Source organism: Okibacterium endophyticum (assembly GCF_054780075.1).
Window position 1 is genome coordinate 850,421 of sequence record NZ_BAAGXA010000005.1, and the last position, 57,671, is coordinate 908,091.

At 66.0% G+C, this 57,671-nt stretch carries 46 protein-coding genes and 4 tRNA genes (2 of these 50 running past the window's edge); 39 read left to right on the plus strand and 11 right to left on the minus strand.

Translation table 11 applies throughout. The features are described 5' to 3' along the window. Positions 1–1,421: the 3' portion of an NPCBM/NEW2 domain-containing protein gene (locus ACYVF5_RS08305; RefSeq protein ID WP_460945166.1), read on the plus strand. It extends 1,240 nt beyond the left edge of the window; only the last 1,421 of its 2,661 coding nucleotides appear in the window; its start codon lies beyond the left edge, outside the window; its stop codon occupies positions 1,419–1,421. Positions 1,422–1,591: 170 nt separating this feature from the next. Here the strand turns inward: ACYVF5_RS08305 and sepH are convergent, their stop codons facing one another. Next, a complete protein-coding gene (gene sepH, locus ACYVF5_RS08310) occupies positions 1,592–2,665 on the minus strand; it encodes a septation protein SepH (protein WP_460945168.1) in 1,074 nt (357 codons plus the stop codon). Between the two features lie 203 nt (positions 2,666–2,868). Between sepH and ACYVF5_RS08315 the strand changes: the two genes are divergently transcribed. Then, a complete protein-coding gene (locus ACYVF5_RS08315) occupies positions 2,869–3,162 on the plus strand; it encodes a DUF4193 domain-containing protein (protein ID WP_460945170.1) in 294 nt (97 codons plus the stop codon). A 5-nt stretch (positions 3,163–3,167) separates the two neighbouring features. Here ACYVF5_RS08315 and ACYVF5_RS08320 read toward each other — a convergent pair whose 3' ends face one another. Further along, complete coding sequence (locus ACYVF5_RS08320; protein ID WP_460945332.1) at positions 3,168–3,632, minus strand: DUF3093 domain-containing protein; 465 nt, start codon at positions 3,630–3,632, stop codon at positions 3,168–3,170. A 38-nt stretch (positions 3,633–3,670) separates the two neighbouring features. On the opposite strand from ACYVF5_RS08320, the gene dut reads away from it, so the two are divergent. The 5 genes from dut to dxs all read left to right on the plus strand — a co-directional run bounded on the left by dut (position 3,671) and on the right by dxs (position 10,705). After that, entirely contained in the window at positions 3,671–4,126 is a 456-nt protein-coding gene (gene dut, locus ACYVF5_RS08325; protein ID WP_460945172.1) for a dUTP diphosphatase, read from the plus strand. Beyond that, a complete protein-coding gene (locus ACYVF5_RS08330; RefSeq protein WP_460945174.1) occupies positions 4,123–4,755 on the plus strand; it encodes a DUF3710 domain-containing protein in 633 nt (210 codons plus the stop codon). Before dut ends, ACYVF5_RS08330 begins: the two co-directional genes overlap by 4 nt. 10 nt (positions 4,756–4,765) lie before the next feature. Continuing rightward, positions 4,766–5,554, plus strand: coding sequence for a DUF3159 domain-containing protein (locus ACYVF5_RS08335; RefSeq protein ID WP_460945176.1), 789 nt, complete (start codon positions 4,766–4,768; stop codon positions 5,552–5,554). A gap of 171 nt (positions 5,555–5,725) precedes the next feature. Next, entirely contained in the window at positions 5,726–8,575 is a 2,850-nt protein-coding gene (locus ACYVF5_RS08340; RefSeq protein WP_460945178.1) for an aconitate hydratase, read from the plus strand. 135 nt (positions 8,576–8,710) lie between these two features. After that, positions 8,711–10,705, plus strand: coding sequence for a 1-deoxy-D-xylulose-5-phosphate synthase (dxs, locus tag ACYVF5_RS08345; protein WP_460945179.1), 1,995 nt, complete (start codon positions 8,711–8,713; stop codon positions 10,703–10,705). 108 nt (positions 10,706–10,813) lie between these two features. Here dxs and ACYVF5_RS08350 read toward each other — a convergent pair whose 3' ends face one another. The 4 genes from ACYVF5_RS08350 to ACYVF5_RS08365 all read right to left on the minus strand — a co-directional run bounded on the left by ACYVF5_RS08350 (position 10,814) and on the right by ACYVF5_RS08365 (position 16,001). Further along, entirely contained in the window at positions 10,814–12,946 is a 2,133-nt protein-coding gene (locus tag ACYVF5_RS08350; RefSeq protein ID WP_460945181.1) for a 3-hydroxyacyl-CoA dehydrogenase NAD-binding domain-containing protein, read from the minus strand. 1 nt (position 12,947) lies between these two features. Further along, complete coding sequence (locus tag ACYVF5_RS08355) at positions 12,948–14,144, minus strand: thiolase family protein (RefSeq protein WP_460945183.1); 1,197 nt, start codon at positions 14,142–14,144, stop codon at positions 12,948–12,950. A 71-nt stretch (positions 14,145–14,215) separates the two neighbouring features. Further along, positions 14,216–15,412 carry a ribonuclease D gene (locus ACYVF5_RS08360; RefSeq protein ID WP_460945185.1) on the minus strand — a complete coding sequence of 399 codons (1,197 nt, stop codon included), beginning with the start codon at positions 15,410–15,412 and terminating at the stop codon, positions 14,216–14,218. Further along, positions 15,405–16,001 carry a DUF3000 domain-containing protein gene (locus tag ACYVF5_RS08365; RefSeq protein WP_460945187.1) on the minus strand — a complete coding sequence of 199 codons (597 nt, stop codon included), beginning with the start codon at positions 15,999–16,001 and terminating at the stop codon, positions 15,405–15,407. The genes ACYVF5_RS08360 and ACYVF5_RS08365 overlap by 8 nt, the downstream gene beginning before the upstream one ends. A gap of 25 nt (positions 16,002–16,026) precedes the next feature. Between ACYVF5_RS08365 and ACYVF5_RS08370 the strand changes: the two genes are divergently transcribed. Continuing rightward, positions 16,027–17,238, plus strand: a complete 1,212-nt coding sequence (locus ACYVF5_RS08370) for an alpha/beta hydrolase family protein (RefSeq protein WP_460945189.1) — start codon at positions 16,027–16,029, stop codon at positions 17,236–17,238. A 12-nt stretch (positions 17,239–17,250) separates the two neighbouring features. Here the strand turns inward: ACYVF5_RS08370 and ACYVF5_RS08375 are convergent, their stop codons facing one another. Together ACYVF5_RS08375 and ACYVF5_RS08380 are read right to left on the minus strand one after the other, a co-directional pair. Beyond that, positions 17,251–17,700, minus strand: coding sequence for a SufE family protein (locus ACYVF5_RS08375; protein WP_460945191.1), 450 nt, complete (start codon positions 17,698–17,700; stop codon positions 17,251–17,253). Positions 17,701–17,796: 96 nt separating this feature from the next. Next, on the minus strand, positions 17,797–18,714 hold the full coding sequence (locus ACYVF5_RS08380; protein ID WP_460945193.1) for a sulfurtransferase: 918 nt from the start codon (positions 18,712–18,714) through the stop codon (positions 17,797–17,799). Positions 18,715–18,856: 142 nt separating this feature from the next. Here ACYVF5_RS08380 and zapE point away from each other — a divergent pair, with 142 nt between their 5' ends. From zapE to ACYVF5_RS08400, 4 genes are all read left to right on the plus strand, one after another. Continuing rightward, positions 18,857–19,894: a cell division protein ZapE gene (gene zapE, locus ACYVF5_RS08385; RefSeq protein WP_460945195.1), complete on the plus strand. Its 1,038-nt coding sequence runs from the start codon at positions 18,857–18,859 to the stop codon at positions 19,892–19,894. Positions 19,895–20,116: 222 nt separating this feature from the next. Next, positions 20,117–21,352 (plus strand): ammonium transporter, encoded by a 1,236-nt coding sequence (locus tag ACYVF5_RS08390; RefSeq protein ID WP_460945197.1) that lies wholly within the window; start codon positions 20,117–20,119, stop codon positions 21,350–21,352. 101 nt (positions 21,353–21,453) lie between these two features. After that, positions 21,454–22,017, plus strand: coding sequence for a type II toxin-antitoxin system PemK/MazF family toxin (locus ACYVF5_RS08395; protein WP_460945199.1), 564 nt, complete (start codon positions 21,454–21,456; stop codon positions 22,015–22,017). A 78-nt stretch (positions 22,018–22,095) separates the two neighbouring features. Continuing rightward, positions 22,096–22,488: a ChaB family protein gene (locus ACYVF5_RS08400; protein WP_460945201.1), complete on the plus strand. Its 393-nt coding sequence runs from the start codon at positions 22,096–22,098 to the stop codon at positions 22,486–22,488. Between the two features lie 49 nt (positions 22,489–22,537). Here ACYVF5_RS08400 and ACYVF5_RS08405 read toward each other — a convergent pair. Next, positions 22,538–22,610 (minus strand) — tRNA-Val (locus ACYVF5_RS08405). Positions 22,611–22,812: 202 nt separating this feature from the next. Between ACYVF5_RS08405 and ACYVF5_RS08410 the strand changes: the two genes are divergently transcribed. The 12 genes from ACYVF5_RS08410 to ACYVF5_RS08465 all read left to right on the plus strand — a co-directional run bounded on the left by ACYVF5_RS08410 (position 22,813) and on the right by ACYVF5_RS08465 (position 35,212). Next, a tRNA-Gly gene (locus ACYVF5_RS08410) sits at positions 22,813–22,884 on the plus strand. Positions 22,885–22,938: 54 nt separating this feature from the next. Continuing rightward, positions 22,939–23,012: transfer RNA gene (locus ACYVF5_RS08415), tRNA-Cys, on the plus strand. 32 nt (positions 23,013–23,044) lie between these two features. Continuing rightward, positions 23,045–23,116, plus strand: a tRNA-Val gene (locus tag ACYVF5_RS08420). A 307-nt stretch (positions 23,117–23,423) separates the two neighbouring features. After that, a complete protein-coding gene (locus ACYVF5_RS08425) occupies positions 23,424–23,744 on the plus strand; it encodes a type II toxin-antitoxin system RelE/ParE family toxin (RefSeq protein ID WP_460945203.1) in 321 nt (106 codons plus the stop codon). Next, positions 23,741–24,049 carry an addiction module antidote protein gene (locus tag ACYVF5_RS08430; RefSeq protein ID WP_460945205.1) on the plus strand — a complete coding sequence of 103 codons (309 nt, stop codon included), beginning with the start codon at positions 23,741–23,743 and terminating at the stop codon, positions 24,047–24,049. Before ACYVF5_RS08425 ends, ACYVF5_RS08430 begins: the two co-directional genes overlap by 4 nt. Before the next feature lie 568 nt (positions 24,050–24,617). Beyond that, positions 24,618–27,575, plus strand: a complete 2,958-nt coding sequence (locus ACYVF5_RS08435; RefSeq protein ID WP_460945207.1) for a choice-of-anchor M domain-containing protein — start codon at positions 24,618–24,620, stop codon at positions 27,573–27,575. 93 nt (positions 27,576–27,668) lie between these two features. Beyond that, the gene (locus ACYVF5_RS08440; protein ID WP_460945209.1) at positions 27,669–29,249 is read left to right on the plus strand and encodes an anchored repeat ABC transporter, substrate-binding protein; all 1,581 of its coding nucleotides are present in this window, start codon (positions 27,669–27,671) and stop codon (positions 29,247–29,249) included. Beyond that, entirely contained in the window at positions 29,250–30,215 is a 966-nt protein-coding gene (locus tag ACYVF5_RS08445) for a choice-of-anchor M domain-containing protein (protein ID WP_460945211.1), read from the plus strand. It abuts the gene before it with no gap. Beyond that, positions 30,212–30,961, plus strand: a complete 750-nt coding sequence (locus ACYVF5_RS08450; protein ID WP_460945213.1) for an anchored repeat-type ABC transporter ATP-binding subunit — start codon at positions 30,212–30,214, stop codon at positions 30,959–30,961. Before ACYVF5_RS08445 ends, ACYVF5_RS08450 begins: the two co-directional genes overlap by 4 nt. Beyond that, entirely contained in the window at positions 30,961–31,905 is a 945-nt protein-coding gene (locus ACYVF5_RS08455) for an anchored repeat-type ABC transporter permease subunit (protein ID WP_460945215.1), read from the plus strand. The genes ACYVF5_RS08450 and ACYVF5_RS08455 overlap by 1 nt, the downstream gene beginning before the upstream one ends. Then, a complete protein-coding gene (locus tag ACYVF5_RS08460; protein ID WP_460945217.1) occupies positions 31,902–34,367 on the plus strand; it encodes a choice-of-anchor M domain-containing protein in 2,466 nt (821 codons plus the stop codon). The genes ACYVF5_RS08455 and ACYVF5_RS08460 overlap by 4 nt, the downstream gene beginning before the upstream one ends. Before the next feature lie 2 nt (positions 34,368–34,369). Next, positions 34,370–35,212 carry a lytic transglycosylase domain-containing protein gene (locus tag ACYVF5_RS08465; RefSeq protein WP_460945219.1) on the plus strand — a complete coding sequence of 281 codons (843 nt, stop codon included), beginning with the start codon at positions 34,370–34,372 and terminating at the stop codon, positions 35,210–35,212. 206 nt (positions 35,213–35,418) lie between these two features. On the opposite strand, the gene ACYVF5_RS08470 is transcribed toward ACYVF5_RS08465, so the two are convergent. After that, a complete protein-coding gene (locus ACYVF5_RS08470; RefSeq protein WP_460945221.1) occupies positions 35,419–35,571 on the minus strand; it encodes a hypothetical protein in 153 nt (50 codons plus the stop codon). A gap of 334 nt (positions 35,572–35,905) precedes the next feature. Between ACYVF5_RS08470 and ACYVF5_RS08475 the strand changes: the two genes are divergently transcribed. Then, a complete protein-coding gene (locus ACYVF5_RS08475; protein ID WP_460945223.1) occupies positions 35,906–38,443 on the plus strand; it encodes a hypothetical protein in 2,538 nt (845 codons plus the stop codon). A gap of 60 nt (positions 38,444–38,503) precedes the next feature. Here ACYVF5_RS08475 and ACYVF5_RS08480 read toward each other — a convergent pair whose 3' ends face one another. Continuing rightward, positions 38,504–39,070 carry a hypothetical protein gene (locus ACYVF5_RS08480; protein ID WP_460945225.1) on the minus strand — a complete coding sequence of 189 codons (567 nt, stop codon included), beginning with the start codon at positions 39,068–39,070 and terminating at the stop codon, positions 38,504–38,506. A 246-nt stretch (positions 39,071–39,316) separates the two neighbouring features. Between ACYVF5_RS08480 and ACYVF5_RS08485 the strand changes: the two genes are divergently transcribed. From ACYVF5_RS08485 to ACYVF5_RS08550, 14 genes are all read left to right on the plus strand, one after another. Beyond that, positions 39,317–39,865: an RNA polymerase sigma factor gene (locus tag ACYVF5_RS08485; RefSeq protein WP_460945227.1), complete on the plus strand. Its 549-nt coding sequence runs from the start codon at positions 39,317–39,319 to the stop codon at positions 39,863–39,865. Beyond that, complete coding sequence (locus tag ACYVF5_RS08490; protein ID WP_460945229.1) at positions 39,862–40,356, plus strand: hypothetical protein; 495 nt, start codon at positions 39,862–39,864, stop codon at positions 40,354–40,356. The genes ACYVF5_RS08485 and ACYVF5_RS08490 overlap by 4 nt, the downstream gene beginning before the upstream one ends. A gap of 647 nt (positions 40,357–41,003) precedes the next feature. Next, positions 41,004–42,134 carry a phosphate ABC transporter permease subunit PstC gene (pstC, locus tag ACYVF5_RS08495; protein WP_460945231.1) on the plus strand — a complete coding sequence of 377 codons (1,131 nt, stop codon included), beginning with the start codon at positions 41,004–41,006 and terminating at the stop codon, positions 42,132–42,134. 3 nt (positions 42,135–42,137) lie between these two features. Next, positions 42,138–43,457 (plus strand): phosphate ABC transporter permease PstA, encoded by a 1,320-nt coding sequence (gene pstA, locus ACYVF5_RS08500; RefSeq protein WP_460945233.1) that lies wholly within the window; start codon positions 42,138–42,140, stop codon positions 43,455–43,457. Continuing rightward, positions 43,454–45,127 (plus strand): phosphate ABC transporter substrate-binding protein PstS, encoded by a 1,674-nt coding sequence (locus ACYVF5_RS08505; RefSeq protein WP_460945235.1) that lies wholly within the window; start codon positions 43,454–43,456, stop codon positions 45,125–45,127. Before pstA ends, ACYVF5_RS08505 begins: the two co-directional genes overlap by 4 nt. 102 nt (positions 45,128–45,229) lie before the next feature. Then, a complete protein-coding gene (locus tag ACYVF5_RS08510) occupies positions 45,230–47,818 on the plus strand; it encodes a hypothetical protein (RefSeq protein ID WP_460945237.1) in 2,589 nt (862 codons plus the stop codon). A 150-nt stretch (positions 47,819–47,968) separates the two neighbouring features. Next, entirely contained in the window at positions 47,969–49,132 is a 1,164-nt protein-coding gene (locus ACYVF5_RS08515; protein ID WP_460945239.1) for a hypothetical protein, read from the plus strand. A 119-nt stretch (positions 49,133–49,251) separates the two neighbouring features. Next, positions 49,252–50,628, plus strand: coding sequence for an Ig-like domain-containing protein (locus ACYVF5_RS08520; protein WP_460945241.1), 1,377 nt, complete (start codon positions 49,252–49,254; stop codon positions 50,626–50,628). A 143-nt stretch (positions 50,629–50,771) separates the two neighbouring features. Further along, the gene (locus ACYVF5_RS08525; RefSeq protein ID WP_460945243.1) at positions 50,772–51,986 is read left to right on the plus strand and encodes a COG1470 family protein; all 1,215 of its coding nucleotides are present in this window, start codon (positions 50,772–50,774) and stop codon (positions 51,984–51,986) included. Continuing rightward, on the plus strand, positions 51,983–52,759 hold the full coding sequence (locus ACYVF5_RS08530; protein ID WP_460945245.1) for a hypothetical protein: 777 nt from the start codon (positions 51,983–51,985) through the stop codon (positions 52,757–52,759). The genes ACYVF5_RS08525 and ACYVF5_RS08530 overlap by 4 nt, the downstream gene beginning before the upstream one ends. Then, on the plus strand, positions 52,756–53,763 hold the full coding sequence (locus ACYVF5_RS08535; protein WP_460945247.1) for a sortase: 1,008 nt from the start codon (positions 52,756–52,758) through the stop codon (positions 53,761–53,763). Before ACYVF5_RS08530 ends, ACYVF5_RS08535 begins: the two co-directional genes overlap by 4 nt. 482 nt (positions 53,764–54,245) lie before the next feature. Next, complete coding sequence (gene pstB / locus ACYVF5_RS08540; protein ID WP_460945333.1) at positions 54,246–55,019, plus strand: phosphate ABC transporter ATP-binding protein PstB; 774 nt, start codon at positions 54,246–54,248, stop codon at positions 55,017–55,019. Positions 55,020–55,071: 52 nt separating this feature from the next. Then, positions 55,072–56,880, plus strand: coding sequence for a protein kinase domain-containing protein (locus tag ACYVF5_RS08545; RefSeq protein ID WP_460945249.1), 1,809 nt, complete (start codon positions 55,072–55,074; stop codon positions 56,878–56,880). A gap of 95 nt (positions 56,881–56,975) precedes the next feature. Then, on the plus strand, positions 56,976–57,671 hold the 5' portion of the coding sequence (locus ACYVF5_RS08550; RefSeq protein WP_460945251.1) for a lytic transglycosylase domain-containing protein. It continues 72 nt past the right edge of the window; 696 of the gene's 768 nt are visible here — the first part of the coding sequence; the start codon lies at positions 56,976–56,978; its stop codon lies off the right edge, out of view.

Here is a 57,671-nt window from a genome sequence, read left to right on the forward strand (position 1 = left end):
GACTGGCCTCCTCGTCGGCGTACGAGATCGACGACGTGTGGAGCGACGAGCCGACGGTGTCGACGGGCTCATCCGTGCGTGCGGCGCCGACCGGGCACGCTTCGGCCATGTACATCGTCTCGCCGACCGCCGATGACCAGATCGCGCCATCCGTCACCATCGACGTCGTCGGCGAAAACTATGTCGAGGCCGGGGAGACAACCGAAGTCGACGTCACGGTGCACAACGACAGCCTGGAAGACCTGACCGACGTCGAGGTCGGGCTGACCGCGCCGTCCGGATGGACGGTGACCGCTCTCGGGAGCGAGTCCGCCGACGACCTGGCCGGTCAGAGCGGCTTGACGGCACGATACTCCCTCTCCACGAGCGCGGATGCCGCTGTCGGCGACGCGAATCTCGTCGCATCCGCCACATACGAGTGGGGCGAGGACTCCACGGAGTACTCCGTGGACGGGACCTACGTGCTCCATCTTGTGCGGGTGCCAGGCGAGGGAGAACATCAGCTGAGCGACCTGAGCTGGGCTCGTTCCGCCAACGGCGCGGTCCAGGTCGTGGACCAGACAGGTGACGGCGGCATCGGGCGCGACACGGCCACCGACGGGACCACCCTGAACATCAACGGCACTGAGTACGCCAAAGGGGTGGGAACCCAGGCTCCCAGCAGTGTGGTCGTCTATCTCGGGGGCACCTGCTCGGCCCTGACCGGGCTGGCCGGTGTGCAGCAGACGACCAGCACCGGGGGACCAGGGGGTGGTGGCGGTTCGGCGACCTTCTCGATTCTGGGCGACGACGAGACCCTGTGGTCGAGCGACGGTGCGGTGTCATCGACGACCGATGGTCAGGGATTCAGCGTCGATGTCACCGGTGTGCAGGTCATCGAGTTCTCCACGGTCGGCAGCGGCGGATTCAACCCGGCCGCCGACAAGGCGAACTGGATCAACACGATCGTGACCTGTGACAAGAAGACCGACGAGGTCCTGCCGAGCATCAGCCTCGGAACAGACACGGTCCAGGCGGGCAGTCACCAGACGCTCGTCGGCAGCGGATTCGTTCCGGAGCAGGTGCTCGAGGTGAGCCTGCATTCGACCCCGGTGCTCCTCGGCTCGGTGACGACGGATTCAGCCGGAAACTTCAGTTTCGGCTTCGTTGTCCCTGAGGACACAACGACCGGAGCCCACAGCATCCAGGTGAGTTCCTCAGGGGTGACGCTCGCGACGGTCGCCGTCACCGTGACGGCCGCGTCTTCGTCGAGCGTTGACGAGACAGACACCTCCGGCGAGACTGTGGCCAGCGCAACCGGTCTTGCATCGACCGGCGTGAGTCCCGCCGGGGCGGTATGGCTGGCGGTGTTCCTGCTCGTGGCCGGCGGCAGTGCGGTGGTGGCCTTCCGCGTCCGCCGAGGCCGAGCAAACCGGGTCTAGGCAAGCGGTCAGGGGCCGGTCACTCCGGCCCCTGACCGCTGTTCGGCGAACCCGTTCTGCACGAAAGAGAACACGGTCAAGGTCAAGAGACTGCTCGGGAGGCCGAGCGTCGGCGATACCGCGCAGAAGCGCGTCGAGAATCTGCTGAGACGGTGTTGGCTGACGGGCGTTTAGTCGTCGTCGGTTCGTGCTCCGAAGACGATCTCGTCCCACGAAGGCATGGATGCTCTGCCGCGTCGTGAACCGCGTGGCTGGGGAGGGGCTCCCTGTGCTTGAGAGCTCTCAGGCGGGTTCCGCGGAGTGGCGGAGGGGGACTCGGTCGACGAGAGCTCCTCGAAATCGGCGAGGGGAACGTCAACAGGATGCGGACGGGACGCCGTGTGCTCGTCTGCGTCGCCGGGGAGGTGAGCGCCCTCGCGCTCACCTCTGCGCTTGCGCAGGGCTTCGAGCAGATCGGCGGTCTGGTGCGACTGTGACGGCTTGACCGTGTCGTCAGCACCGCGGTTGATCGCGGCGGCGGTGGCCTTCGACGAGCTCTGCGGACGGCTGACAGCGGTGAGCTCCAGCTTCGGTCCCTTGTCGTGCTCGTCCTCGGCGAAGGTGAATGCTCCGCTGTCGAACCTCGTCTCATCTGGGCGAGGAGCCTCTTTCTCGACAGCTCGAAGACGGGGGATCAACGCGTTGGGCATCTCGCCCTGTTTCGACAGCGTGATGGCCTCGGCGTTGAGCGGCGAGAGCGCGTGCTTCTTGGGCTCGAAGCTCCACCGGGCGTCATGGTCGACGTCGGCCGACGTGAACGAGAGCTTGACGATCCAGCTGCCCGAGTCTTCCTTCCAGCTCGTCCAGGTCTCATTCGAGGCCTCGAGGGCAGCCAGCCGCGCGCGGATCGCCGCACCGAAGGTCGATTCGTCTTCTGCGGATTGTGGGTCGACGGGCGCGATGACGGCGACGCTCAGTGCTGCTCCGACGATGTGTTCGCGTTCAGCGAGCACCGGGCCCTCGAAGCGCTGCACATATTCGACGGGCACTCCCGTCAGCCTGGCCACCTCTTCGGCGGACATGCCGCTGCGGATGTGTGCCTGAACGTCTCGTGGACTGAGCTTGGGTCCGTTGTACGGTTCCTGCCTGCTCCGACGCACGTGAGACTGCAGCACTTCGTCGACGACGAGGCGAAAGCGTTCGCCTTCTTCGGTCGCCGCGACGAGTGCACCGTCTTCAACGCCGATTACCTTCAAATCTCGCATGACTCATTTGCCTCTCAGGCCTCGATTTGTTGTTCTGATGGTGTCATGAACTCGCCGGTTTTGCCGGGAATACCATGGGCGTGCCGCGGGTTGCGGTGGGTGACAGGCGAGCGGTTGCCCGGCTGGTTTGCTATTCACCCCGGATTGATGCAAACTATCGCCGCCGAAACCGCTCGGCACCCCAAGACGAGAAGTGGAAAAACATGGCAACGGATTACGACGCCCCCCGGAAGACCGAAGACGATTCTGAATCGATCGAGGCCCTCAAGGAGCGCGTGCCAGACAAGATGTCGGGTGCCGTTGATGTTGACGACGCCGACAACCCGGCAGGCTTCGAACTGCCCGGCGCAGACCTCTCTGACCTCGACCTCGATGTGGTGGTTCTTCCGCCGCAGGCAGACGAGTTCACCTGTGTGAACTGCTTTCTGGTGAAGCACCGCTCGCAGATCGACCACGAGTCAAAGCTCGGCCCGATCTGCGCGGAGTGTGCAGCCTAGGCCCGCTAGCCGTCTGAATTCATCTCACCTCGTCGCCGCGATCCTTCGATCGCGGCGACGAGGTCGTCTGGGCGCCGTGTCGACAACAGCCAATACGGTGTGGGGTCTGTCCGATCCTCGATCGTCACCCTGACCACGGGTTTCACCCAGCCGCGCACGAGAAGCCAGGCGCGAGCATCCAGGCGTGGACCGCGTTCGGCGAAGGCGTCATCGCCGCGATAGGGGGTGACCTCGCCCACGAGATCGAGGGGAATCCGCGCACGACCCGCGTTCAGCGCCCCGTCTGCGACCGAGATCACGGGCGATGACAGCAGCAGCATCGCCACGATGCCCCCATAGAGGACCGCAGCGGTGATGATGCCAGCGAGGAACGATATCGGTGCGAGCACAAGCAGGCTCGCCGGGATGACCAGTGCCGTCGCGACGTAGGTCCACGCGGCCGGCCATAATCTCTCGCGGTAGACGATGATGACTCACTTCACTCAGATTTCTGCACTACCCTCGACACGTGACCGAAAGCGTTGACGTACTCATTATCGCCGCTGATCCGCCGGCATACTCGCACCCGGGCGATGCGGGGGCCGACCTGACCTCGACCGAGTCGCTCACGCTCGAGCCGGGCGAGCGAGCCACCGTCGGAACCGGTGTGTCCATCGCACTGCCGGACGGCTTCGCCGCGTTCGTCGTGCCACGCAGCGGCCTGGCCGCCAAGCACGGCATCACCATCGTGAACTCGCCCGGAACCGTTGATGCAGGTTATCGCGGTGAGATCAGGGTCACGCTGCTGAACACCGACCGCTCCGAGCCGTATTCGATCGAGCCGGGAGACAGGATCGCCCAGCTCATCGTCACACCGGTGTCTCGGGCACGCTTCGTTCCCGTCGAGGTCCTGCCCGGCAGCCACCGTGGCGACGGCGGTTTCGGCTCGACCGGTTATCGCACTCAGACAGGAGACCAGTCATGAGCAGAAAAGACGACCTCGAAGAGCTGAACGCTCTTCCCACCGAGATCGAAGAGGTCGAGGGCGCGGAGCATACGAAATCGGCGCCGGACGACAGGGCGAGCCTCGGCCCGCTCGACGAGGAAGAAGCGAATGCGGTTCGACCGTACATCGACCTCGGCGGCGTGAAGATCCTGCCCAGAGACGGTCTCAACCTGCGGCTCGAAGTCGAGGAGTCGACCAAACGCATCGTCGCCGTCGGTCTCGACTATGCGGGCTCGACCCTTCAGGTGCAGCCGTTCGCCGCACCTCGAAGCACCGGGCTGTGGCACGAGACGCGGGCGCAGATCGGGGAGCAGATCGCCAAGCAGGGCGGCACGGTGACCGACCGCGACGGCACGTTCGGGCCCGAGCTGATCGCACAGGTCCCGGTCGCGGGCTCAGACGGCACACGCATCGCGCGATTCATCGGCGTTGACGGGCCGCGCTGGTTCCTGCGGGGAGTGATAGCGGGTGAGGCAGCGACGAACGACGAGGCAGCGGCTCTGGTCGACGACCTGTTCCGCAGCATCGTCGTTGTGCGCGGCACGGCACCCATGCCGCCCCGTGACCTCATTCCGTTGAAGATGCCCGCGACGCCGGCCACCACCTAGAGCACGCATCGTGTCGACCGAACCGCCCACACCGCCGGCCGACCCCGGTGACGCGCCCAGCGAATCATCCGTCAGTGCGACGCCGTCAGAAGACGGCACGGCCCATGTCGCCGCATCCGTCGCAGACAACCTCGCCGCGGCCGCACGCAGATCCGGGCTCGACCAGCTCGCAGAAGAACAGGCGCCGAACGGCCGTGTCCTGCTTCGGGCGATGGGGGGCGTCAGAGGAATATTCGAGGTGATCCTGCCAGGCATCGCCTTTCTCGTGATGTTCACGGCGACGAACGACCTCGTGGTGTCTGTCGCCGTGCCCGTCTGCGTCAGCCTGGTCGCCATTCTCGTGCGATTTCTGCAGAAGTCGCAGGTGACGCCGGCGCTCGGCGGGCTCGTCGGGCTCGTGATCTCGGCAGCACTCGCCCTGCGCTCCGGTGAGGGGCGCAGCTATTACGAACTCGGGTTCTGGACGAACGGCGCATACGGAGCCGGCCTTCTGATCAGCGTGCTCATCGGCTGGCCGCTGATCGGTCTTGTAGCCGGCGCGTTGATGGGCGAGGGGATCGCCTGGAAGAAGCAGCGGCGCAAGAGGATCGCCTTCCAATGGATCACCCTGGTCTGGGTGGGGTTCTTCGCGCTCCGGCTCGTTGTGCAGGTGCCGCTGTACATCGTCAACGACATCGTCGCCCTCGGCATCACCCGGCTCGTTATGGGTCCGCCGCTCTATGGAGTGCTCCTGGTGCTGACCTGGCTCTATGTGCGTGCGATGTACCGGAGAAGCGGCAAGGCCGTCGTCGCCGATTGACCTCGGCCCCGGGCCGAGCTGGTAGAGTTATCTCGACGTCAAGATAAATGAGGTCGTCGGTGAAATGCACGTCGGGTTAGGCAATCCTTGCTAGCCCTCGTCTTGCCCGAGAACCCAAGATTGACTAAGGCAGACGTGTGACGCGTCTGCGTCAGCAAAGGAGAACACGACGTGTCTACCGTTAACAGCTTCGGGGCCAAGAGCACCCTGAACGTCGGGGGAACCGACTACGAGATCTATCGCATCGACTCGGTGGACGGACACGAGAAGCTGCCGTTCAGCCTGAAGATCCTGCTGGAGAACCTGCTCCGCACCGAAGACGGTGTGAACATCACGGATTCTCAGATCCGGGCCATCGGAGACTGGAACCAGGCATCAGACCCGGACACCGAGATCCAGTACACACCGGCTCGCGTCGTTATGCAGGACTTCACCGGCGTGCCGTGCATCGTCGATCTGGCCACGATGCGCGAGGCCGTCGCCGAACTCGGTGGCGACCCCACCAAGATCAACCCTCTCGCCCCCGCCGAGCTGGTGATCGACCACTCGGTCATCGCCGACCTGTTCGGCTCGGAGAACGCCCTCGAACGCAACGTCGAGATCGAGTACGAGCGCAACGGCGAGCGATACCAGTTCCTGCGCTGGGGCCAGACCGCTTTCGACGACTTCAAGGTCGTTCCGCCCGGAACCGGCATCGTGCATCAGGTCAACATCGAGTATCTCGCGCGGGTGACCTACACCAGAGAGGTCGAGGGAGTGCTGCGCGCATACCCGGACACCTGCGTCGGCACAGACTCGCACACCACGATGGTGAACGGTCTCGGTGTGCTCGGATGGGGCGTCGGCGGCATCGAGGCGGAGGCCGCCATGCTCGGCCAGCCCGTGTCGATGCTCATTCCCAAGGTCGTCGGCTTCAAACTCTCCGGTTCGATTCCCGCGGGCGTCACGGCGACCGACGTGGTCCTGACGATCACCGAGATGCTGCGTCAGCACGGCGTCGTCGGCAAGTTCGTCGAGTTCTACGGTGAGGGCGTTGCCGAGGTGCCCCTCGCCAACCGCGCGACGATCGGCAACATGAGCCCCGAGTTCGGGTCGACAGCCGCCATGTTCCCGATCGACGACGTCACCCTCGACTACCTGCGCCTGACCGGCCGGAGCGAAGAACAGGTGAGACTCGTCGAGGAATACTCGAAGACTCAGAAGCTCTGGCACGATCCCGCTGTCGAGCCGTCGTTCAGCGAGTACCTCGAGCTCGACCTCGCCACGGTCGTTCCCTCGATCGCCGGCCCGAAACGGCCTCAGGATCGCATCGTGCTCTCGAGAGCGAAGGCACAGTTCGAGAGCGATCTGTCGAACTACGCCGAGGGTGAGCACACGCGTGTCGACGATGCCGTTGAAGGGACCTTTCCCGCATCCGATCCCATCGGGCTGACCTCTCAGGACGAGGGGTTCTCGAGAGAAGCGTCTGCCGACCACACCAGCTTTCACCACCAGTTCGCACACGATCACACGAGCCAGGCGCCGACGTCTGCGTCGAACCCGGCGAAGGTCGTCTCAGACACCGGCGAGTTCACCATCGATCACGGCGCCGTCACCATCGCGGCGATCACCTCGTGCACGAACACCTCGAACCCGTCTGTGATGCTCGCGGCAGGACTGCTCGCGCGCAACGCGGCTCAGAAGGGCCTGAAGGCGAAGCCGTGGGTGAAGACCACACTCGCCCCCGGGTCGAAGGTCGTCACCGACTACTACGCGAAGGCCGGCCTGACCGACGACCTCGAGGCGCTCGGTTTCTACACGGTGGGATACGGGTGCACCACCTGCATCGGCAACTCCGGCCCGCTGGCCGAAGAGATCTCGCAGGCCATTCAAGACAACGACCTGGCCGTCACCGCCGTGCTCTCCGGCAACCGAAACTTCGAGGGTCGCATCAATCCAGACGTCAAGATGAACTACCTGGCGAGCCCGCCGCTCGTGATCGCGTATGCGTTGGCCGGCTCGATGAACTTCGACTTCGAGACGGATGCCCTCGGCAAGGACGCAGACGGAAACGACGTGTTCCTGAAAGACATCTGGCCTGACACCGCAGAGGTGCAGAAGACCATCGACGAGTCGATCGACACCGACATGTTCACCCACGAGTACGCCTCGGTCTTCGAGGGTGACGACAGGTGGCGGTCACTGCCGACACCGGCCGGCTCCACGTTCGAATGGTCGGAGGCATCGACATACGTGCGCAAACCTCCGTACTTCGACGGCATGACACTCGAGACGAGTCCTGTGAAAGACATCGCGGGCGCCCGTGTGCTCGCCAAGCTGGGGGACTCGGTCACAACGGACCACATCAGCCCCGCAGGTTCCATCAAAGCGGACAGCCCGGCAGGGCACTACCTCGACCAGCACGGCGTTGACCGCAAGGACTACAACTCCTACGGCTCACGCCGAGGAAACCACGAGGTCATGATCCGCGGAACGTTCGCGAACATCCGTCTGCGCAACCAGCTCCTCGACGGTGTCGAGGGAGGCTACACACGTGACTTCACGAAGCCGGATGCTCCGCAAGCGTTCATCTATGACGCATCGGAGAACTACCAGGCCGCCGGGATCCCTCTTGTGGTGTTCGCCGGCAAGGAGTACGGATCGGGATCGAGCCGTGACTGGGCGGCCAAAGGCACGTCGCTGCTCGGTGTGCGTGCCGTGATCGCCGAGAGCTTCGAGCGCATCCACCGTTCGAACCTGATCGGAATGGGAGTCGTCCCCCTCCAGTTCCCGGCAGGACAGACGGCGGAGAGCCTCGGCCTCGACGGCACAGAGGTCATCACGATTGCCGGGATCGAGGAGCTCAACGCCGGCACGACCCCGAAAACCGTGCACGTGACGGCCGAGCCGAGCGAGCATTCGGCTCCGGGCAGAGAGACCGTCGAGTTCGACGCGGTCGTGCGCATCGACACTCCTGGTGAGGCCGACTACTACCGCAACGGCGGCATCCTGCAGTACGTGCTTCGGAGCCTGGTCGCTTAAGACGATCTGACGCCTCCTGAGGCTCGATCACTGAGCGTGCGCGCCACACGTGGAACCCCTCGGGGTTCTCCCACGTGTGGCGCGTACAGTTAACGACGTGGTCGCGGTCGTCTGCCGCACCGGAAAGTGTTGTGCATGAGCCTTCTTGAGTCGATAAGCGGTCCGCGCGATCTTGACGCTCTCTCGAGCGACGAGCTTGTTCAGCTGGCGGCAGAAGTCCGTTCGTTCCTGGTCAGCGAAGTCTCTCGCAGCGGCGGGCATCTCGGCCCCAATCTGGGCGTCGTCGAGATGACCATAGCGATTCACCGTGTGTTCGAGTCACCGCACGACGCGATCGTCTTCGACACCGGACACCAGTCCTATGTGCACAAGCTGCTCACGGGACGGCAGGATTTCTCGCGGCTGAGGCAGCGCGGCGGCCTCGCCGGTTACCCGCAGCGGTCGGAATCGCCGCACGACATCGTCGAGAGCTCACACGCGTCGAGCTCCCTCAGCTGGGCAGACGGCATCTCCCGGGCGTTCGCCATGACGGGGCAGCGTGACAGGAGCGTCGTCGCTGTCGTCGGCGACGGCGCCCTGACCGGCGGCATGACGTGGGAGGCGCTCAACAACATCAGCGACGACAACACCAGACGCCTCGTGATCGTCGTCAACGACAACGGGCGTTCGTATGCCCCGACGATCGGGGGCATGGCCAGGTTCCTGAACAGCGTGCGCACGAAGCAGGGGTATCGCAACCTGTACCTGTCGAGCCAGAGGGCGTTCGATCGGCTCGGCCAGCCCGGCCGGGCGCTCTACAGGGGTGTGCGCGGTGGAATGCACGGCTTTCTGAGCCGCTTCAGCAACACCGAGGCGCTGTACTCCAACCTCGACATCAAGTACATCGGCCCGATCGACGGCCACGACCTCGAGGCGATGGAAGAGGCGCTCCGGCAGGCGAAGAACTACGACGCTCCCGTCATCGTGCACGCCATCACGCAGAAAGGCAAAGGCTACGCGCCGGCTGTCGACGACGAGGCCGATCAGTTCCATTCGGTCGGCAAGATCGACCCGATCACGGGCGAGGCGATAGCGACGCCGACGGGAACTCCGTCGTGGACGGCCGTGTTCAGCGATGCCCTCGTCGGCCTGGCCGAGAAGAACGACCGGCTCGTCGGCATCACGGCCGCGATGCTGCGCCCGACGGGACTGCACCGCCTCGCGGAGAAGTACCCTGAGCGTGTGCTCGACGTCGGAATCGCCGAGCAGCACGCGACGACGTCTGCGGCGGGTCTCGCGTATGGCGGGCTCCATCCGGTGGTGGCGATCTATGCGACGTTCGTCAACCGTGCGTTCGACCAGGTGGTGATGGACGTCGCTCTCCACAAGGCCGGTGTCACCTTCGTTCTCGATCGCGCGGGTGTGACCGGGCCCGACGGACCCTCGCATCACGGCGTGTGGGACCTCGCGATCCTGCAGGTCGTGCCCGGCATCCGTATCGCCGCACCGCGCGACGCGACCAGGCTTCAAGAGGTGCTCGCCGAAGCAGTCGTCGTTGACGACGGGCCCACGGTCGTGCGATTTCCGAAGGGATCCGTCGGCGACGACATCCCGGCGCTTCGCCGCACCGAAGACGGCGTGGATGTGCTCTTCGAGGGGGACTCACACGATGTGCTGATCGTGAGCGCGGGCCCGATGGCGACCATCGCGCTGGATGTGGCGGATCGGCTCGCCGCGCAGGGCTACGGCGCAACGGTCGTCGACCCGAGGTGGGTCGTGCCGATCTCGTCGAGCATCATCGAGCTCGCCAGGGACCACCGCATCGTCATCTCGATCGAAGACGGTGTGCGCGTCGGCGGGATCGGCACTCGGCTCAGGCAGGATCTGCGCCAGGCAGGTGTCGACACGGCAGTCGATGAGCTCGGACTGCCTGACACGTTCCTCGATCACGCGACGCGTGAGCAGATTCTCGAGGATGCAGGCCTGACCGGTCGTCAGATCGCCCGCGATGTCGTCGCCCAGATTCTGGGCAGCAAGATCCCCGTCGCACGGTCGGTTCCTGACGACGACGCAGACGGGCACGATCATGGCGACGACGCAGACGAAGCCGTGGAACACGAGACCGCAGAGCAGCTGCGCCGGCGCGTCTAGCCCGCGAGACTCCGCCCTGCCCTCAGTGACCTTTGCGGACGTATGGGGCCGAATTTTCGAGCACATAGGTCCGCAAAGGTCACATAGAGCGGGGTTTCAGCGGCAGCGTCAGAGGCCGCGAATGGGAGGGCTGTGGAACGTGCAGCCGAAGGCCCGCTCGCTCGCACCGACGCGGTCGAGATACGGGGTCACGCCGCCCATCTGGAACGGCCAGCCGGCGCCCAGGATCATACAGAGGTCGATGTCTTCCGGGGCATGCACAACCGAGTCTTCGAGCATCCGGTGGATCTCGTCGGCCAGGCCGTCTTCGACCCGCCGAAGGATCTCGGCCTCAGACGACGGGCTCCGTCCACCAGACACGATCTTGAGAGCGCCCTTGTCGAAGCCCTTGACCTTTCCCTTCGAATCCTTCTCGAGCAGCGTGCCGTACTCCGCCAGCTTGTGCAGGTTCTCGCTGCGATAGAACCGCTCGGGGAATGCAGCGGCGTGTGTGTCGAGAACGTGGGCTCCGACGGTGAGTCCGACCAGATCGAGAAGCTCAGACGGAGCCATCGGCAGGCCGAGCGGGGCGAGCGCCCTGTCGACGGTCTCGAAACTCGTTCCGGCGTCGACGGCGCGCATGGCCTCGCCCAGAAGTTTGGCCAGCACCCGATTCACGACGAAGCCCGGGGTGTCTCTGGTGATGACCGCGTTCTTCTTGAGCGAGGCAGCCGTGACCATCGCCGTCGAGAGCGCTTCGTCGCTTGTGGCCGGCGCGGTGACGACCTCGATCAGCGGCATCACCGCCACCGGGTTGAAGAAGTGGAATCCCACGAGGCGCTCGGGGTTCTTCAGCTTTGAACCGATCTTCTCCACAGACAACGACGAGGTGTTCGTTGCGAGGATCGCTGACTCCGAGATGTGCTGTTCCACCTCGGCGAAGACGTTCTGCTTCACCTCGAGCTCTTCGAAAACGGCTTCGATGACCCAGTCGCAGTCGGCGAAATCCTCTGTGCTCGTTGTGCCGGAGACGAGCGCCGTCAGGCGGTTCGCCTCATCCGGCGAAACGCGCCCCTTGGCGAGGAGCTCGTCGATCTCACCCCTGACGGTGCTGACTCCCTTGTCGACTCGTGCCTGGTCGAGGTCTGTGATCACAACGGGCACCTGCAGCCGGCGGACGAAGAGCAGGGCGAACTGCGTGGCCATGAGCCCGGCGCCGATCACACCGACTTTGGTGACCGGCCTCGCGAGATCCTTGTCCGGTGCGCCGGCCGGACGCTTCGCGCGCTTCTGCACGAGGTTGAACGCATAGACGCTTGCGCGGAACTGGTCGCCCGCGATGAGGTCGGACAGAGCGTCGTCCTCGCGTTCGAAGCCCTCTTCTCTGGTGCCGCTCTTCGCCGCCTTGAGCAGGTCGAGCGCGACGTAGGGGGAGCGTGGGACCGTGCCGATGCGCGACTCGAGCTGCTTGCGCGCAATACCGACGGCTGCATCCCACTTGACGAGCCGCTCGACCTTGCCCGGCCGGTTCTTGCGATCGACGGCTATGGTTCCATCGAGAACGCCGCCCGCCCACAACAGCGACTGTTCCAGGAACGTCGCGGCGGGGAACATAACGTCTGCGATGCCGAGCTCGTATGCCTGCGGCGCCTTCAGCATCCTGTTCATCTTGAGAGGGTTCTCGACGATCACCTTGAGGGCGTTCTCGATTCCGATCAGGTTGGGGAGCAGGTAAGCGCCGCCCCAGCCAGGGATCAGGCCGAGGAACACCTCTGGCAGTGCGAGGGCAGGCGCAGAGTCGTTGAGCGTGCGGTAGTCCGCGTTCAGCGCGATCTCGAGCCCGCCGCCGAGGGCGAGCCCGTTGATGAACACGAACGACGGCACACCGAGCGAGCCGAGTTTGCCGAGCACATGATGGCCGAGCTCGGCAAGGAGCCGCGCGGACTCGCGGGAGTCGAGGTCGTTGACCTTGCTGAGGTCGGCGCCTGCCGCGAGGATGAACGGCTTGCCGGTGAGCGCGACTCCGTCGACCTCACCGGCGGACGCGCGCTCTCGTTGAGCGTCGAGCACACGCCCGAGTTCGATCATGGTGACCGGACCGAGCGTGTTCGGCCTCGTGTGGTCCTTGCCGTTGTCGAGTGTGATCAGAACGAGCCGTCTGCCGTTCGGCAGGGTGACGTCACGGGGCAGCGCGTGTGTGACGACCTCGTCGGCGGAGAGCTCGACCAGGCGGCTGAAGTCGCGTGAGGAGTAGTCGGTCATGTCACTTCTTTCCGTTCCAGTTCGGGTTCTCCCAGATGACGCTTCCGCCCTGCCCGAGGCCCACGCACATGGCTGTCAGGCCGTAGCGCACGTCGGGCTGCTCGGCGAACTGGGCCGCGAGCTGGATCATCAGGCGAACGCCGGACGCCGCAAGCGGGTGCCCGACGGCGATGGCGCCGCCCCACTGGTTCACCCGAGGGTCGTCGTCGTCGATGCCGAAGTGGTCGAGCAGCGACAGCACCTGCACGGCGAAGGCCTCGTTGAGTTCGAACAGACCGATGTCGTCGATGGTCAGGCCGGCTTTGCGCAGCGCCTTCTCGGTCGAGGGAACGGGGCCGATGCCCATGATCTCGGGCTCAACGCCGGCGAATGCGAAGCTCACCATACGCATCTTCGGTGCAAGTCCGAGTTCTTTCACGATGCCGCCGCTCGCGAGCAGGCTCACGGTGGCCCCGTCGGTGAGCGGCGACGACGTTCCGGCGGTGACCCGGCCGTGAGGGCGGAACGGGGTCTTGAGCTGCGCGAGTCCCTCGAGAGTGGTCTCTGGCCGCATCCCTTCGTCGCGCGTGGCGAGTCCCCATCCTTCTTCGCTCTGCACGGCGATGGGGATGAGATCCGGCTGGATCTTGCCCGCGTCGTAGGCCGCGGCGACCTTCTGCTGGCTGCGCATGCCGAACCGGTCTGCACGCTCTTTGGTGAGGTGCGGAAAACGGTCGTGGATGCGTTCTGCGGTCTTTCCCATGTTCAGCGCGTCTGCGCTCACCAGCTTCTCAGAGACGAACCGCGGGTTGGGGTCGGCGTCAGCACCGAGCGGGTGGTGCCCCATGTGCTCGACGCCCCCGGCGATGGCGAGGTCATAGGCGCCGAATCCGATTCCGCTGCCCATCTGCGTGACAGCCGTCATAGCGCCGGCGCACATCCTGTCGATCGCATAGCCGGGAACGGAGCGAGGGAGCCCGGCGAGGAGCGCAGTTGTGCGGCCGAGCGTCAGGCCCTGGTCTCCCTGCTGGGTCGTCGCCGCGATCCCGACATCGTCGATGCGGTCCTTTGGCACCGCTGCGTTGCGCTCGAGGAGCCCGATCATCGCCTTGACGACGAGATCATCCGCTCTGGTGTTCCAGTACATGCCCTTCTCGCCCGCACGACCGAACGGGGTACGGACACCGTCCACAAAAAAGACGTCGGTTCTCTCGGCCACCCTGCCTCCAATTCTCGGAATGTCTCGATCGTAGGAGAGCGCGGAACTCGCGTGGAATCCTTTGCTTGATCCTACGAAGGGTCGTGATCGCCCTCGGGCGAGGTTTGTCCGGCTTCGATAAACGCGCGAGCGAGGGGGTCAGCCGTCGCCTCGATCTGCCAGGGTCTGGCGCCGTGCGCAGCCAATGCGCCGGCGATCGTCTCGGGGGAGACCTCGTCAGGCGGCGACCACGCGAGCCGTCTGAGTGTGTCTGGTGTGAGCACGTTCTCGGCGGGCATCGAGAGTTCCTCGGCGATGCCGGTGATCATCGTGCGCGCCGCCTTCAGACGTGCGTCGGCCTCTGGATTCCGGTCCGCCCAGCTGCGCGGAGGAGGGAGCACGTCACTCGTCTGCCTGGCGATCGGAAGATCGTCTGTCGCCCGGCCGCGTTCGATGGCGCTCCACCAGGTGGCGAGGTCTGTACGGCTGGCTCGCCCAGAGAACGCGCGCAATGCGGAGAGCTCTCCTCGTGTCTTCGGCTCTGCTTTCACCGCCGCGATCAGGGATGCGTCGGGAACGAGGCGACCTGGAGCCGTGTCGCGATCCTGCGCGAGCTGGTCTCGGGCCAACCAGAGCTCGCGAGCCACCGCGAGGTTTCTCGCCCCGCGGACCGCGTGGATGCCGGAGAGCCGACGCCACGGGTCTTGCCGGGGAAGCTTCGGCTCTCTCGTTCTGACCGCGTCGAACTCCTGCTCGGCGATCTCGGTCTTGTTCTGCTCTGCGAGCTGCTCGACGAGGCGGTCGCGCACGTCGATGAGAAGCTCGACGTCGAGCGCTGCATATTCGAGCCAGGTCTCGGGAAGCGGCCGCGTCGACCAATCGGCGGCCGAGTGTTCCTTGGCGAGGTGTACCCCGAGCAGTTCTTCGACGACGGCGCCGAGTCCGACCCGCTCGAAGCCCAGCAGCCTGGCAGCCAGTTCCGTGTCGAAGATGCGTTGAGGGTCGAGTCCGACCTCGCGCAGGCAGGCGAGGTCCTGGCTCGCCGCGTGAAGAACCCACTCCTCCGACGCGATGAGGTCGTTCAGCTCATCGAAGCGACCGATGGCGGGGGGATCGAAGAGAAAGACACCCGCTTCGCGCCGGTAGACCTGGATCAGGTAGGCGCGCTGCGAGTACCGGTAGCCGGATGCCCGCTCTGCGTCGATGGCGAGCGGTCCTCGGGCAGCCGCGAGCCTCTCGACGGCATCCAGGTACTCAGAGCGTGTGGCGATGACGTGACGATCAGCCACGGGCCGTCCTGCGGCGAGGCAACGGAGTTACTCCTTCGGTAGCGGGCGGCAATCCTGCGAGCATACACAGCAACTCTCCCCAACCCTCGACGTGTGCGGAGACGTCGGAATCGAGGGGAGTCCATGACGCGCGCAGCTCGATCTGGGCTCCGTCGCCCTGGGCCGCGAGTTCTCCGAAGCCGGTGGAGATGATCTTGGTCGCCGTTCCGCTCGCCGCCGTGTAGCTCGCGCCGCGGGCGTCGAGAGCATCGACGAGCCAGGACCATGCGACGTCGGCGAGGAACGGATCGAGGCCGATCTCCGTTTCGAGAGGAGCCTGGGCGAAACACACGATCCGGAACGAGCCGCCCCAGGCCTCCGGTTCAGACGGGTCGTGGAGCAGGATGAACCGGCCGGTTCCGAGCTCGGAGTCCGCGCCGTGTCTCGACGGCGTCACGTCGGCCGACAGCGCAACCGCATGCGGAGCGAGTTGCCCGGGCGCCGCGATCTCAGACACCTCGAGCTCAGATCTCGGGTTCGCTTTTCTCACAGATTCGAGCGCCGCCTGGAACGCAGGCGGGCCTTCGATGCTGCTCGGTGTATCAGCCACGTGTGCAGACTAGAGTTAGACGCCGATGAATGGACACAGGCACGCCGACCAGACCACGACCCCCGGCAAACGACGCTGGGGCAGGTGGGTTGCGCTCGGACTTGTGGTGGCAGGATCAGTGGCGCTCGGGGTGGCGGCGGCAACGGCCGTGGTCGCGCGTATGGTGGTGACGCCGCCCCGAAAAAGACAGCAGGATGTCGACGTGCTCTCGGTCGACCTCGACCGCTCGACGATCACTCTCACGGCGACGCCCGACACTGAGCTTCCCGGCCGATACGGCCTGTGGTGCGGCCCGGACGAGCGCTACGTCCGCCTGGGGGAGGTGCTGTGGAAGGACCGGACGACGGTCACCAGAAAGCTCACCGAGCCCGCCGACCTGCACGGCGCCCGTCTGCGTGGTCGTGCCACCTTCAGCGGATGGTTCTATCAGCATCCCTCTGAGCTGAACCTGCTGTACGAAGACGTCTCCGTCCACACTCCTGTCGGCCCCGCCCCCGCCTGGCTCGTTCCGCCCGAGAACCGCGCGGCGGGCGAGTCGTGGGTCATCATCGTGCACGGCCGGGGCACCACTCGCCAGGAGGGGCTTCGCGCGGTGCCGACCTTCTCTGCGGCCGGTCTCACCTCGCTGTTGATCTCATACCGGAACGACGGGCACGCCCCACCGAGCGCAGACGGGTTGTACGGCCTCGGAGACACGGAGTGGGCAGATGTGGACGCCGCCATCGATTTCGCGGTCTCTCGCGGTGCTCGATCCGTTTATCTGATGGGGTGGTCCATGGGCGGCGCCGTGGTGATGCAGACGGCGCTCCGCGGGCAGAGCAAGATCAAAATCGACGGTGTGATCCTCGAGTCTCCCGTGCTCGACTGGGCGCGTGTTCTCGAGTACCAGGCCGACATCGAGGGGATCCCGCGCCCGATCCGCATGGCCGCGCTCTCTGCCCTCAGCAACCGCTGGGGTCGGGCGCTGACCGGTCTCGCCGAACCGGTCAACCTCATCGGGCTCGACATCGTCAGCCGCGCAGACGAGCTCACGGTGCCCGTGCTGGTGCTGCACAGCGACGACGACGGGTTCGTGCCATCGTCTGGGTCACACGACCTTGCCGCCGCCCGTCCGGACCTCGTGACGTTCGTGCGGTTCACCGTCGCCCGCCACACCAAGCTCTGGAACTATGCCGAAGCGCGATGGAGCGCCTCTCTCAGCGGCTGGCTGCGCACGATCGGCGCATCCGAGGGATGACGCGCCGCCCGGTCAGGGGTTCGGTGCGGCTGACCGCTCAATCGCCTGACGTTTGGCGCGCTGCAGCATGCCCGACATCCCGTTCAGCCTCAGCGGAGAGACGGCTCGCGTGAGGCCGAGCATCTGGGGAAAGTCATTCGGAACGTTGATGAGCTCTTCGACGGTCAGGCCGTCGACGCCCTGAGCGAGGATGCTCGCGAACCCTCTTGTGGTGGGCGCTTCTTCTGGTGCCGTGGCGTGCATGTGCACACGCCCGGCATCGTCGATCTCGATGAAGAGATAAACCGGTGCCTGGCATTCTGCGACCCTTTCGAGCAGGTCAGGATGCTCGCTGTAGCGCGGGGGCAGGTCGGCAAGCTCCCGTGAGAACTCGAGCAGGAGCTGCAATCGCGAGCGCTCGTCCACCGCGAGGAACTCGTCGCGGATCTCGCCGAGCTCGCTCGGCAGGGCTGATGTGGTCATTGATCCCATTATCCCACGCTGAGCCGTGCGACGGCCGGACGGCGCGGGAGCCGGACGAGTCCGGCTCCCGCGGAGCGCGGTGGGGCCGCCGGGATGTCAGGCCGCAGAGCCTGACCCAGAGCCGGGAGCAGAACCGGGTGCTTCGCCCGTGGCGATGGGCACGCGCACCGAGCTGCCCCATTCCGTCCACGACCCGTCGTAGTTGCGCACGGAATCGAAGCCGAGCAGGTGGTGCAGCACGAACCAGGTGTGACTCGACCGCTCACCGATGCGGCAATAGGCGATGATGTCATCGTCGTCAGCGAGGCCGAGGCCGTCTCGGTAGATCGTCGCAAGCTCGTCTGCCGATTTGAACGTGCCGTCCGCGGCGGCGGCCTGCCCCCACGGAACATTGTGAGCGGTGGGGATGTGCCCGGCTCTGAGCGCGCCTTCGTCTGGGTAGGCGGGTGCGGTCGTGCGCTCTCCGGTGTACTCCTCCGCGGAGCGCACGTCGACAAGCGGTTTTCCGATGTGCGCGAGAACGTCGTCCCTGAACGCGCGGAGCGAGACGTCGTCACGGGTGACCACCGGGTACTCCGTCCGTTCCCGCTCCGGCAGGTCGGTGGTGAGCGGGCGTCCCTCGGCGATCCACTTGTCACGCCCGCCGTCGAGCAGGCGGACATCGTCGTGGCCGAAGAGGCTGAACACCCACAGGGCATATGCAGCCCACCAGTTGCTTTTGTCTCCGTAGATCACCACTGTGTCGTCACGTGAGATTCCACGAGCGCTCAACAGGTCGGCGAACGCCTCGCTCTGCACGAAGTCCCGTGTGACAGGGTCGTTCAGGTCGGTGTGCCAGTCGATCTTGACCGCCCCGGGGATGTGACCGACCTCGTAGAGCAGAACGTCTTCATCCGATTCGACGACAACGACCCCGGGGGTGTCGAGGTGCTCGGCGAGCCACTGCGTCGACACCAGTCGTTCCGGATGCGCGTACCTCGCGAACTTCGGACTCGAGTCGAGTTCTGCGGTCATTCGATACCTCCGGATCTCGGAACCTGGCCCGTCAGGGGTCAGGCACGTTGGTTTAGGCTGGAAAAACACCCATGCGCTGAATCTACGCGCTCAGGCGATCGGCAGCAGGCCGAGGCGTAACAGCGACGCACGTAAGGAACCCATGTCTCAGTCCGGCGAACGCGGCCGTATCAACATCGCCCTGCGCACTCCCCAGATTACCGCCGGTGAGATCGCAGACAGCCTCGTTCCGCCCCGCCAGTTCGAAAAGGCTCGGTTCGACACCTACCGTCCAGACCCGGACTTCCCCTCGCAGGCCGAGGCCGTCGACGTTCTGCGAACGTTCTCCCTGTCGTGGTCGACCGAGCGATCGGGCGGGTTCTTCGCGCGCCGCAAGAAGACTCCGGATGCGAAGCCCGGGGTGTATCTGGACGGCGGATTCGGTGTCGGCAAGACCCACCTGCTCGCAGCCCTCTGGCATGCCGCCCCTGGCCCGCGCAAGTATTTCGGCACCTTCATCGAATACACGGCCCTGGTCGGCGCGCTCGGCTACGCGGCGACGGTTGAGCTGCTGACGGGCTCTACGTTGCTGTGCATCGACGAGTTCGAGCTCGACGATCCGGGCGACACGATGATGATGACCCGACTGCTCACTGATCTGGTGGCATCCGGAACCCGTGTCGCCGCGACCTCGAACACACCCCCGAACGCACTGGGAGAGGGGCGATTCGCGGCGGCCGACTTTCTGCGCGAGATCCATGCGATGTCGGCCCACTTCACCACGATCCGCATCGATGGGCTCGACTACAGGCGGCGCGCGGTCGACGCCAGCGCCGTCGCACTCGACGACGACGCCTTTGCGCAACGACTGGATGCTGCATCGGAGGCCGGGTCCACGGTCTCTGACGACGCCTTCGACGCACTCATCGCCCACCTCGCGACCGTGCACCCCTCGCGGTATATCAAGATGATCGACGGGATCGACCTGATCGGGCTGCGTGACGTGCACGGCCTCGAGTCGCAGAGCGAAGCGTTGAGGCTTGTCGCATTCATCGATCGCGTCTATGACGCGCAGATCCCGATCGTCGCGACGGGCATGCCCCTCGACCAGGTGTTCGCCGGCGACATGATGGCGGGCGGATATCGCAAGAAGTACCTGAGGTCGATGTCACGGATGATCGCACTCACCGCAGGAGAATGACCGCAGGCCGGGCAGGCCGGGCAGGCAGCGGGCCGAACAGACTGCGGCCCGAAACACCCTTTTTACACAGGACCCCCCTGTGTAACAGGTTCGAAACACCGTGTGCACCGCCCGCGAAACCTCAGGCGAGCATTCTGGGAATCGAGCGAAAGACGCCGGACGCCACGTTCGTCAGGTGCCGGACGCTCGACCCGATGCAACCTGAGAGGTATAGGACACGATATGGATACCGGCAACCTCGCCTGGGGAATCACAGCCACCGCACTTGTGCTGTTGATGACCCCCGGCGTCGCATTCTTCTATGGCGGCCTCGTCAAGGCCAAGAGCGTCGTCAGCATGATGATGATGAGCTTCGGGGCACTCGCACTGATCGGTGTGCTCTGGATCCTCTACGGCTTCAACATGAGCGCTGTCGGCGGGCCTCTCGACTTCGCCGGAAACCCGTTCAGCGATTTCGGGCTCTCGTCACTCGCTTCGGGTGAGACGGCGAACGGCGACCTCGTCGGCGCCGCGTTCGGCGCGACCTTCGCCATCATCACGGTGGCGCTGATCTCTGGGGCCATCGCCGACCGCGCGAAGTTCGGCTCGTGGATGATCTTCGCGGGCGTCTGGGCGACGCTCGTCTACTTTCCCGTCGCGGCCTGGGTCTGGGGCGGCGGCTGGATCATGAATCTCGGCACCGCGATGTTCGGCGAAGAAGCCGGCATCGCCGTGATCGACTACGCAGGTGGCACAGCTGTTCACATCAACGCGGGTGCTGCCGCCCTCGCCCTCGCTCTCGTCCTCGGCAAGCGCGTGGGGTTCCAGAAGGGCATCCAGAAGCCCCACAACGTGCCGCTGACCCTGCTCGGCGCATCCATCCTGTGGTTCGGATGGTTTGGCTTCAACGCCGGAGCAGAATGGCTGAACGACATGGAGGGCGTCGGCCTGATCGTGCTCAACACGCTCGGCGCGACGGCCGCCGCCGTCATCGGCTGGCTCGTCATCGAGAAGATCAAAGACGGCAAGGCCACCTCCGTCGGTGCGGCATCGGGCGCGGTCTCCGGGCTCGTCGCGATCACACCCGCGTGTGCGAACCTGACGCCGGGCTGGGCGCTGCTGCTCGGCGTGGTGACCGGCGCCGTGTGTGCCCTGGCCGTTGAACTCAAGTTCAAACTCGGATTCGACGACTCGCTCGACGTGGTCGGCATCCACCTGGTCGGCGGGCTGATCGGAACGCTCTACCTCGGCTTCTTCGCGACGGGCACCGGGTTGTTCCTCGGCGGCGGAATCGAGCAGCTGGTTGTGCAGGTCATCGCCGCACTCGCCGTTCTCGTCTACTCGTTTGTTGTGGCGTTCATCATCGGGTTCGCCCTGCAGAAGACCATCGGCTTCAGGATCAAGAATGAAGACGAGCTCGCGGGCGTCGACACCACTGTCCACGGTGAAGAGGGCTACGCACTGGAGACCCAGCGCTGATCGCCGTTCAACCCTGACGACGCTTCGAGGTTGACGAATCGGGATGCCGCCGGCTGGCGGCATCCCGATTCACGTTGTGCGGGACACGATACTGTCGTGGTGTGGCTTCGTTCGCTCGCGCACTGCGCTCGCTTGTTGAGTCGATCAGCCGCGGGCGGCGGTCATCCAGCACGGCGAGAGGCGCCACGGGGCTGGGGGAGGGCTCGTCGCGTCTTGCATCGCACCGCGCCTCCGGCGACGCCGGTTCCGGTCGCTCCGGGCCTGAGGCGACCGTGGAGATCGATGCCGAGCGTCTCTCGGCCGTACGGATGACGTACGTCCCGGAGAACGACGGCAACCCGGACCCCGGCGAGATCGTCTGGACCTGGGTGCCATATGAAGAGCGTGATGGACGCGGCAAGGACCGCCCGGTGCTCATCGTCGCCGCCGAGAGGAACGGCCCGGCACTGCTCGCCGTTCAGCTCACGTCACAGGGACATGAGGGTGACCTCTCGGTCGGCTCGGGGTCGTGGGACAGCGAGCGGCGGGAAAGCTGGGTGAAGACGGACAGGGTGTTCCGTGTGTATCCGTCTGGGATGCGCCGTGAAGCGGCTTCGCTCCCACGCGACAGGTTCGAGCGTGTCACAGAGGTGCTCGCCGCACGTTACGGCTGGCGTTCGGTGTGAGCGCGGCATTGAGGCATTCCTGAGGGCGTTCTACCGTGAGGAGCATCAGTTATGCACAGCGACCGGAAGAAGATGCACATGCCAGCTTCAGAAGAAATGCCGAGCACGCTGCAGCGTTCGCCCAAGCACGCGCAAGAGATCTGGTCTGAGGCACACGATTCAGCCGTTGAGTCGTATGGTGAGGGCCAGCGCGCTCATCGTACGGCCTATGCCGCCCTCAAGCACACGTTCGAGAAGGTCGGCGACCATTGGGAGCCCAAAAAGGAATCGGGGCCCTCCGACAAGAACGCAGCCTCTGGACGAGGGGGCAAGACCGCAGGTGGAGTGAACGCGAATGCGTCGAAGTCACACCTGCAAGACGTGGCGCGGAAACTCGACATCAGTGGTCGTTCGAAGATGTCGAAAGACGAACTCGTCGATGCCGTACAGAAGGCGAACGACAAGAAGACGCGCAAGGCGCGCGAGAAGTAGGGTCGAAACCCACCATCTCGATGGGATCTCGATCAGAGGAGGAAAAGGGTGGGCGATACCGGACTCGAACCGATGACCTCTTCCGTGTGAAGGAAGCGCGCTACCAACTGCGCCAATCGCCCTCAGCTGACCGATCTGTGAAGAATCGAGCATCCGCTGCGATTTTCGATACTAGCCGAGTGTCGGCGAAAACAACGAACCGAAACGGCCTCTGCATCGATGGTCGAGGTGAATTCTGCGATCTTGAATATCCGGCGTGTCTCAGTTTGTGAATCGAGCGCGCAATCGGTTAGAGTCTCTAAGCACCCGGAAACGGGAGCAAATGCGGATGTGGCGCAGTGGTAGCGCATCACCTTGCCAAGGTGAGGGTCGCGAGTTCGAATCTCGTCATCCGCTCGAGTGCTGAGGATCAGTCTCCAGGCTGGTTACGGCATGTGGGCAACCACACGCGGTGGCGTGGCCGAGAGGCGAGGCAGCGGCCTGCAAAGCCGTCCACACGGGTTCGAATCCCGTCGCCACCTCCACTCTCACTCATGCAACACCCCTGTAACACCCCGGGCGATTGGCGCAGCGGTAGCGCGCTTCCCTGACACGGAAGAGGTCACTGGTTCGATCCCAGTATCGCCCACAGACGGAAACCCCCGGAATGCCGGGGGTTTCTTGTGTTTGAAGAAGCGGACGCCTCTGTCCGGGGCTTCTAGCGGCCCGAAGCGCCTCTCGACGTCTTATAGAGACACGTCTCTGTCAGTCCTCTGAAAGCTCCCGAACACCTCACGATGTCCGCAATGCCTCGGCGACGCCCCCGTTGGTGCACGTCGTTGCAGACGATCCAAGTGCGCTCACGGTCGCAGAAGCAGCCGTAGAGGAGACGAGCCTGAGCCATTCGTCCTCGTATACGAGTAGATTCCGCGCATGGTGTCAGTTATACTCGACACATGATCATGGTCCGGCGTACTCGATCATTCGATCGCTGGCTCGATGGTCTGAAGGATAGGAGCGGACGTGCTCGGATTCTGCTCCGACTCGATCGGCTTGCACGGGGCAACCCGGGTCAGGTGGCTCCGATCGGGAACGGACTGTCCGAGCTGAAGATCAATACTGGGTCCGGCTACAGGGTCTACTACCTGCAGCATGGTGATGAGCTGATCCTGCTGCTCTGCGGCGGGGACAAATCGACCCAGAGCAAGGACATTGCCGCAGCGCAGCAACTCGCCGAGGAATGGCGGGCCGACCAGCAGAGAGGAGAACAGCCATGACGACCGACGCGAAGTACCAGGCGTTCGACGCCGCAGACTACATCGCCGACGTCGACGATGCGGCGTTGCTTCTGGAGACCGCCCTCGAGGACTCTGCAGACGACCCTGGCGCGCTGCCCGCTGCTCTGGGCATCCTCGCGCGCTCGGGCAACATGAGCGAGCTCGCCCGGCGCGTGGGCATGAGCCGTGATGGCCTCTACCGCGCACTCTCAGACGACGGCAACCCGACCTGGTCGACAGTCCTGAAGGTTACCCAGGCACTGAACCTACGCCTCGAGGTGCATCAGGTGGAGCGGTCCGCCTGAATTTCCCATTGCGGACGATTCCCGAGGTCCATCTTGCACACCTGCGACGGCTCGGTGCCTCCTTCTGCAACGGCGGGCAGCACCTCTATAAGCGGCAGATGTCAAACTCCGTACGGATAGTGGTACGGCTCTGGCTTCGAGCGGGAGATACCGGGTGAACCAGCGCCCTGCCCGGCAACACGTCGACGTCCAGCTCGCACCACGAGCAGCTGCATAACCTCACCGCTGTTCTCCTCGTAGACCGACGCCGGTTTCGACACGGTCCGGCGTCGCTTCGCTCCGTCGGGCCTGCTCAACCACCGGTGATAGTCGTGCCGAATGGACCGGTAGACCGATTCCGCGCCGCCATGATCGTGCCGTCGGCAGTTTCGCGGTAGACCGGCACGGCCGCCGTGTCCTGGACGGGGATCGGATGTCTTCTCGGTGAGACGTCCATTGAAGCTGCTCCGACGCGCGGGGAAAAGCCGCCGAGTGGCGAACTCCGGCGCGAGACCATATGCTAACGATAATCGTTCTCATTAACCGATCGAGAACACTCTCGTCTCACCCTGTAGAAAGGTTCGAGCATATGCACGTCTCTACCCGTTTGCGAGGTGGCGCCCTTCTCGGCGTCCTCGCACTCGCGGGCGGTTTGGCTCTTCCCACCGCGGCGCACGCGGCCGATGCGCCCGTCGTAAACGAAGATCCGATCCGTCTGGACACCGGGCACATCGATGCCTTCAACCTGGTCCTCAATGAGGATGACACCGCTCGTCTCGTGCTCAAGGAGGACGTGACCGGCTCGCGTGTGCTGCACACGCCGGAGTCCGTGGAACTCGGCGTGAAGAGTCAGGCCGTTGTGAAGAACCTCCCGAGCGGCGGTCTGCCCTCGGGCGCGCCATCCGAGATGTACTTTCTGCCTCTGACCCAGGACCCCGAGCTCATCTGGCCTGGCTGGGACAGCCAATCGGTTGGGTCTGTCTATGGGAGCGACGCGAACGTCGACGTCGACGTGACGACAGTGGAGGGGCCGGGCGAGGTCTACCTCTGGACGAATGGAACGTGGGGTGCTCCCGCGCCGCTGCTGAAAGACGGCGCCTGGAAGCTCCCCGGCACGATCCAGCAGAGCTTCTTGGCCCACGTGCACGCCAACTGGGGTTTCACCGAGCCCGGCACCTACACGCTGACCGCGCAGGCGACGGTGACGAGCGAGGACGGCAGCAAGACGTCGACGACCAACGAGGCGACGTACACCTTTGTGGTCGCTCCAGCGCCCACAAGCGTGACGATCTCCGGTGCAGAGAACGTTGTGCAGCCGGACAGCGAGGTGACCCTCACGGCTGCGCAGACGCCCGCCGACTCGACGTTCAGCGCATACAGCTGGTCGACCCGGGCCTCCGCCTCCGCGGAGTGGGAGACCGTCGAAGGGGCCACAGGCCCGACCCTGGACGTCACCGCAGTCGACGGCGCCGAGTACCGCGCGACCGTGTCTGGCGGCAAGGACTACTCCAGCGATCCAGTCGTTCCGGTGACAGTCGAGTCGGCACCGGTGACCATCTCGGTGGCACAGGCCCCGGAGCAGACGATCGCGATCGAGCCGCTTGCAGGTCATTACCACAGCAACTCGCCGATCGACCTGTCCGTCATCGCCGACCCGGTCGTCGAGAACGCAACCTATCGCTGGTACCTGCAGCGCACCGATCAGGATGCCCCTGTCCAGATCGATGGGGCGACCGGCGCAACGCACCGGCTCATCGCCGAACAGGCGCTGAACGGTGCGAAGGTCATCGCTGAACTCGTTTCGGATGCCGGCGCCGTGCTCGCAGAGGCGGCACCGGTCACCGTCGAGGTCGATGATCATGGTGCGGCTCCGCTGCAGAAAGTCACGATCGGCGGTCTGGACGACCACTACCACACCGGTGACAGCGTCGATCTGACGGCAGTCGTCGCGCCCGCTTCGGTTCTGGACCGCTTCGAGTGGTATGTGCAGAAGGCCGGCGAAGCGACTCCCGTTCTCGTCGAGAGCGAGAACTCCGCCGCCTACTCGTTCACCGCGAGCGAGGAGCTGGCCGGCGCGGCTGTGATCGCGAAACTCACGTACGACGACGGACGCAGCTATGCGGAATCCGCACCCGTCATCGTGCGCCTGGACGATCACACGGAGGTCCCCGACACCGAGCTGACCGTCACAACGGACCGTGACGCCGACGACTACTGGGTCGGTCAGACGGCAACGCTGACGGCAGAGCAGTCCACCCCGACGGGCCTCGCCGACTACCAGTGGCAGGTCAAGCTGCCTGGCGCTGCCGGTTTCGCCGCGGTTGACGGACAGACCGCCGCGGAGTACAAGTTCAAGCCTTCACTGGCCAACAGCGGTGTGCAGGTGAAGGTGCAGCTCTTGCACGACGGTAAGGTGCACGCGGAGTCCGCGCCCGTGACGATCACCGCGCAGCAGCGACCGGTGGTGACCACCCTCATCGTGACGGCGGACAAGGAGTCTTATGCTCCAGGCGACACCGCTCAGTTCACGTCTCGTCAGGATCCGGAAACCGGGAAGACGCACTACCACTGGTACATCAAGCGGGTCGGCGCGTCTGATTTCGTCTGGGTCGACCAGTCCCGCGACAAGGATCTCGCTCTGCCTGTCACGGCCGACGACGACGGCGCCCAGCTGGTGCTGCGCCTGTTCGACGACACCCACGCGGTGATCGCCGAATCGCAACCGCACACGCTGAACGTCACCTCGAACGGCATCGATCCCGAGCCGAGCACGGAACTCAGCATCGACGGGGTGTCCGGCGGATACCACGTCGGCGAGACCGCGGCGCTGACCGCTGTGCAGACGCCGGAGACCGGTGAGGACCACTACCACTGGTTCATCAAGCGCACCGGTGACGCCGACTACTCTGTCATCTCCGGAGCCAGCACCGGCACCCTGGAGCAGGTCATCACCGAAGGCGATGCGGGCGCACAGGTCGTGGTCAAGCTCTACAATCATGACCACGAGGTCATCGCCGAGTCCGCCGCGGCGACGTTGAACGTGCTGCCCGGAGCGGCGAAGCCAGACCAGGCACCGCAGACTCCGAACGGGTCGGCACTGGACGGTGTGACCGAGGGCGGCATCACCGTATCCACCACGACTCCGGCGCCGGGCCAGGTCATCACTGTGCAGATCGGTGAGGGCGCTGACCAAGCCGGCGAATGGGTGGCCGCGTGGCTGTTCTCCGAGCCTGTGCTGCTGGGCGCTGACTGGCTCCAGGTCGGAGCAGACGGCACGATCGCCGTGACCATTCCGAGCGACACCACGCTCGGGGCACACCGCCTCGCCGTGTTCGACGACGCCGGCGACGTGATCGGCTGGCAGCAGCTGCAGGTGACCGCCGTGGCAGACACGAGCACACCGGGGGCCACTGGAACCCCGGGGGGCCTGGCGCTCACCGGTAGCGAGTTCGCCGGTGCTTCTGCCGCCGCCGCAGTGCTGCTGCTCCTTGGCGCGGGCACACTGAGGACCGTTCGCCGCCGACGGTCCGCGAACGTCATCGACTGACGTCATCGGACGGTGGGTGGTGTGAGCAGGGCTCGCACCACCCACCACCGATGCCGTCCTCTCTCTTCTGGATCCCTCTCTGAAAGACCCGCTGTGCGTACTCGACTGACCCCCGCCGTCACCGCATCCGTCGTGGCGGTGACGTTGCTCGCCGGGTGCTCTGCACGTCCTGCCGTGAGTGACGACGGCCGCGTTCACGTGGTGACCACAACCGGCATCCTCGCCGACCTGGCCGGCAACGTCGCCGGTGACCGAGCGGATGTGATCTCGCTCGTTCCCGAGGGCGGCGATCCCCACAGCCACGAGCCCTCCCTGCGTGACGTGCGCGACATCGTGTATGCCGACGTCGCCTTCTCGAACTACCTGATGCTCGAGGAACAGAACCTCATCAAGGCCCTCGACACGAACCTCCCCGCCGGTGTGCCCAACGTCTCGCTGGCGGAGGAGGCCGTCAAATACGCGGCAGAGATCATCCCGCTCGTGGAGGACGTCTCATTGGACACGATCTGGCTCGGTCTGCGGGTCAAGGGTGCCGGTGAACAAGCGGGCGCAACCCGCACCTCCGACGTTCTCCTCTCGGCGACCGGGGTCGAGGGCCCAGGCGAACTCGTCGCCTATCTCACCGGCAGTTTCGGTGACGTCGACACCTACTTCGATTCCGTTGACGGGTTCGATGCAGCCACGGGCTACCGGGATGACACGGTCACGCTTCCACCGGACGCACACACTCATCTGAGCTGGGCTTTCACGGAGCCCGGCATCTACACCCTCGATCTGCAGGCGAAACTGCAGATCACAAGCGATCAGAGGCCCGTGGAGATCGGCACCGGAGAGGTGACCTTCGCTGTCGGCGTCGATCCCCACTCGGTGCCAGGCAAATCCGGAGCCACCGTGCTCGACGCCGGGCATTCCGATCTCACCGTCGATCTCGACACAGGCGCCTTCGATGTGCTCCTCGACCACGAACACGGCACGGGGGACGTGCATCAGGAGATCTTCCCGCTCGACGACGTCGTCGTCGAAGTTCCCAACAAGGCCCTGCACGAGATCCCCGGTGACCCCGCGTACCGTTTTCTCGGGCGTGCGGGGGACCCGATCTACCAGCTTCCGCAGGCTGTGCTCGGCAAGCACGTCCACGGCGAGATCGATCCGCACCTGTGGCAGAACGTCCGCAACGCCATGGCCTACGTCGAGATCATGCGCGACACCCTCATCGAGGTCGACCCTGACGGTGCGACGGAATACACGCAGAACGCCGCCGCCTACCTTCAACAGCTCGCCGCGCTCGACACGGAGGTGCACAACACGATCGCCGAGATCCCCGAGGCGAACCGCACCCTCGTCACCACGCACGATGCGTTCGGATATCTCGCCCAGGCCTACGACGTGACCATCTCTGGTTTCGTGACTCCCAATCCGGCGGTGGAGCCGTCTCTGGCGGAACGGAAACGGCTGACCGAAACGATCCGCAACCTGCACGTTCCCGCGGTCTTCCTCGAACCGAATCTGGCCTCGCGCTCCTCGACCCTCGTCGAGGTCGCGAAGGAACAGGGCATCCAGGTCTGCCCCATCTACGGCGACGCCTTCAGCGAGACCGTGACCACCTACATCGACATGATGCGTTTCAACGCCCAATCCCTCCGCGACTGTCTCAGCGCGATCGAAGGAGAATAGATGACACCCCGCACCGCCTTCCGTCGCTCGCTCGCCGCCGCAGGAGTTCTGCTGGCCGGACTGGCCGTCTTGTCACCCACCGCGGTCTCGGCGGCCCAAGACGACAGTCTGGACCAGACCCTCGACCCCAACCAGGCCCAGGGCACCGGCCAGGTGGTGCTCGATCATGGCCACGCCGACTTCGGGCCGACGCTCAACACCGGTGAATGGATCATTCAGATCCATGACGACACCGCCTCACCCTCGTATTGGCGTCACCTCGAAGACGTCGTCCTCAGAGTGAACGACACCGCGATCCTGCCCGTGCCGGACTCCGATGCCTACGGCTTTCTCGGTCAGCAACCGGGCGACGAGGTGTGGGTGGTGCCGCAGACCCAGAAGCCGGATGTGGTCTGGGCGGGCTGGAACACCCAGGAACCGAATGTGCTGAATTCCCTGAACCTGGGCACGACGTTCAACGTTCTCGGTGTGCACGGCCCGGGAGACGTTGTGGTGTATCTGCAGAGCGGGAACTTCGGCGACCCGCAACGGCTGTGGTCGTCACGTGAGCCGTTCCCGCAGCAGTCCTGGATCGAGGTGAATACGCATACACATGCCAACTGGGTCTTCACCGAACCAGGGGTCTATCTCGTCGACATCCAGTTCGACGCGGACCTGATCACGGGCGAGAGCGTGACCGCGCGCGACACCCTCCGCTTCGCGGTCGGTGACGCCACGGATGCGCAGCAGGCGTTCCAGACGGTGATCGACGACACTCCGACCGGCGACGCCACCGAGGAACCCGGCACGATCACGGCCGAAGCCCCGTCGAAAACCTCGGAAGGTGGGCTGGGAACGATCGTATGGCTCGTCGTCGGTGCCATCGCAGCGGTGCTCGTGGCCGCGATCCTCATCGTGGTGATCGCGTCACGACGTGCCAGGACTCGAGCCCTCGCCGCACGCGCTCGAAAGGACGCAGACGAATGAGCGGCGCGCTGACCGTCGACGACCTGAGGGTGCGTCTCGGAGGGCGACGTGTGCTCTACGACATCGATCTGCGCCTCGACACCGGTGAGTTCGTCGGCCTCATCGGACCCAACGGCGCCGGCAAGACCACCCTGCTGCGGTCCATCCTCGGCTTGATCCGCACCGAGACCGGCCGCATCGACGTGGACGGGCGCAGCGGCACGCAGGCACGCTCCCGAATCGGCTACGTGCCGCAACGACACGAGTTCGCCTGGGACTTTCCCATCAGCGTCGAAGACGCCGTGATGACCGGACGAATCCGGAGGATCGGGTGGCTCCGCCGCCCCCGCATCGCCGACTTCGATGCCGTCGCCGAAGCGCTTGAGCGTGTGCACATGGATCACCTGCGTGGCCGGCCCGTCGGCGAGCTCTCGGGCGGACAACGCCAGCGGGTTCTCGTCGCCCGCGCGCTCGCGCTCCGGCCACGCCTGCTGCTCCTGGATGAGCCGTTCACCGGTCTGGACATGCCGACCCAGGAACTGCTGATCGACCTGTTCCGGGCGCTCGCCGGCGAAGACAAAGCCGTGCTCATGACAACCCATGACCTGGTCGGCGCACTCCATGAGTGTTCCCGGTTGTGCCTGATCAACCGAACCATCATCGCCGACGGATCACCGTCTGAGCTCACCGACCCCGAGATCTGGATGCACACGTTCGACATCAAAGCCACCAACCCGCTTCTGAAGACTCTGGGGGTGTCCGCCTGATGCTCTCGCCGATCGACTTCATCCAGGACCTCCTCAACCCTGACCTGGCATTCCTGCCCAAAGCGCTGGTGATCGCGGTGATGTCGAGCATCGTCTGCGGTGTGATCGGCTGCTACGTCGTGCTCCGCGGCATGGCGTTCATCGGCGACGCCGTGGCCCACGCCGTTTTCCCCGGCCTCGCCGTCGCGTTCGTCATCCAGGGCAACCTGGTGCTCGGGGGCGCTGTCGCCGGCGTCTTGACGGCGATCCTCGTCGCGGTGTTCTCGCAGAACCGGCGCATCAAAGAGGACTCCATCATCGGGGTGTTCTTCGTCGCGGCCTTCGCGCTTGGCATCGTGATCATCTCGCAGTCGCCCGGTTACGCCGGGTCGCTGCAGCAGTTCCTGTTCGGATCCATCACCGGCATCCCCGACGAAGACATCTACACCGTCGCGATCACCGGTGTTCTGCTGCTGTTGATCGTGTTCCTCTTCCACAAAGAGTTCGTCGCGGTGACCCTCGACCGCGAGATGGCCAGAGCCACCGGCATCCCCGTGTTCGTGCTCGACCTGGTGCTGTACGTCATGGTGGCGATCGCGATCGTGATCTCCATCCAGACGATCGGCAACATCCTCGTGCTCGCCCTGCTGATCACCCCGGCCGCCGCGGCACGCCTGCTCACCGACCGGCTTGGTGTCATGATGCTGCTCGCGCCGGTCATCGGTGGCTCCTCTGCGCTCGTGGGCTTGTATGTGTCTTGGAGCTTCGACCTTCCGGTGGGCGGCATGATCGTGCTCGTCGCCACCGCGGTGTTCCTGATCGCATGGTTCTTCGCGCCCCGGCACGGTCTGCTCATGCGATACCTCCGACGTCGCGCTCAGCCCGGCGAAGCCGAACTGCACCACGATCCGACGTCGGCCGACCCCGTGACGGCGTCGACGTCAGTGGAAAGCGCATTGTCATGACCGGTCCAACGCCCTTCACGAGCCGGGGAGCGAAAGCCACGGGCGTCAGTGTGTTCCTCGCACTCGTGACCACGATGGTGATGCCTCTCGCCGCGACAGCCGATGACGGCCAGCTGCCGGTGCCGTCATCCGCCCAGACCCCGCCCGCGGCTCCCGCCCCTGATCAGCGACCGGTCATCCCGCAACCTGAAAAGCAGTCGGATCAGCCCGCTCCGCTCAGCGCGGACAAGAGGATCATCGGTCCGGTGCACACGGATGCCGTTTCGGCGTACCTGGACGCCGGCACGCTCGTCTTGGAATCCAAGGCGGACATCGACGTCACCGGTGACGGAATCACCGATCTCGGCACGCGATTGAAGGCGAAGGAACTGCTGTTCCATCTCAGCGACGCGGGAAAGATCACCGTCCCGGACCTGCCCGCGTACTCCTTTCTGGGAGAACCGGGGTCCACCCTCTGGATGGCGCCCCAGACCCAGAACCACAACGTCATCTGGCCGGGCTTCAGCACCGAAGATCCGAATCTCTCTGGGAAGGTGACAGGCAACACCCTCGACGTTCGGCTCATCGGGACCGAGGGGCCGGGCAATGCCGAGGTGTACATGCAGAATGGCGCGCAGGTCCAGCGAGTCTTCAGCAGCACCACGGCCCTGCCGGCATGGACGATCGGGGTTCCGCAGCACACGCACATGAACTGGGCGTTCTCCCGTGCGGGAACCTACACCTTCACCTTCGAGATGAGCGCTGTCGTCGACGGTCGCGAGCAGACCGCCATCAACGACTACACGTTCGTCGTCGGCGATCTCGACAGCCACACCCGGACCACAACCACCACTCTGAGCTCCTCGGCGAAGGAAGCAGCCGCCGGCGACCCCATCCTGTTCACGGCCGAGCTCGATCCCCCCGAGACCACAGGTGCCGTGCAGTTTCGCGACCTCACGAGCGACACCGTGCTCGGGCACACACCCATCGCCGACGGTGCCGCGTCGTTCCGTGCCGATGCTCTCACACCGGGTCAGCATCAAGTCGTTGCCGAGTTCGTTCCCACCTGGAGCAACGACTACGTCCCCTCGACCTCGCGGCCGGTGACCATCACCGTCTCTGGCGAGGTGCGGCAGAAACCCGTCCATAACGACACGATCCCCGTTCCAGGCACCGCATTGAACGCTCACGCGCCGGGCACCGCGGTTGTCATCACCAGCCCAGGCAAGAAGACGACACCGGGCGGGACGATCACCGTCGCTCTCGCCGACGCATCGCTGGCCGGGCACTGGGTTTCCGCCTGGCTGCCGGGACAGGCTTCTGCCTGGAGAGGGTGGATCCAAGCCGACCTCACCGGACGATTCAGTCTCGGCCTGCCCGACGTGATCGCGACAGGCACACACCAACTCGTTGTGAAAGACGACAGGGGTGCGCTGATCGGGTGGGACAGGTTCACGGTCTCAAGCCCGAGTGCCGGTGGCGGGGGAGACCCGAGTCCTCCGCCACAGCCCGCCCCACCGACGCCCGCTCCCGTTCCGGCGCCGCGAGCCCCAGGGCAGCAGTGCGCCCCAGGGATCACGCTCGAGACCGGGCACATCGACGCGTTCTACGTCTCTGCAGCAAACGGAAAAGCCGTCCTTCAGCTCATGGAAGACGTCACCGGCCATCGCGTCATCCGTGAAGCCGAGACCGTGCTGCTTCGCGTCAAGGAATCGGCGTACCGCTCCGACATCCCAGAGGGCACCCCTGGTGCACCAGCTGGTTACGTCCTCCCTCTGACGCAGGATCCCGCGCTCATCTGGCCCGGGTGGGACACCAACCGCACAGCGGCCAGCGGCCACACGGACGTGTCGATCAACATCACCGGAGTCGAGGGACCAGGGCGGGTGCACGTCTCAAGTCAAGGCTCCTTCGGCGATATCACCTCGCTCTTGCAAGGAGGGGGGCACACTCTTCCCGGCACACTCCGCGAGGCCACCCCCGCGCACACCCACGCCCAGTGGGTCTTCACCCAGAAGGGCATCTACACCCTGACCGTTCACGCCGTGGCGACGAACCCTGCGAACGGGCAGACGCTCACCACCGCCAGCCACACGTACGTGTTCCAGGTGGGGGATGTTCCTCTCGGTGACACCTTCTGCGGGCTGAGTTCGACAGGCGCCGGCGACGCCGCCGAAGTCAATACCGCGGTCAACAGGGCTGCGGCGGATGCCGTCGCGGCTGCCCGGGCCGCCGCGACCACCGAAGCCGAGGCCGCCGCCCCTGAGAAGGCGAACTCGAAACGCAGCCACTCATCCAAGACAGACGAAGCGGACGATCCCTTCGAGCAGATCTTCGGTGACGACGCGGACCCGGCGGTGGTCGCGGGCATCGTCACCGGTGGAGTTCTGGTGATCCTGGGAATCGCCGGTGCGACGTACTGGTACCTCCGCCGGCTTCGGACGCACCCCACAAGTGCCGTATCCACCGATCCGGGCGCGTGAATGTGGATCACTACGACGACTTTGACGCCCTCCTCCGGCCGAACACTCCGAGAGAAGCGGGAGAGGACGAGACACCGGACCGGGAATCGGGGAGAGGCTGGGTCATCGCCTCACTGACGAGCGCCGCTCTCGGCATCGCGGCGATTGCCACCGCCGTCATCGTCGCCACAGCGCACACTCCGTCGGGTGAACTCGCCGCGACACCGACTGCATCCGCTCCGAAAGAGACCGCAAGCCATTCGATGCCGCTGCCGCGCCCGACAGCGACGTCCTCAGAAGGGATCATCGGCCTCGTCGATCAGCGATGGGTGAGTGCGCTCGCGACGAAAACGGGGATCCCGCTGCGCGCCCTCCAGGCGTACACGGGGGCGTCGCTGCGCGTCGCGACGGAGTACCCCGGTTGTGGGTTGGGCTGGAACACACTCGCAGGCATCGGTCACGTCGAATCCGAGCACGGCACGATCAACGGCTCCCATATCGCCGAACACGGAGCGGCGACACCCGCCATCGTCGGAATCGCACTCACCGGTGTCGAGACGGATGCCATCCCCGACACCGATGACGGCGTGCTCGACGGCGATACCGTGTGGGACCGGGCCGTCGGTCCCATGCAGTTCATCCCCGCGACCTGGGCCGAATGGGCCGCCGACGGGAACGGAGACGGGGACGCAGACCCCCAGAACATCGACGACAGCGCTCTCGCAGCCGGCCGATACCTCTGCCACATCGGAGGTGACCTGACAGACCACGACCGGTGGATCGCGGCCGTCGCCGCCTACAACAACACCATCGAGTACAACAATAGGGTCGCAGAAGCCGCCGATCACTATGCACGTCTTGCATAGGAGAGATCACGGGCGCAGGGAAGAGGACGACACGTGGAGGGAGTATGGATGCACTGCAGTGCTCACGCCCACGCGTTCCTCCACGTGGACGATGGTGCCCGTGCTCGGCAGCGAGGCCGTTCGGGCCGAGGGCATGTCGGAGTATTTCTCGACCGTCGAGGGTGCACTCGACCGGCGGAAGGTTTCGGCGACGCGGCCTCGGATTCCTATCGCTGTTGATGCGGCAACGGACTCCGGCGAGAAGCGGTGCCGGCATCGGGCTCAGGATCGAGGTCGATCTCGACGGAGACGGTCGGGGGGAGCGTGAGGTCACTCGGCATGATGCTCGACGTGTTCACGGTGGGCGGGGTGGCGCGCATGTCTCTCCTCGTGTGTTATTCGATACCAGTCCATCGCAGAGCGACCGTTCGCACATCGTCCACAGGGCTGAATGGTCTCATCCGTCGGAATGATCGTGGGTAGAGCCACGACGCCATGGAACCGCCGACCCTACGGTTGAGGCACAAGAGACGACCTGGCACCGGTCGGCGTGCTCGTGCGACGTGTGCTGACGGGTGTCAGAGTCGTCACGCGCCTGTTACGCGACTGTGCTGGGCCCGTTCCTGCGCGGCAGCACGTCACCGATTGGATGCCTGCACTTAACGTTCGGCCGCTATCATGTGGGCATCGCGGAGCCGCTTGTGTCGACACCCGATGCCCTATCTGCTCGTCGCCGTGTTGGCGACCCTTCTCAAGGATGCCGTTGCCGTGACGTTCTCGTGGCCCGTGAAGCATCGATCGCTGACCATGATGACGGCCGGCGGCGCCCTCGTGGCGGTGGCCGCGGTGCTGGTGATGGGCGCCCCGGGTCACCGGGCGAGCCAGATTCGGCTCGGAGATGCCGGGGTCTGGGTCACGAACGACGTCGACCGCGCCGTGGGCCGGTTCAACAGTGAGGTGGGCGAACTCAATTCTGCGATCCGCTCCTCGGCACTCGCGCCTGAAGCTGCGCACGGCACCGAAGCCGGGCAAGATGCAACGGCCGAGGTCGAGCCGTCGGTGACGACGGACGTCGCCCAAGACGGCACCGACGTGGTCGTCGTCACCCGCACCGCCGAGTCGCGCTCCAGCACACCCCGCCCGGCTGAACACCCCGACGACGGCTTGGACGACACACCCGACGATCGCGATGTCGGCATAGGCACCAGCCCAGACCCGAACGCCGCGCCCCCGTCAGATGCTGCAGGCTATGCGACGGCGTCCGTTCTCGACCCGTCGACGGTGCGGTTCGCGTCGACCGTGTTGCTCCCCAGCGCTTCTACCGAGGTTCACCTCGTGGGTGGGAACGAGACAGTGCCGACCACGGTGGTGCTGCTCGACCCGCGCGGCGGGCGGCTGTGGCAGATCCCGTTCGATCAGCTGAAGACATTCGACGCGTCGCAGAATCCGGATGCCGTGCTCGGCGACGGCGCTGTCGTCGCGGCCGCAGGCGACGGACGCTTCTATGCCGCCGCGCCCTCGACGGGTGAGGTGCTGCGGTTCGACGCCGGAGCATCCCTCAGCAGCCCCCTCAGAGCACGTGTTGACATCGATGCGAACGCGGTGGTGCAACTGGCTGCAGACGGCGAGACGTGGGCGCTTCTCGACGAGAAGGCTCGACAGGTGCTCAGCGCGGAGGGGGCGGTCGACGTTCGTCCGATGGCGCCGGTGACCTCGACGAGCGGCGCGCAAGGGCAGAGCCAGACGGCCGCGTTCGCGCTTCAACGTGGGCTGAGTTCGGCCGCAGTGCTTCTGGCGACATCGTCGGGTCTGCACGAGGTGGGTCTGGTCGACGGTGAGGTGCGAACGATCACCGATGTGCCCCACGGAATCCCGGCGCACCCCGTGACGGTGAACGGATGCTCCTATGCAGCGTGGTCGGACGGCACCGTCTGGCAGCGGTGCGCAGGGGGAGCGCACAAGGGATTCCATCGGCTCGAGAGCGAGAGCGAGAGCGAGGCCGACCTCACGACAGAGCGGTTGAAGGGTATGAGTTCCGGGGCGTCGTTGACGTTCCGCACCAATCGCGACGGGGTTGTGCTCAACGACACCGCGACGGGCGCACTGTGGTCGGTGACGAACGGGAGTGCTCTCGTCTCCAACTGGTCAGACGTGCTCACACCGCTCGGCGGAGTGTCGCGAGTCGCGCCGCTGGCGGTTGCAGAGCCGCTTCTTCCGGTGACCCGTGAGCCGAGAGAAAAACCAGACCCGAGAGAAGAGGCGCACCCGGTCGTGCGGACCCCTGCGCAGCCGCCGATCGAAGGCGTCGTTGCTCCAGCCGACGATGTTTTGCCGTCATCCGGCCCGCCCTCGCAGCCCGAGCGGGGGGAGAGCCCTCCGTCTGCGGGCACACCGCTGTCGACAACGGTCACAGCGCATCTCGATGAGTCCACGGGCGTCGCGACCCTCACCTGGCCGGCCTTCGACGGCAACGGCAGTGCGATGCGAGGCTACTTCGCTCAGGCGCTCGGCGCCGCCTCTGCCCCGGTTGGCGAGAGCTGCGCGATCGGCAGCACCTCGAGGTCGGTGACAGCGCCGACCGGCGGCGAGGTGATCGACGTCGGTCTCGACACAACGGCGACGTTCGACGGGGTCACCGAACCCGGTGTCGGTCACGGGTTCGTCGTCTGGGGCTACAACGCGGTCGGGTGCACCGCGAGCCGGGCCGTCGTCGTGACCCCCACTCCGTCGCCTGGGCCCGTCGTCGCCGTGACTGGCACCATGCGTATGCAGGGAACGGAATATGACTATCGCATCGATGCCGTGTCGCCGGCGGCCTCGCACTACGAGGTGCAGCGGCTGGATGCGTCCGGCACACCGACGGGCGACGTCGCCTTGTTCTCCGGCTCCGCGGCTCCACGTGAACTGACGGCCGGCCCGTTCGGTGAGAAGCTCGCGTATCAGCTGCGCGCCTGCAACCAGTGGGGGGACTACGCGAGCTGTGGTCCGTGGTCGGCGCAGAGCGCCCCAGAGCCGTCGCTGACCTTCGCGTTCGAGGGGCTCGTCTACTCCGCCGAGCGCGGGGAGTGGACCTGGCTGGACGCCCCGCTGAACGGCCACTTGATGCCCACGATCGTGTGCGTTGACCTCGACCATTTCGAAGTGCCGTCGACGATTGTTGGATCGAGTTGCCAGATGGAGTCGCCAATTGATTCAGAGGCAGCCGCTCTGTTGGTCTTCATCGGGACTAAGGCCTACCAGTACGTTCCCTAGCGGATGGGTAACGAAGAGTCCCTCGTTCGGATTCCACGCGAACGAGGGACGCGTGGACTGTCAGCTCACGATGAGCGAGCTCGCTTGATTGTTGAAGGTACCCATGTTCGAGCTGCTGGCAGCGGGACCGAACGAACCACCTGCGAAGAGAACGTTCTGGAAGAACTTCGATTCGCAGCCGTTGAAAGATTGGAACGATTCGATCCGATCGTTCCACGCGCCGAGTGAAGCGATGTTCTGTGCGCCGACGCTGCAGAGGTTCGGCGTTTCGGTGAAGTAGCTCACGCTCTCGCCCTCGAAGCCAGTCGCGTCCCATCCCGTGACGAGAAGGAAGTTCTCCTCCACCGCACGAGCGGCGAAGCTCGTCTCGGTCTCGGTCTGGTTCGCGACGAGCGGCTTACCGGTCGCGAGCTCGATCTGCTCGATCGGGTCGAGGGAGCTGTCGAAGCAGCCGCTCTCGCCGGTGTCGACGTTCTGCCAGCACGACTCGCCAGTGGGGGAGTCGTTCGCGGAGGTAGCAGCATTGGCGGGGGAGACCGCGAGGAGGGCCGAGGCGACGACCCCGGCGGCCATGAGAGAAGAGGCCGCGAAGCGGCGGCGGGCGGTGTGGGAGGTGTGCTGGGTCATAGGGGTCAGTCAAGCGAAGAGGGGAGTGTGCAGGCAAGCGGATTCACACGACGCCTCGATGAACATCTCGGCGTCGCAAGACGTCGGGACAGAGAACATTCGAGGGCGTCGGGTAACGATTGCTCGCGACCGGCCATTAAAGAGGAGTAAGCCGGTTCTGAGCGATATCCTGTTCCCTCAGACGACGACACCATGCTGTCATACCCGCGATAATGCGGTTCGCGTTGGTGCGCTACAGTCCCCGTGATGGTCAGTCACTCGGAGCGAGAGCTCATCGCCGCAGCGATCCGCGGGGATGAGCGGGCGTTCGGTGTGTTCTTCGACCTGCACGTTGAGCCCGTATACGTGCTGGCGCTCGAAGAACTGGGCAGCGCAGACGATGCACAAGACGTGACCCAGCAGGTTTTCGCCATCGCCTGGTCGAAGCTCCCGAAGATCCGGCTCGTCGACGGCTCGGCTCTGCCGTGGCTTCTGACGACCTGTCGCAACCTCACGTCCAATCGACTGCGATCGGTCAGACGTCGGCCGGTCACAGAGAATTTCGATGACCTGAGCCATACCCTGGCCATCACAGACGAATTTGAGACGGTGCGTTCGCGCGACCTGATAGACCGAATGGAGAAGGAGGTGGCCGCGATGCCTGAGCTCGATCAGAACGTCTATCGCCAGATCCTCCGTGACGGGCGGTCGTATGAAGCCGTTGCCGCTTCGCTCGGCGTGTCGGTGGCATCGGTGCGCAAGCGCCTCAATCGTGTGCGCAATCGGCTTCGCTCCAAGTTCGGGGGCGAGCTGTGAGCACACCGCCGAGTCTGAGCCCAGAGCGTCGCGCAGAGATGCGCGAATGGGTGATGCGCCACGTCGAGCGCCGCAAACGTCGTCGTCGGCGTGTGGCGATGGCGGGTGTCGGCGTCGTCGGGGTGGCCGCACTTGTGACGGCCGCCTGGGTTGTGATCGCGCCGCAGCTCGTGCAAGAACGCTGGGCGTTCTGCTACGAGGAGCCGAGCCTCGACGCATCCCACTCCGAGGGTGTGCGCAGTGAGTCAGACGACCTCGGCGACCCAGTGGCTCACGCCCTCGACATGTGCGCGACGCTCTGGGCGACGGGCATCATCGGCCAGCCGTCGACGGGGGAGCCCCCGACGGGGGAGAAGATCTATCCGGTGCCAGAGCTGACGCTCTGCGTGCGCACCGACCAGTCGCTCGCGGTGTTCCCCACCGGCGAGCCCGGCTCATCGGCAACGGATGCCAACGACTTCTGTTCCTCCCTGGGCTTGCGCGCTCCCTGACCCACCCCCTCCGTCGGTGGTCGAGCCTGTCGAGACCCCCACCCACCCCGGTCGTCGAGCTCGTCGAGACCCCCACCCACCCCGGTCGTCGAGCTCGTCGAGACCCCCACCTCGGTGGTCGAGCTTGTCGAGACCCGTTTCGACACGGCCGCTCGTTCCTCGCGCCCTACTCAACCACGCGACGCGTCCGTAGTCCGCCCACTTTCCGCGAAAACTCATTCGTTACCCCCTGTGAAAAGTGTTCACGAAACGTATGCCGAAGTCACCTTGATCGTTCCTCATTCCGTCCCCGGCGGGGTAGTGCGGGGTCCCCTTCGAGCGTGCAGACTCATCTCCGTAGGCAATCGGCCGAGGATCTGATCCTCCAGATTTCGCCTTCGCAGCTTTGAGGGTCCGCTCGCAGCGGGCCTCGTAGATCACCTGTCCGCCGAGAGGCGGCAGGCCGACGACTTCGGGAGGTGCTGGGGAATGAGCGTTCAGAAACACGAGAACGAAACGACCGGCGCAGCTGTCAACGAACTCCCGGATGCTCACGGCAGCATCGTTCCGGCTCGTAGCGAGTTCGTGGGCGAGGCTTGGTGGGGATCTTCGAATATGAGCCCACGCGCTATGTTCTCCTCTCACGTGATTGTGTCTGGAAAAGGCCGATGACGCGGCGGAATGCGACAACCCTCGAGACCGCGACTCTGGAGGAGAGCCTCGACGCCCTGGGCGTCGAGCACCCGGACATAAGTGGCGAACCCCCGTCGGCTCCGCCGCCCGAGTGGCCGATCTCCGGCTCATCGGGTGACGCTGCAGCGGACGATGCGCCGCGTCGTCTCAGCACTGTGCGGGGTTGGCAAGACAAGTTCTTCCGCGGCGGTGTTCGCACGGGCGGTCTGATGGTGCTGACCCTGATGTCGTTCGTGGGACTGTTCCTGCTGTATCAGGGTTATCAGGCGATCAGTGCGGCCGGTTGGGGCTTCTTCACAACCCAGCAGTGGGAGCCGAACGGCGGCGACTTCGGGATCGCCGCGGTGCTGTTCGGCACCATCACGATCGCGGTGATCGCGATCGTGTTCGCGGTGCCGCTCGCTACCGGAACCGCGCTGTACATCTCGGAGTATGCACCCCGTGGCGTGCAGCAGACCCTCATCCAGATCGTCGACCTGATGGCGGCTGTCCCGAGCGTCGTCTACGGGATCTGGGGCATGTTCCTTCTCGAGGGCTCCGTGCTGCCGGTCGCGGAGTGGATCTCGAGCGTGTTCGGCTGGATTCCGATCTTCTCCGTCGACAGCTTCGACCCGAACGACCCGCTCGCGACACCGACCGTCTTCGCCGGTTCTGCCTTCATCGCCGGAATCGTGGTGGCGATGATGGTCACACCGATCGCGTGCTCGATCATGCGCGAGGTGTTCAGTCAGGCCCCTCTGGGCGAGCGCGAGGGTGCACTCGCGCTCGGCTCGACCCGGTGGGGCATGATCACGAGTGTGGTGCTGCCCTTCGGACGCGGCGGCATGATCGGCGGCACCATGCTGGGTCTGGGCCGGGCGCTCGGTGAGACGATCGCCGTTTATCTCGTGATCTCGCCGGTGTTCGTGATCCAGCCGCATATTCTGCAGACGGGCACGAACTCGATCAGCGCCTTGATCGCGCAACGCTACGGCGAGGCGAGCCCGTTCGAGATGAGTGCTCTGATGGCGGCCGGGCTCGCCCTGTTCGTGATGACGCTCATCGTCAACTTTGCAGCGTCGATGATCATCTCCCGGTCGCGCTCCGGCGCAGCGAGCGAGGGCTGAGCAATGACGAGCACATTCCTGCCCTCCACCACGCAACCCGATCGGCCGACCCGGTCCGCGGCGCCGGCCGAGCGACGGTTGCGGCGCGAGCAGGCCGCCGCGACACCCAGCACGCATGTGCCGTCTCGCCGGCCCGACGCCGACCTTCCCCCCGAGGTCTACCGCTCGACCGCCACGGTGCGCCGCAACGACGTGCTCGCCCTCGCGGGCGCGGCAACCACCGGCGTCTCGGTGGCGATCTTCCTCTTCACGCAAAGCATGCCGCTCGCGGGAGTGCTGCCGTTCCTGCTGATCAGCTACGTCGTGTTCGTCATCGCCTACGCACTGCTGGTGAGCCTGAGTGACTCCGGTCCGGCGATCCGCGACCGGCTCGCCAGCATAGCCGTGCACTCGCTCGGCTTCGTTCTGCTGTTCGCGCTGGCTGTCGTCGTGATCTTCACGATCGCGCGGGGTGCCGAGGCGCTGCCGAATGCCAGCCTCTACACGCAGGACATGTCGAGCGCCGGGCCGCTCGACCCTCTCAGCGTCGGCGGAGTGGGCCACGCCATCGTCGGTACACTCATCCAGATCGGCATCGCGCTCGCGATCTCGATCCCGCTCGGCCTGACCTGCGCGGTGTTCCTCAGCGAGATCCCTGGCCGCCTCAGCCAGCTCGTGCGGACGGTCGTGGAGGCGATGACCGCTCTTCCCTCGATCGTCGCGGGTCTGTTCATCTACGCCACGGTCTGCCTCATCCTCGGGTTCGACCGCTCTGGCTTCGCCGCGGCGCTCGCGATCACGGTCATGATGCTGCCGATCGTCATCAGAGCCGCTGATGTGGTGCTGCGGCTCGTGCCCGGCAACCTCAAAGAGGCAGGTCTCGCGCTCGGCGCAGGGCAGTGGCGCACCGTGTGGCACGTCATCCTGCCCACGGTGCGGTCCGGTCTCACGACCGCGATCATCCTCGGCACGGCACGCGGTATCGGCGAGACCAGCCCCGTGCTTCTCACCGCCGGTTACACCCAGTTCTTCAACTTCAACCCATTCGAGGGGGCGATGGTGTCGCTGCCGCTGGCGGTGTTCAACTTTGTCAAGAGCCCCGAGCCGAGCATGGTTGCGCGCGGCTTCGGCACGGCAGCCGTGCTGATGGCCGTGGTACTGATTCTGTTCGCGGTCGCACGGATCATCGGCGGTAAGGCCCCGGGGCAGCTCAGCGGGCGCCAGGCGCGCGCACGCTTACGCCGCTCCCGTGGCGACGCGGCACGCATCGACGCCATGCTCCGCAACGGTGCCGGCGACGCAATCTCCATCGACGAGCACACACGGAAAGGAAGCCGGGCATGAGCGCCACCTACCGACGCATCGTCCGCGGGGTCGCCGCGTTCGCCGGAATGGCGCTCCTCATCTCGGGCAGTGTTGCGGTGAATGCCCCCGCGGCTCAGGCCGAGCCCGGGACCGTGCACGCCCCTGTCTCGGGCGCTGGGTCGACGTGGTCGTCGAACGCAATCGACCAGTGGGTGTCCAACGTGTGGAACAACTACAAGTGGCGCGTCACCTTCGACAAGCAGGGCTCGTCAAAGGGCCGCCAGCTGTTCGCGAACGGCAGCGTCGACTTCGGCGTCTCCGAGATCCCCTACGCCTTGACCGGCTCCGATGCCGTTGACCCGCGCCCGTCGCGTCCGCTCGCGTACATGCCGATCGTCGCCGGCGGCACGGCATTCATGTACAACCTCGTCATCGGCGGCAAGCGGGTGACCAACCTGCGTCTCTCGGGCGAGGTGATCACGAAGATCTTCACGAACGTGATCACCAGCTGGGATAACCCCGAGATCGCCGCCGACAATCCTGGCCTCACACTGCCATCGATCCCCATCATCCCGGTGGTGCGATCCGATGGCTCGGGCACCAGCGCCCAGTTCAGCACCTGGATGCGCAGCCAGCACGGGGGGCTGTGGCAGGACTTCTGCAACAGGATCGGCAAGGCCAACTGCGGCATCACCTCCAACTACCCGATCCCACCAGGCAGCCGCTTCCAAGGCAAGAACGGCTCTGAGGGCGTGTCCGGCTTCGTCGCCCAGGCCCACGCCGCGGGCGCGATCACCTACGTCGAGTACTCCTACGCGCTCAACTCCCGCTTCCCGGTCGCGAAGGTGCTCAACGCGGCGGACTATTACACCGAACCGACGGCACAGAACGTGGCTGTGGGGCTGCTCGGGGCAGGCATCAACGAGGATCAGTCAAGCCCCGACTACCTCACGCAGCAACTCGACGGCGTCTTCACCAACCCCGACCCCCGAGCGTATCCGCTGTCGAGCTACTCCTACATGATCCTCCCGACCGACATCCCCGCGTCAGGACCGGGCAGCAACTTCAGCCTCAACAAGGGCCTCACCCTCGCCGACTTCGCGGCCTACTTCCTCTGCGAAGGTCAGCAGCAGGCCGAGCAGCTCGGTTACTCGCCGCTGCCGATCAACCTCGTGGAGGCCGGGCAGGCGCAGATCCAGAAGATCCCCGGCGGCAACCCGACCATTCAGGGCATCAGCGCCTGCAACAACCCGACCTTCTCACCCGACGGCGGCAACCGCCTCGCCCAGACCGCCCCGCAGCCGCAGGCCTGCGACAAGCGCGGCCCCACCCAGTGCACCACGGGCACAGGCGGCCTTCGCGAACAGGAAACGGATAGCTCTGGCGGAAACGGCGGAAACGGCTCCGGAGGCAACAGCTCCGGAGGATCCGGATCCGGTGGCGACGGCTCCGGAGCGTCCGGTGGCGACGGCTCCGGAGGCAGCGGCACTGATGTCCTCGACGGCGACCTCGCCGCAGACGACGGTGCCCCCGTGATCGTCGCGGGCAGCCCCACCGCGATCTCCGCCGACGGCATCCCGATCAACGTCCTCATGATCGCCGGCGGCCTCCTGCTCATCGTCGCCTTCCTCGTCCCCCCATTCCTCTCCCGCCTCCGCCGCGGCGCCCTCACGGGCCGCGCCGGCGGCAGCTCCCCTCCCACGCACTGAAAGGCCACCCCGTTGTCTCTCGCCCACTCCTCTCCTGGCCCTGCCCGCGGTCGCGCGCATCGGCGGACCATTCGAGCGCTCGCGCTCGCCGGTGCGGTGCTCATGGCCGCGGGGATCCTCGGCGTTGGCACTGCGACACCGCCGGCGCACGCCGCCAGCGAGACCACCGACTCCGCGATCACGGTGAGTTGGCAGGGCGATACCGGGCCGGCCGCGCAGTTCCAGCCCGCACGTGACACCAAGAGCATCCACTATCAAGATTTCGAGAACGTCACGGTGCAGGTTTCACAGACCTCGGACCTCGTAGACCAGGTCGTGGTTGTCGATGTGAACGGAATGCCGGGCGCGACGGGCGTAGCCACCAACGATGGCTTCGCCACCGCCTACAACTTTGTGCAGGCCATGCAGTGCTGGGGAGACCCGGCTGACCCGCTCTTCTACGAAACATGCCAGTGGGGTGGTACGGCACAGACCACACTTATGGGGGCGCTTCCGGTCAACAATTGGACCCGCAGTCATACATCGGCGAATAGCGCGGACGTGCCGTTTCGCACTGCCTACGGCGAGACTCTGTCGTCGAAGGGAACCGGAGGGAATCAGTATCCGTACCAGCGCGAGTTCGGGCCCGCGACTACAAACGAGGTAGGCGGCTCGCGCGTCACGAGCGACGGTACAACGAGGTTCCCGTTCGCGGTCCAGACCGCCGACAGCGCGCCCCATCTCGGCTGCGGCGATGCCAGTACGACGGGTAACCGCTGTTGGCTCGTCATCGTCCCGCGCGGTGAACACACCGGAGCCTCAACCCCAGATTGTCCCACAGACTACTACGTCGAAACGTCCTCAGCCCGCGGCAAGATGCAGTATGGTTCGCCAGTCAATCCCGCATGCGGCTACTGGGAGAACCGGATCGTCGTGCCGTTGGACTTCCAGCCGACGGCAGGCACCTGCCCGCCGGGTTCTGCGGAACGACGCACGGTCGGCTCCCCCCTCATCCAGGCTGCGATGAGCTCATGGCAACCGCTCGTGTGCCAAGGCGGGGCGACATATAGCTACAACAACGTGCCCGATCCGGTGGCTCGGGAGCAGCTCGTCGTCGGGCAAGCCGGCCTCGCCTTCACCGGCGCGCCGGTGAAGGCAGCCGAGCTGAGCGCTGGCGTCGACCCGACCGTGCTCGACGAGACGAAGATCGTCTACGCACCGGTCGCCGTCTCTGCTCCCGTGATCGCGTTCTACGGGGTGAGCCGCGAGGACGGACGCATCGAGGGAATGAAACTCACCCCCCGCCTGGTCGCGAAGATGCTCACTCAGTCGTATCAACAGTACATCCCGTGGCAGGTAGGGGAGGGACCGGCGAGCTGGCACAACCGGGGTAGCGAAGATCTCTGGGAGGACCCGGAGTTCCAGGCCATCAACCCCGACAGCCACTGGGCCGGGATGGGCACGTCTGCACCTGGCCTCGTGCTCGTGCTGAGCGGCTCCGACGCGGCCGCCCAGCTCTGGCGGTGGATTCAGGCCGACGACGCCGCCCGCGCCTTCCTCGCCGGCGAACCGGACGAGACCGGCACGGCGACGATCAATCCCTATTACCTGCCCAAGGGACACCCTGACGCGCACGTCGCTGAGATGGAGGAGATCACTGACGAGGCGGGCAATCTGGTTCTACGACGCAAGTCCGGCGATCGACAGCGGGCGGTCGGCCTGACTTATGACGACGGCAGCCCGCTCTGCCTGTGCGACGCGCCGTTGAACGACTTTCCCCGCGCCGACCAGACTCAGGCTCCGCTCCGTCTGAACGGAAAGATCAGCCAGACTCGCCGGTTCGAGACGGTCCAGTACAACCCCCCAGTGAACTCGTTCGCTGACGCGGCCGCGAATATTCAACGGCTCAACAAGAACATGAAGACCACATGGGATCCCACCGCTGTTCAGGCGAACGGGGAACGCGGCGACTACGTCACGACTTACTCCGGCGATGCGAGCGTCGGGTACCTCGCGGGTGTCACTGATAGCGCGTTCCTCGAGCGATACGGGTTGAGTGCGGCCGCACTGCAGCTACCCAACCGGCCCGGCGTGTTCGCCGAGCCCACCGAATCGTCGCTGAGCGCAGCGCTCGCTGCCCAGACGCCCACCGAGGAGCCCGATGTCACCCACACCGACTTCGCCAAGCTGCCCGATGACGCATTCCCCCTGACGACGGTCACCTACGCGGCCGTGAACCTCACCACGACGGATGCCGCGGCCCGCACCGATTACGCCGACCTCATCGAATTCGCGAGCACTACCGGACAGGAACCAGGCCGTGGTCCGGGTGAGCTGCCCCCCGGCTACGCGCCTCTGAGTGCGGCGCTCCGGGACCAGGCGGCTGCGGCGGTTCAAACAATCCGCGAGTACGTGGATCCTGTGGAGGAAGACGTCCCCGACGGCGGAGGCTATGACGTCGGGGCGCCGGACGGCGCCGGTGGGCCAGGCGGCACGGCCGACCAGCCACTCGACGACGTCACCGGCAAGTCCGGCGAGACCGGCATCAGCATTGACGGCCCCGGTAGCGAGGTCGACGTCGAAGCAACCGCCACCGAAGGCTCCGCCGCGACGCCGATCGGCCTCACCATCCTCGGCGGGGGCCTGCTGCTCGGCGCGAGCGGCGCCGCGATGGGACCGATGCTGTTGCGCAGACGGGGGATGCAGAGTTGATCTCTCCTGACCGCGCCCTAAGAACCCCTGACCGCCACTGTGCCCGGCGGAAAAAATCAGGAGCCCCCTGCACGAACCAGAAGAGCCGCGCAGGGGGCAGGCCGTCCAACCGGACAAACCAAGGGTACAAAGTAGCAAGAAAGTAGAGAAATGTCCATTTTGAAGAAACTGAGCGCATTCGGCGTCGCGGTGATCGCGACCGGCGCGCTCGTCCTGAGCGCCAGCCTCCCGGCCTCGGCCAACGTGGCCGGCACCGCCAACGGCGAAGGCAGCGACACCACGCAGGACGTGATGAACGCCTTCGCCACCCAATCCGGCGGAACGATCGGATCGTGGGACGCGACAGGCGCGCCCGCACGGCTCACGATCAACGGTGTGACCTTCGACCGGCCCAACGGCTCCGGCCAGGGCGTTCAGGCGCTCAGCGCCGCGAGCCGCAGCCCGCAGCTCGTCTGGGGCAACAGCGTCGTGGCAGGCACCACGACGCCGACGCCGCTCACGAAGAACCAGATCGCGTTCGCGCGTTCGTCCAGCGGTCCCGCAGCAGGCTCGGGTCTGACCTACATCCCGTTCGGGACCGACGCCGTCACGTACGCGACCGACGGCGCGATCGCGAACCTGCAGGACATCCCGCTCACAGCACCGACCGGTCAGCTCAGCCTCCGCGCGATCTACACGACGTCTTCGGCAGGCGCCTCGTATGTCCACAACGGGACCACCTACACGGTCGGAGTGCAGGGCTCCGGCGCTGACATCGTCCCGTTCATCCCCCAGGCCGGTTCCGGAACTCGCTCGTTCTGGCAGACTCAGATGGGCGGCACATTCGGCAGTGCGGTAAGCGATACCTTCATCGCGCCCGGTGGTGCGACGGTTGACGTGCAGGAGCACAACGGCCGTGTGACCGCGCAGGTTCCTGGTGCAATCGCGCCCTTCTCGATCGCCCAGTGGGTCACGCAGAGCAACGCTGGCGCGAGCGGGCAGAACGGGCAGCCCGGGTCGGTCGCCGGAGTTACAGTGATCGACCGTCGCTGGAACGCCGCGCTCGGCAACGTCAACGGCGTGCCGGCCACGATCGGTGGGAACCTGAACCCCAACTTCCCGATCACGCGCTCGGTGTACAACGTCGTCGACACGAACGACATCGGCAAGACCGCGCAGCCCTATCAGGTCGCGATCAACAACGCCTTCGTCGGATCGGGCGCGGGGCTGTACACCGCGACCTACGGCGGACAGTCGCTGATCAACCTGTTCGGCTTCGCTACACACCCGAACGCGGGCAGCACGACCCTCACCGGCGGGCTGACCTTCCCGTGAGGTCCACGTTGACTCTGCCTTGAGTCGACGGTGCCGGGGAGCGTTCTCTATGGCGCTCCCCGGCACCACCCCCAACTGCACACTTTGTCCCGCCACCCGACAAGAAAGCGTATGCCCGTATGAATCACACCCTAGTCAGACGACGCCCCGTCAGAATTCTCACCACACTTGGAGTCGCTGCTCTCGTTGGGTTCGGCACACTCGTGGCTGCATCGCCAGCCTCCGCCGCCGCACTCAACCCCGCCAACAAAATCGGCGACCTCATCCTCACTCCCACGACCGGAGCCATGGCAAACGGCGACTGGTTCAAAACGGGCGGCTCGATCTCCAGCGACGCGACGTGCCCGGCGGACACGGAGGGATCCCGCAACAAAGTGGTCTCAGCCACCGGCGAAGAAGCGATTGCCGCCTCCGCCTACCGCCACACACTATCGGGAGCCCTCACGACCGGATGGGGAATGGACGGCGAACCGCTCCACCTCACCCCGACCGCGCCACTGCCCACAGGAACCGGCGTCAATCAGCTCTTCACCAACTTCAGTGCACTGGGCGCCGGCTATACCGGTGAATTCGACTTCGTTGTCACCTGCGATCCCGGCTTCGCCGCCGGAACTCAGCCCATTGGCGATTCGCCCTACTTCTCGATCCGCCTGGTGAGTGATGGCACGAACTGGACGGTCAAGGAGAGCGATCCCGTCGAGAAGACCGACACCACCCTCGAGCTCGGTGGCACGGCACTGTCGACCGGTGCCGTACAGCTGTCCGCGACAGTGAAGGCTGACGGCTCCGCCGCGACCGGAGCGACCGGGCAGGTGACGTTCACCGGAACCCCGGGCGGCATCAGCGGAACGGGTACGGTCACGAACGGCGTCGCACAGTTCAGCACTGACGTGCTCACCGCGGGCACCGAATACACCTTCACCGCGAGCTACGCAGGCGACACGGCGTACGAGGGCTCGAGCTCGAACAAATTTGTGGTCACCACTGTGGCGGAGCCGGTCGAGCCGATCACCACAGAGATCACCGTGCAGATCCCGCAGGGCGGCCCAGGCACGCTCGCGTTCTCGGGTGCAGACACGGCAACTCTCGCAACGGCGACCGAGTCGGCGTCCACGTTCGACGCCGACGGGTCGCTGAGCGCGGTGACGATCACCGACAGCCGTGAGACGAAGTCGCGGTGGACGGTGAACGGCAAAGTCAGCCCGTTTGAGGCCGACGGGCTGACCGACATCGGCGCGAACGTGCTCGGCTGGACCCCGGCGCCGGTGGGCACCCTGCCTCCTGGCGTCGCCAAGGGTAACGCGGTGCAGCCTGGTACCGGAAAAGGTGACGGACTTGCCGTGGACCGCCCACTCGCCTCCGCGGTGGACGGCTATGCCGCGGCGGGCACTACCGCGACCGCGCAGGTTGAGGCGGCGCTGAGGTTCAGTGCCCCGAAGGCAGGCGTCCAGGCCGGCAACTACAGGACGACGCTGACGCTGACGCTGATCTCCTAGCCTCACCGGCCCGTCTGTTTGGGGGCCGCGTGCCCGTGCGGCCCCCAAACGTCCTATCTCTTGCCCTTCACGACCGTCACCCGAACGGTCGACTCCTCACCAGACCGGCGTTGACCTGGTTTTCCCTGACAGAACGAAGCCCGATGACATTCCCCTCCCGCTTGTTGCCCGCCGCGCGATTCCCTCATCGCGCGGCGGGGTCGCGCCGCGCCCCGGCCGGTGCCCTTGCCACCGTTCTCGCGTTGTCCGGCCTGCTCGGCCTCGCCGTGGCGAGCCCCGCCGCGGCTGACGACACAACCTGGGCGGTGCAGCCCGGTGGGGTCGGCGGGCCCGATGGGCGATCATTCTTCGAGTATCAGGTGGCCGCCGGCTCGACCGTGAGCGATCTCGTCTCGATCACGAACCTCTCACCTGGCCCGGTGCTGTTCAACGTGTACGCCGCAGACGGCATCAATGACTACGAGCAGGGCGGTTTCTCCGTCGTCTCGGGGCCTCAAGACAACATCGACCTCGGCCGGTGGCTGACCGTGGCCGCCGACGCCGCGGTCGCCTGCCCCGAGGTGCCCGAACCCGGCCAGATGACCTGCCTCATTGAGGATGGCGTCGTGCACATAGAACTGCCCGGCAACTCTCGTGCCGAGGTTCCGTTCACGATCGCCGTGCCCTCAAACGCCAGCCCCGGCGACCACACCGCGGGCATCATGGCCCAGGTGCAGCGGGTCACGGCGGGTGCCGACGGGCAGACCGTCATCGTCGAACAGCGCGTCGGCTCGCGAGTGCACCTGCGGGTCGACGGCGAGCTTGCTCCCTCCGTGCAGGTGTCGGGGCTGGTCGCATCCTTCGACTCCGGATGGAACCCCTTCACCGGCACCGCATCCGTGGACTACGCCGTCACCAACAACGGCAACCTGCGCCTCGACACGGCGCAGGTCGTTCGGCTGACCGGTCCGTTCGGCATCGAGCTCGCGCGAGTCGAGCTCGACCCCGTCGAAGACCTGCTGCCCGGCCAGAGCGTGCGTGTGCCGGTCGAATTGCCGAGCGTCGCCGCGCTGTTCGTCAACACCGCGACGGTGGAGCTGGTGCCCACATCGAGCACCGGCGAAGCCGTGGAGACCGTCTCGGCCAGCGCGATCGCATGGGCTATCCCGTGGCTGCTGCTCGCCGCGGCAGCCGTGCTTGCGGCGGCGATCTGGCTGCTCATCCGCTGGCGTCGGCACCGGGCCGTGCGCCTGGCCGCCACCTTCGACCAGATCGAAAGGAAGGCCCGAGACGAGGCCCTCGCTACGCAGTCGATCGACCCCCGCCCCGCATCCGGCGCTCCCCGCGCTGACGCCATCCGAGAGGAAATCACATCATGACAGGAACACGAGGACGACCCGGACGGCTCATCGCGGCGACAATCATCGTCGCGCTACTCGGCCTGGCGGCGCCGATGGCGGCCCACGCCGACGACGAGGGCGAGCTTGACACACCGATCGGGATCGTGATCCCCGAGCCGAGCACACCACCGAGCGAACCACCGCCCACCAGCCCGCCAGCCAATGACCCCCCGGTCGGAGCGCCGACAGACGTACCGCCGATCGAGGAGCCACCGCAGAGCAGACCGCTTCCGCCCCCCAGTGATGGCGGGAACGGCGCGGGCACCGACGCGACGCCGGAATCTGCTCCTGACGGGGAGCCTGTGGCACCCACGCCGGGCGACGCGCCGGTCGACGGTGCCGACTCGGCGCGGATCGACGACCCACGCCCGCACCGGGACGACGAGGTGACGGTGACGGGCACCGGGTTCCAGCCGGGCGAGCAGGTGCAACTCGTGCTGTACTCCGAGCCGGTCGTGGTCGCCAGCTACCCCGCCGGGGACGACGGCGTCGTGGTCGCTCCGTTCCGGGTGCCGAAGGACATGGAGACCGGAGTGCATACAGCCGAGCTCACCGGCTGGGCGTCCGAAAAGGTGCAGAACGTAGAGTTCACCGTCGTCTCTGACGCCGGTGCCTGGGTCTCGGCCGATTCATCCCTGTGGATGTGGTGGGGCGGAGGTCTGGGACTGGCCGCGCTGATGGGCGCCCTGCTCTGGTTCCTCTGGCTGCGCGGGCGGGAGCGGGCCCCCGTGCGCAGACTGGCGGGCGCATGACGACGCTCGCTCCTCCCGAAGAGACGATCCGGCGCGAAGAGGCCGCGCCCGCGCTGGACGTGCCTGCTCCCGCCTCGCCGGTGCCAGGTGGGCCGCCGCGCCCCCCACGCGGACCGAAGCCGATCGCACGGCCCGCCGCGCGCCCCACCGCCCCGATCGTGCGCAACTCGGCCTGGTGGGTCGGGGTGTCATGGCTCACGCTCTCGGCGTTCGTCGTCGGCTTCATTCTGCACTTGACCCTCATCAGCGGCCTGCAGCACGACCGTGCCCAGTCCCTCGCCTACGGCGAGCTGCGGGAAACACTCGCCATGGCCGAGACACCCGTGGCGCAACTCGGCATCGATGAAATGCTCGTGCCTGTCGGCACTCCCGTCGCCCTGCTCGAGATCCCCCGACTCGGCCTGCGCGAGGTGATCGTCGAAGGCACCACGGCCGAGGCTCTGCGAGAGGGCCCCGGGCACCGCCGCGACACCGTCCTGCCAGGACAGGCGGGCACCTCGGTCGTGATGGGGCGTCAGTCCACCTATGGCGGCCCCTTCGGCGATCTGGGGCAGCTGGTTCCCGGCGACGAGATCGTCGTCACCACGGGCCAGGGCGCCAACACCTTCGAGGTGTTCGGGATGCGTCGCGACGGCGACCCCCTGCCGGCCCCGCTCACCGACGGAGGCCGGCTGGAACTGGTCACCGCGAACGGGCTCGCTCTGTTCCCCGCCGGGGCGCTGTATCTCGATGCCGCCCTCGTCACCGACGTGCAGGAAACCCCCGGCAGGGTCTTCACCTCAAAGGCCCTGCCGCAGGGCGAGGTCGCGATGGGCGCCGACTTCGGCGACTGGAGCTACGCCGTGCTCATGCTGCTGCTTCTGACCGCCGCGGGCGCCGCCACGCTCTGGGCGTGGCGGCATTGGGGCCGATGGCAGACCTGGATCGCGGGGGGCCCGCTCATCGTGATCTGCGCCATGTCCACGGCCGACGCCGCCGCCAACCTCCTCCCCAACCTGCTATGACCACACAGCCAAATGAGAGACCGCAGAACCCTATGACCGATAACACAATCGCGACAGACCCGAAAGCCGCCGAGAAGCTCGGCCCCGCAACTGAGGCCGAGCACGCTGAAACCCAGCGCACAGAGTCCGAGCGCATCGGCGCCCAGCGCGCCGAAGAAGCAGAGTTCCTTGTCGCTGAGAGCGACCTCGGCTCAGACGCCGCCGTGGCTATGGTCACACGCAGCGACGAGGGACCGCACGCCGGGGGCTCGGCTGATGGGCTGGCATCGGTCTCGCCACCGTCGTCGCGGTTCAGTTTCCTCCGCACCAGACTCCTGCCCCGGGTACAGGGCGGTCGGGGGCGCATCGGCCGGGATTCGAACCCAGATGAACGCACCGAGGTACTGCCGGTGGCATCCCCCGAGGCCGCGTTCGCAACCGCCAGCTCCGTGGCGGTCAACGACACAGGCGCTGCACCGCTTGGCACCGTGACAACGGGACCGCTGGCGACACTGGAAGCGACGGACATCTCGGCCTGGTTCGGCACCCATAAGGTGCTCGACCGGGTGTCGCTGCGTATGGAAGCGGGCGAGGTCACGGCGCTGATCGGGCCGTCCGGGTGTGGCAAATCCACATTCCTGCGCATCCTGAACCGCATGCACGAACTGGTGCCCTCTGCGAAGCTCGCCGGTGAGGTACGCATCGATGGGGAGGACATCTACGACGTCTCGAAGAAGCTCACCGACGCGCGGCGGCACATCGGCATGGTGTTCCAGAAGCCCAACCCGTTCCCCGCGATGTCCATCTATGACAACGTCATCGCCGGACTCAAGCTCACCGGCGTGCGCGCCTCACGCTCTGAGAAGGACGAGACCGTGGAACGTTGCCTCAGCTCCGCGGGACTGTGGAAGGAGGTCAAGGATCGCCTGCGTGCACCGGGCGGTGGGCTCTCGGGTGGTCAGCAGCAGCGCCTGTGCATTGCCCGGTCTCTCGCGGTCAAGCCGAAGATCCTTCTCATGGACGAGCCTTGCTCGGCCCTGGATCCCACCTCCACGCGCGTGATCGAAGAGACCATGAGCGAGCTTCAGAAGGAGGTGACGATCGTCATCGTCACCCACAACATGCAGCAGGCGCAGCGCGTGTCTCAGCAGTGCGCGTTCTTCCTCGCCTCACAGGGAACGCCGGGTGTGATCGTGGAGCACGGCGACACCGAAGCGATGTTCAACCGCCCTCAGGACGAGCGGACCCACGACTACGTCAACGGAGTGTTCGGATGACCAGTGGTAGGGACGGCCGCGGCGCGGCGCACCGAGACCGGACCGACGGGTCATGACCGGCGAAGCGGACGGCGGAGGTGTACGGGAGCTGCTCGTCGGCGACCGGTACCGCCTCGGCGAGCTTCTCGGGGTAGGCGGCACCGCTACGGTCTTCCGCGCGGTGGACACGCGCGCGCGATCGGGCGACGCGGAATCCAGACGCACAGCCATCGCCGCGCCGCTCGCCGTGAAACTCATGCACGAACACCTCGCTGAGGACGAGACTCAGGCGACCGCGTTCCTCACCACCGCCGAGCTCACCCGCGGCATTGCGCATCCGGCCCTGTGCGCGCCCCTCGATCTCGGCCACCACGACGCAGGCGGCCTGCTTGTGCCCTGGCTGGCCATGCCCTACGCGCCCGGGCGCAGCCTCGCCGACGTGGTCGCCACCTTCGGCCCGCTCGACCCGAGCGACGCTCTCCGGGTGATCGCCGACGTGCTGGACGCGCTCGACGCGCTGCACAGTCTCGGGCTCGTGCACCGCGACCTCACACCGGCGAACATCGTCGTCAACGACGACCCCGACGGCACCGGACCCACGGTCAGGCTGATCGACCTCGGTCTGGTGGCACACACCGGCCAGTCGGCCACCACCCAGCCGGACCCGGGCACGGAAACCGACGCGGGTCTGATCGTCGGCAGCGCCCGTTACCTCTCACCCGAACACGCCCAGGGTCTTCCGGTCGGCACCCGGGGCGACGTATACCAGGTCGGTGCGGTGCTGTACTTTCTGCTCACCGGACGCCCGCCGTACACGCGGCGCACCGTCGAACAGGTGCTCGAAGCCCACGTCTCAGCTCCACCGCCGATTCCCTCGGCAAGCCGTGAAGACGTTCCGGTCGCCGTGGACCGACTCGTGGCGACGGCCATGTCGAAGACAGCACGGGGCCGCTACGCAGACGCCGCTGCGATGCGCTCAGCGACCGAGACAGTGCTCCGTGCCGTCACCGGCTCGGAGACGTCGGAATGGGAGGGAACCGAGATCTTGGCGGCATCGTCGGGATCCGGCACCGATCGTGTCTCACGGACGGCAGCGACCGTCGCCTTCGCCGCCGCGCCTAACATGACCTCCCGGCGGGTGGCCGCTTACCTCGACCGCGAACCCGCGGATGCGGCGCAGGCCGTCGGCACGGCAGCGATCAAGGCGCGAGACACGCGTGGCGCCGGTTGGATCCTCGGAACCGTTGTGATCGCGGTCATGATCACGGTCGGCGTGGTCGCAGCGTCACGGGCGGGCGAGACCGGCGTCGTCGCCGAGCCCACACCCTCCGTGACACCGTCCCCGAGCGTCTCCGCGCCCGGGCCGGAACACGAACCCGAGCCGAGCATCATCGAGCCTGTGCGGGTCGACGCTCCTGCCATCCCCGAGTTCGGAGCGGATGCCGCGGATGCCGAACGCATCCTCCGCGAGGCCGGATACGACGTGCACATCGCCCGTGAACCGTCTCCACATCCCGCCGATACCGTGCTCGGTTCGAACCCTGCGAGCGGGCAACCGCTCAGCATCGGAGATACCATCACCCTGATCCTCGCGTCCGGGAGCAATCACATTCCCGACGTCACGGGAATGGGTCAGGACGCCGCCATCGAAGCACTCCACCAGGCTGGATTCCGTGCGAGCGTGTTCTTCGTCGCCGACCCGGCACCCGCCGGCCAGGTCCTGTCCAGCCAGCCAGCAGCACCTGGACTCGCCGTGCTCGCAAGCGAAGTCGTGCTCCGGCTGGCCGATGGCTCGCCCCCCGCCGCTCCGCCGACTCAGCCATCCACGCCGCCGGCCACCCCCGGGCCAACCGACCCACCGGCATCCGAGGACGAGTCGTGAACGGCGTGACTTACCGTGCGCCCGAGGATGACCTCCTCGCCGCGCAGGGACAGGACGTATCGGGTCCGAGGGAGGGCCACGGGTGGCACCGAGCTATGCGCATCCTCCTCCCGCTGCCCGGCATCATCCTCACGATCTGTGTAGCGCTGCTGGTCGGGAACGCCCTTAACCTCGCATCAGCCGCGGCCCAAAAACTCCCGCCGTCGCTTGACCCGGGCACGCTCGCAGCCACTGATTCGCAACAAGTCGGGGCATTCGCCGACCCGACTGACGTGCCCGGCGGCCCGGAACCCGCTCCGCTGCACAGGATCGACACGGCCTGGCTCGCCGAGACGACAGCCGCCACCGGCATCCCCTCACGTGCCCTCGCCGCCTACGCCTCCGCTGAACTGAGCATCGGCGACGAGAACCCCGCGTGCGGCATCGGCTGGACCACCCTCGCTGGAATCGGCCACATCGAGTCCGGCCATGGCAGTCATGGAGGTGCCATCCTCGGCGACGACGGCTGGATCTCGCCCCGCATCCTCGGACCTGCGCTCGACGGCAACGGCACCGCGGTGATCGGCGACACCGACGGCGGAACCTGGGACGGCGACACCCTGTGGGACCGGGCTGTCGGCCCTCTGCAGTTCATACCCGACACCTGGGCTCGGTGGGGCGCTGACGGAAACGGCGACGGCATGGCCGATCCCAACCAGATCGACGATGCCGCGTTGGCTGCGGCACGCTACCTCTGCCATTCGGGACCGATGAGCACCACCGCCGATTGGCGCGCCGCAGTGTTCAGCTAC

What these genes read in the sequence shown, in the direction of transcription:
- sepH (WP_460945168.1), bottom strand. Translation starts at nt 2,665, where the DNA reads ATGCGAGATTTGAAGGTAATCGGCGTTGAAGACGGTGCACTCGTCGCG.
- ACYVF5_RS08315 (WP_460945170.1), top strand. Translation starts at nt 2,869, where the DNA reads ATGGCAACGGATTACGACGCCCCCCGGAAGACCGAAGACGATTCTGAA.
- ACYVF5_RS08330 (WP_460945174.1), top strand. Translation starts at nt 4,123, where the DNA reads ATGAGCAGAAAAGACGACCTCGAAGAGCTGAACGCTCTTCCCACCGAG.
- dxs (WP_460945179.1), top strand. Translation starts at nt 8,711, where the DNA reads ATGAGCCTTCTTGAGTCGATAAGCGGTCCGCGCGATCTTGACGCTCTC.
- ACYVF5_RS08350 (WP_460945181.1), bottom strand. Translation starts at nt 12,946, where the DNA reads ATGACCGACTACTCCTCACGCGACTTCAGCCGCCTGGTCGAGCTCTCC.
- ACYVF5_RS08370 (WP_460945189.1), top strand. Translation starts at nt 16,027, where the DNA reads ATGAATGGACACAGGCACGCCGACCAGACCACGACCCCCGGCAAACGA.
- ACYVF5_RS08375 (WP_460945191.1), bottom strand. Translation starts at nt 17,700, where the DNA reads ATGACCACATCAGCCCTGCCGAGCGAGCTCGGCGAGATCCGCGACGAG.
- ACYVF5_RS08380 (WP_460945193.1), bottom strand. Translation starts at nt 18,714, where the DNA reads ATGACCGCAGAACTCGACTCGAGTCCGAAGTTCGCGAGGTACGCGCAT.
- zapE (WP_460945195.1), top strand. Translation starts at nt 18,857, where the DNA reads ATGTCTCAGTCCGGCGAACGCGGCCGTATCAACATCGCCCTGCGCACT.
- ACYVF5_RS08390 (WP_460945197.1), top strand. Translation starts at nt 20,117, where the DNA reads ATGGATACCGGCAACCTCGCCTGGGGAATCACAGCCACCGCACTTGTG.
- ACYVF5_RS08400 (WP_460945201.1), top strand. Translation starts at nt 22,096, where the DNA reads ATGCCAGCTTCAGAAGAAATGCCGAGCACGCTGCAGCGTTCGCCCAAG.
- ACYVF5_RS08425 (WP_460945203.1), top strand. Translation starts at nt 23,424, where the DNA reads ATGATCATGGTCCGGCGTACTCGATCATTCGATCGCTGGCTCGATGGT.
- ACYVF5_RS08430 (WP_460945205.1), top strand. Translation starts at nt 23,741, where the DNA reads ATGACGACCGACGCGAAGTACCAGGCGTTCGACGCCGCAGACTACATC.
- ACYVF5_RS08435 (WP_460945207.1), top strand. Translation starts at nt 24,618, where the DNA reads ATGCACGTCTCTACCCGTTTGCGAGGTGGCGCCCTTCTCGGCGTCCTC.
- ACYVF5_RS08445 (WP_460945211.1), top strand. Translation starts at nt 29,250, where the DNA reads ATGACACCCCGCACCGCCTTCCGTCGCTCGCTCGCCGCCGCAGGAGTT.
- ACYVF5_RS08450 (WP_460945213.1), top strand. Translation starts at nt 30,212, where the DNA reads ATGAGCGGCGCGCTGACCGTCGACGACCTGAGGGTGCGTCTCGGAGGG.
- ACYVF5_RS08455 (WP_460945215.1), top strand. Translation starts at nt 30,961, where the DNA reads ATGCTCTCGCCGATCGACTTCATCCAGGACCTCCTCAACCCTGACCTG.
- ACYVF5_RS08460 (WP_460945217.1), top strand. Translation starts at nt 31,902, where the DNA reads ATGACCGGTCCAACGCCCTTCACGAGCCGGGGAGCGAAAGCCACGGGC.
- ACYVF5_RS08470 (WP_460945221.1), bottom strand. Translation starts at nt 35,571, where the DNA reads ATGCGCGCCACCCCGCCCACCGTGAACACGTCGAGCATCATGCCGAGT.
- ACYVF5_RS08475 (WP_460945223.1), top strand. Translation starts at nt 35,906, where the DNA reads ATGCCCTATCTGCTCGTCGCCGTGTTGGCGACCCTTCTCAAGGATGCC.
- ACYVF5_RS08480 (WP_460945225.1), bottom strand. Translation starts at nt 39,070, where the DNA reads ATGACCCAGCACACCTCCCACACCGCCCGCCGCCGCTTCGCGGCCTCT.
- ACYVF5_RS08485 (WP_460945227.1), top strand. Translation starts at nt 39,317, where the DNA reads ATGGTCAGTCACTCGGAGCGAGAGCTCATCGCCGCAGCGATCCGCGGG.
- pstC (WP_460945231.1), top strand. Translation starts at nt 41,004, where the DNA reads ATGACGCGGCGGAATGCGACAACCCTCGAGACCGCGACTCTGGAGGAG.
- pstA (WP_460945233.1), top strand. Translation starts at nt 42,138, where the DNA reads ATGACGAGCACATTCCTGCCCTCCACCACGCAACCCGATCGGCCGACC.
- ACYVF5_RS08505 (WP_460945235.1), top strand. Translation starts at nt 43,454, where the DNA reads ATGAGCGCCACCTACCGACGCATCGTCCGCGGGGTCGCCGCGTTCGCC.
- ACYVF5_RS08510 (WP_460945237.1), top strand. Translation starts at nt 45,230, where the DNA reads ATGGCCGCGGGGATCCTCGGCGTTGGCACTGCGACACCGCCGGCGCAC.
- ACYVF5_RS08515 (WP_460945239.1), top strand. Translation starts at nt 47,969, where the DNA reads ATGTCCATTTTGAAGAAACTGAGCGCATTCGGCGTCGCGGTGATCGCG.
- ACYVF5_RS08520 (WP_460945241.1), top strand. Translation starts at nt 49,252, where the DNA reads ATGAATCACACCCTAGTCAGACGACGCCCCGTCAGAATTCTCACCACA.
- ACYVF5_RS08525 (WP_460945243.1), top strand. Translation starts at nt 50,772, where the DNA reads ATGACATTCCCCTCCCGCTTGTTGCCCGCCGCGCGATTCCCTCATCGC.
- ACYVF5_RS08530 (WP_460945245.1), top strand. Translation starts at nt 51,983, where the DNA reads ATGACAGGAACACGAGGACGACCCGGACGGCTCATCGCGGCGACAATC.
- ACYVF5_RS08535 (WP_460945247.1), top strand. Translation starts at nt 52,756, where the DNA reads ATGACGACGCTCGCTCCTCCCGAAGAGACGATCCGGCGCGAAGAGGCC.
- ACYVF5_RS08545 (WP_460945249.1), top strand. Translation starts at nt 55,072, where the DNA reads ATGACCGGCGAAGCGGACGGCGGAGGTGTACGGGAGCTGCTCGTCGGC.